This window comes from Lentzea sp. NPDC060358 (genome assembly GCF_042725365.1).
GTDB lineage: Bacteria > Actinomycetota > Actinomycetes > Mycobacteriales > Pseudonocardiaceae > Lentzea.
Genome location: NZ_JBHXCW010000008.1, coordinates 1 through 57,671, shown reverse-complemented (window position 1 = coordinate 57,671; position 57,671 = coordinate 1). Strand labels below are relative to the sequence as shown.

42 protein-coding genes and 2 pseudogenes are annotated in these 57,671 nt (G+C 71.3%); 20 read left to right on the top strand and 24 right to left on the bottom strand.

Translation table 11 applies throughout. The annotated features are described in order from the left end of the window. Positions 1-92 precede the first annotated feature (92 nt). The 7 genes from ACFWGZ_RS03185 to ACFWGZ_RS03155 form a co-directional block, all read right to left on the bottom strand. The gene (locus ACFWGZ_RS03185) at positions 93-461 is read right to left on the bottom strand and encodes a hotdog domain-containing protein (RefSeq protein WP_382449800.1); all 369 of its coding nucleotides are present in this window, start codon (positions 459-461) and stop codon (positions 93-95) included. Positions 462-487: 26 nt separating this feature from the next. Continuing rightward, positions 488-1,240, bottom strand: a complete 753-nt coding sequence (locus ACFWGZ_RS03180; protein ID WP_382449799.1) for an OAM dimerization domain-containing protein — start codon at positions 1,238-1,240, stop codon at positions 488-490. Next, entirely contained in the window at positions 1,233-2,804 is a 1,572-nt protein-coding gene (locus ACFWGZ_RS03175; protein WP_382449798.1) for a lysine 5,6-aminomutase subunit alpha, read from the bottom strand. The genes ACFWGZ_RS03180 and ACFWGZ_RS03175 overlap by 8 nt, the downstream gene beginning before the upstream one ends. 3 nt (positions 2,805-2,807) lie before the next feature. Further along, complete coding sequence (locus ACFWGZ_RS03170) at positions 2,808-4,355, bottom strand: amidohydrolase (RefSeq protein WP_382449814.1); 1,548 nt, start codon at positions 4,353-4,355, stop codon at positions 2,808-2,810. Beyond that, on the bottom strand, positions 4,348-5,358 hold the full coding sequence (locus ACFWGZ_RS03165) for an L-erythro-3,5-diaminohexanoate dehydrogenase (RefSeq protein WP_382449797.1): 1,011 nt from the start codon (positions 5,356-5,358) through the stop codon (positions 4,348-4,350). The genes ACFWGZ_RS03170 and ACFWGZ_RS03165 overlap by 8 nt, the downstream gene beginning before the upstream one ends. A 70-nt stretch (positions 5,359-5,428) precedes the next feature. Beyond that, entirely contained in the window at positions 5,429-6,937 is a 1,509-nt protein-coding gene (locus tag ACFWGZ_RS03160; RefSeq protein WP_382449796.1) for an alpha-amylase family protein, read from the bottom strand. Continuing rightward, entirely contained in the window at positions 6,934-7,893 is a 960-nt protein-coding gene (locus ACFWGZ_RS03155) for a TIGR03885 family FMN-dependent LLM class oxidoreductase (RefSeq protein ID WP_382449795.1), read from the bottom strand. The genes ACFWGZ_RS03160 and ACFWGZ_RS03155 overlap by 4 nt, the downstream gene beginning before the upstream one ends. A 101-nt stretch (positions 7,894-7,994) precedes the next feature. Here ACFWGZ_RS03155 and ACFWGZ_RS03150 point away from each other — a divergent pair, with 101 nt between their 5' ends. Further along, positions 7,995-8,390: an SsgA family sporulation/cell division regulator gene (locus ACFWGZ_RS03150; protein ID WP_382449794.1), complete on the top strand. Its 396-nt coding sequence runs from the start codon at positions 7,995-7,997 to the stop codon at positions 8,388-8,390. On the opposite strand, the gene ACFWGZ_RS03145 is transcribed toward ACFWGZ_RS03150, so the two are convergent. Next, entirely contained in the window at positions 8,387-8,947 is a 561-nt protein-coding gene (locus tag ACFWGZ_RS03145; RefSeq protein WP_382449793.1) for a GNAT family N-acetyltransferase, read from the bottom strand. The genes ACFWGZ_RS03150 and ACFWGZ_RS03145 overlap by 4 nt on opposite strands. Next, positions 8,944-9,408 (bottom strand): FxsA family protein, encoded by a 465-nt coding sequence (locus ACFWGZ_RS03140; protein ID WP_382449792.1) that lies wholly within the window; start codon positions 9,406-9,408, stop codon positions 8,944-8,946. Before ACFWGZ_RS03140 ends, ACFWGZ_RS03145 begins: the two co-directional genes overlap by 4 nt. 130 nt (positions 9,409-9,538) lie before the next feature. On the opposite strand from ACFWGZ_RS03140, the gene ACFWGZ_RS03135 reads away from it, so the two are divergent. After that, positions 9,539-10,927 carry a KamA family radical SAM protein gene (locus tag ACFWGZ_RS03135; protein ID WP_382449791.1) on the top strand — a complete coding sequence of 463 codons (1,389 nt, stop codon included), beginning with the start codon at positions 9,539-9,541 and terminating at the stop codon, positions 10,925-10,927. Between the two features lie 367 nt (positions 10,928-11,294). Here the strand turns inward: ACFWGZ_RS03135 and ACFWGZ_RS03130 are convergent, their stop codons facing one another. From ACFWGZ_RS03130 to ACFWGZ_RS03110, 5 genes are all read right to left on the bottom strand, one after another. Continuing rightward, positions 11,295-12,605 (bottom strand): PLP-dependent aminotransferase family protein, encoded by a 1,311-nt coding sequence (locus ACFWGZ_RS03130; RefSeq protein WP_382449790.1) that lies wholly within the window; start codon positions 12,603-12,605, stop codon positions 11,295-11,297. Next, a complete protein-coding gene (locus ACFWGZ_RS03125; RefSeq protein ID WP_382449789.1) occupies positions 12,602-13,744 on the bottom strand; it encodes an alpha-hydroxy acid oxidase in 1,143 nt (380 codons plus the stop codon). The genes ACFWGZ_RS03130 and ACFWGZ_RS03125 overlap by 4 nt, the downstream gene beginning before the upstream one ends. Beyond that, complete coding sequence (gene hppD / locus ACFWGZ_RS03120; protein ID WP_382449788.1) at positions 13,741-14,805, bottom strand: 4-hydroxyphenylpyruvate dioxygenase; 1,065 nt, start codon at positions 14,803-14,805, stop codon at positions 13,741-13,743. Before hppD ends, ACFWGZ_RS03125 begins: the two co-directional genes overlap by 4 nt. Before the next feature lie 69 nt (positions 14,806-14,874). After that, the gene (locus ACFWGZ_RS03115) at positions 14,875-15,087 is read right to left on the bottom strand and encodes an MbtH family protein (protein WP_382449787.1); all 213 of its coding nucleotides are present in this window, start codon (positions 15,085-15,087) and stop codon (positions 14,875-14,877) included. A gap of 53 nt (positions 15,088-15,140) precedes the next feature. Next, a complete protein-coding gene (locus ACFWGZ_RS03110; protein WP_382449786.1) occupies positions 15,141-22,958 on the bottom strand; it encodes an amino acid adenylation domain-containing protein in 7,818 nt (2,605 codons plus the stop codon). 563 nt (positions 22,959-23,521) lie between these two features. Here ACFWGZ_RS03110 and ACFWGZ_RS03105 point away from each other — a divergent pair. From ACFWGZ_RS03105 to ACFWGZ_RS03045, 13 genes are all read left to right on the top strand, one after another. After that, positions 23,522-25,270, top strand: a complete 1,749-nt coding sequence (locus ACFWGZ_RS03105; protein WP_382449785.1) for a condensation domain-containing protein — start codon at positions 23,522-23,524, stop codon at positions 25,268-25,270. Positions 25,271-25,331: 61 nt separating this feature from the next. Then, the gene (locus ACFWGZ_RS03100; RefSeq protein ID WP_382449784.1) at positions 25,332-26,225 is read left to right on the top strand and encodes a thioesterase II family protein; all 894 of its coding nucleotides are present in this window, start codon (positions 25,332-25,334) and stop codon (positions 26,223-26,225) included. A gap of 10 nt (positions 26,226-26,235) precedes the next feature. Further along, positions 26,236-30,204: an amino acid adenylation domain-containing protein gene (locus ACFWGZ_RS03095; protein ID WP_382449783.1), complete on the top strand. Its 3,969-nt coding sequence runs from the start codon at positions 26,236-26,238 to the stop codon at positions 30,202-30,204. Between the two features lie 23 nt (positions 30,205-30,227). Then, on the top strand, positions 30,228-31,472 hold the full coding sequence (locus ACFWGZ_RS03090; protein WP_382449782.1) for an MFS transporter: 1,245 nt from the start codon (positions 30,228-30,230) through the stop codon (positions 31,470-31,472). 125 nt (positions 31,473-31,597) lie between these two features. Continuing rightward, positions 31,598-32,587, top strand: coding sequence for an aspartyl/asparaginyl beta-hydroxylase domain-containing protein (locus ACFWGZ_RS03085; protein ID WP_382449781.1), 990 nt, complete (start codon positions 31,598-31,600; stop codon positions 32,585-32,587). Positions 32,588-32,645: 58 nt separating this feature from the next. Next, complete coding sequence (locus tag ACFWGZ_RS03080) at positions 32,646-33,422, top strand: 2OG-Fe dioxygenase family protein (RefSeq protein ID WP_382449780.1); 777 nt, start codon at positions 32,646-32,648, stop codon at positions 33,420-33,422. A 175-nt stretch (positions 33,423-33,597) separates the two neighbouring features. Next, on the top strand, positions 33,598-35,178 hold the full coding sequence (locus ACFWGZ_RS03075) for an amino acid adenylation domain-containing protein (protein WP_382449779.1): 1,581 nt from the start codon (positions 33,598-33,600) through the stop codon (positions 35,176-35,178). A gap of 20 nt (positions 35,179-35,198) precedes the next feature. Then, complete coding sequence (locus ACFWGZ_RS03070) at positions 35,199-35,429, top strand: phosphopantetheine-binding protein (protein ID WP_382449778.1); 231 nt, start codon at positions 35,199-35,201, stop codon at positions 35,427-35,429. Between the two features lie 195 nt (positions 35,430-35,624). Beyond that, on the top strand, positions 35,625-36,425 hold the full coding sequence (locus tag ACFWGZ_RS03065) for a phytanoyl-CoA dioxygenase family protein (protein ID WP_382449777.1): 801 nt from the start codon (positions 35,625-35,627) through the stop codon (positions 36,423-36,425). Further along, the gene (locus ACFWGZ_RS03060; protein ID WP_382449776.1) at positions 36,422-37,942 is read left to right on the top strand and encodes an AMP-binding protein; all 1,521 of its coding nucleotides are present in this window, start codon (positions 36,422-36,424) and stop codon (positions 37,940-37,942) included. Before ACFWGZ_RS03065 ends, ACFWGZ_RS03060 begins: the two co-directional genes overlap by 4 nt. A gap of 127 nt (positions 37,943-38,069) precedes the next feature. Then, the gene (locus ACFWGZ_RS03055; protein ID WP_382449775.1) at positions 38,070-38,384 is read left to right on the top strand and encodes a phosphopantetheine-binding protein; all 315 of its coding nucleotides are present in this window, start codon (positions 38,070-38,072) and stop codon (positions 38,382-38,384) included. Continuing rightward, positions 38,381-39,631: a cytochrome P450 gene (locus tag ACFWGZ_RS03050; protein ID WP_382449774.1), complete on the top strand. Its 1,251-nt coding sequence runs from the start codon at positions 38,381-38,383 to the stop codon at positions 39,629-39,631. The genes ACFWGZ_RS03055 and ACFWGZ_RS03050 overlap by 4 nt, the downstream gene beginning before the upstream one ends. Next, positions 39,628-40,395 (top strand): thioesterase II family protein, encoded by a 768-nt coding sequence (locus ACFWGZ_RS03045; RefSeq protein ID WP_382449773.1) that lies wholly within the window; start codon positions 39,628-39,630, stop codon positions 40,393-40,395. The genes ACFWGZ_RS03050 and ACFWGZ_RS03045 overlap by 4 nt, the downstream gene beginning before the upstream one ends. 66 nt (positions 40,396-40,461) lie before the next feature. On the opposite strand, the gene ACFWGZ_RS03040 is transcribed toward ACFWGZ_RS03045, so the two are convergent. Together ACFWGZ_RS03040 and ACFWGZ_RS03035 are read right to left on the bottom strand one after the other, a co-directional pair. Next, complete coding sequence (locus ACFWGZ_RS03040) at positions 40,462-41,793, bottom strand: helix-turn-helix domain-containing protein (RefSeq protein ID WP_382449772.1); 1,332 nt, start codon at positions 41,791-41,793, stop codon at positions 40,462-40,464. A 221-nt stretch (positions 41,794-42,014) separates the two neighbouring features. Beyond that, positions 42,015-42,935 carry a BTAD domain-containing putative transcriptional regulator gene (locus tag ACFWGZ_RS03035; protein WP_382449771.1) on the bottom strand — a complete coding sequence of 307 codons (921 nt, stop codon included), beginning with the start codon at positions 42,933-42,935 and terminating at the stop codon, positions 42,015-42,017. A gap of 834 nt (positions 42,936-43,769) precedes the next feature. On the opposite strand from ACFWGZ_RS03035, the gene ACFWGZ_RS03030 reads away from it, so the two are divergent. Continuing rightward, complete coding sequence (locus tag ACFWGZ_RS03030; protein WP_382449770.1) at positions 43,770-44,630, top strand: hypothetical protein; 861 nt, start codon at positions 43,770-43,772, stop codon at positions 44,628-44,630. 570 nt (positions 44,631-45,200) lie between these two features. After that, a complete protein-coding gene (locus ACFWGZ_RS03025; RefSeq protein WP_382449769.1) occupies positions 45,201-45,917 on the top strand; it encodes an LmbU family transcriptional regulator in 717 nt (238 codons plus the stop codon). A 299-nt stretch (positions 45,918-46,216) separates the two neighbouring features. Here the strand turns inward: ACFWGZ_RS03025 and ACFWGZ_RS03020 are convergent, their stop codons facing one another. The 7 genes and pseudogenes from ACFWGZ_RS03020 to ACFWGZ_RS02990 all read right to left on the bottom strand — a co-directional run. Then, positions 46,217-46,585 carry a hypothetical protein gene (locus ACFWGZ_RS03020; protein ID WP_382449768.1) on the bottom strand — a complete coding sequence of 123 codons (369 nt, stop codon included), beginning with the start codon at positions 46,583-46,585 and terminating at the stop codon, positions 46,217-46,219. Next, positions 46,537-46,878 (bottom strand): hypothetical protein, encoded by a 342-nt coding sequence (locus ACFWGZ_RS03015; protein ID WP_382449767.1) that lies wholly within the window; start codon positions 46,876-46,878, stop codon positions 46,537-46,539. The genes ACFWGZ_RS03020 and ACFWGZ_RS03015 overlap by 49 nt, the downstream gene beginning before the upstream one ends. Positions 46,879-47,165: 287 nt before the next feature. Continuing rightward, positions 47,166-47,735, bottom strand: a complete 570-nt coding sequence (locus tag ACFWGZ_RS03010) for an LmbU family transcriptional regulator (protein WP_382449766.1) — start codon at positions 47,733-47,735, stop codon at positions 47,166-47,168. A gap of 381 nt (positions 47,736-48,116) precedes the next feature. Beyond that, a complete protein-coding gene (locus tag ACFWGZ_RS03005) occupies positions 48,117-48,377 on the bottom strand; it encodes a hypothetical protein (protein ID WP_382449765.1) in 261 nt (86 codons plus the stop codon). A gap of 128 nt (positions 48,378-48,505) precedes the next feature. Next, on the bottom strand, positions 48,506-49,348 hold the full coding sequence (locus ACFWGZ_RS03000; protein WP_382449764.1) for a hypothetical protein: 843 nt from the start codon (positions 49,346-49,348) through the stop codon (positions 48,506-48,508). 622 nt (positions 49,349-49,970) lie between these two features. Beyond that, positions 49,971-50,471 (bottom strand): hypothetical protein, encoded by a 501-nt coding sequence (locus ACFWGZ_RS02995; protein ID WP_382449763.1) that lies wholly within the window; start codon positions 50,469-50,471, stop codon positions 49,971-49,973. A gap of 30 nt (positions 50,472-50,501) precedes the next feature. Beyond that, positions 50,502-50,636, bottom strand: a pseudogene (locus tag ACFWGZ_RS02990) (helix-turn-helix domain-containing protein); the annotation flags it as partial. A gap of 1,196 nt (positions 50,637-51,832) precedes the next feature. On the opposite strand from ACFWGZ_RS02990, the gene ACFWGZ_RS02985 reads away from it, so the two are divergent. Then, complete coding sequence (locus tag ACFWGZ_RS02985; RefSeq protein ID WP_382449762.1) at positions 51,833-54,883, top strand: BTAD domain-containing putative transcriptional regulator; 3,051 nt, start codon at positions 51,833-51,835, stop codon at positions 54,881-54,883. A 352-nt stretch (positions 54,884-55,235) separates the two neighbouring features. On the opposite strand, the gene ACFWGZ_RS02980 is transcribed toward ACFWGZ_RS02985, so the two are convergent. After that, positions 55,236-56,024, bottom strand: coding sequence for a hypothetical protein (locus ACFWGZ_RS02980; protein WP_382449761.1), 789 nt, complete (start codon positions 56,022-56,024; stop codon positions 55,236-55,238). Between the two features lie 133 nt (positions 56,025-56,157). On the opposite strand from ACFWGZ_RS02980, the gene ACFWGZ_RS02975 reads away from it, so the two are divergent. Together ACFWGZ_RS02975 and ACFWGZ_RS02970 are read left to right on the top strand one after the other, a co-directional pair. Next, positions 56,158-56,844 carry a BTAD domain-containing putative transcriptional regulator gene (locus ACFWGZ_RS02975; protein ID WP_382449813.1) on the top strand — a complete coding sequence of 229 codons (687 nt, stop codon included), beginning with the start codon at positions 56,158-56,160 and terminating at the stop codon, positions 56,842-56,844. Then, positions 56,841-57,671, top strand: a pseudogene (locus ACFWGZ_RS02970) (hypothetical protein); the annotation flags it as partial. The gene ACFWGZ_RS02975 and the pseudogene ACFWGZ_RS02970, both read left to right, overlap by 4 nt.

The window sequence follows — 57,671 nt, the reverse complement described above, 5'->3', positions numbered from 1 at the left end:
GTGCCCGAGAGGTTGCGGTCGGAATCAGCGGAGATCGGCCCGCGGTGTCCCCGGATCGGGGACACCGGGCCGGTCCGGCCGGGATTTCGGTGCTATTCGGCGGCTTTCGGAGCCACGACGGTTCCGCGTGCCCGCGTCACGACGATCGGCTCGGCCAGCACGTCGGCCGCCGAGGGACCGCGTTCGGGCGCCGAACGGGCCACGACCCGCGCCTCGAACTCGATTTCCCGCGACCGCCTGCCGATGCGCACCAGCGTCGCCGTGGCCTCCACGACGTCGCCCGCCTGGATGGGCGCGGCGAACTCGACGGAGCTGTAGCCCGCGAACAACCCCTCGTCCGCGTCGGTGTGGATCAGCAGCTCGGTGGCGACGTCGCCGAACATGCCGAGCCCGTAAGCCCCGTCGACGAGGTTGCCCCCGTAGTGGGCGTGGGAGTGCGGCACGTAACGGCGGTGCGTCACCTGAAAGCCTTCGACCAAAGCCCCGCTCACGCGGCGACCCCCTTTTTCTCCTGCATCGCGTGCACCAGGTAGCTCGCGACCTCGCCCGGCGTGGTACCCCGGGAGAACACTCGATCAACCCCGAGTTCACCCGCCATCAGCGGGTCGAAGCGCGGGCCGCCGGCGACGAGCAGCGGCCGCCGGTCCCCCATCGCCTCGCGGAACGCGGCCGACATCTCCTGCGTGTTCAGGATGTGCGCGTCCCGCTGCGTGACGACCTGGGAGATCAGCACGGCGTCGGCCTTCTCCGCGCGGGCGCTGCGCACGAGCTCCGGAACGCTCACCTGCGCGCCGAGGTTCACGACCTTCAGCTCGCGGTAGTACTCCAGGCCCTTCTCGCCGGCGAAGCCCTTGATGTTGAGGATCGCGTCGATGCCGACGGTGTGCGCGTCCGTGCCGATGCAGCCGCCGACCACGACCAGCTTGCGCCGCAACACCTTCTTGAGCGTCGTGTTGACCTCGGCCGGGGAGAGCAGCGGGTACTCGCGCTCGACCACCTTGACCTCGTCGAGGTCCACCAGGTGCTGCACCGAGCCGTAGACGACGAAGAACGTGAAGCCGTCGCCGATGGGGTTCGAGTGGACCACCATCGCGGGGTCCATGCCCATCTTGTTCGCGAGCTGCTGTGCCGCGCCGTCCGCCTTGGGTCCGAAGGGGATCGGCAGGGTGAACGACGTCTGGACCATGCCGTCGCCCGTGGTGTCGCCGTAGGGCCGCACGTACCTCTTCGCGTCAGGCATCGCGGGCCTCCAGCATCTCGCTCGCGGGGTTGAAGTACTGCTCGGCCTTCTCGACGACGCCGTCGGCGCCCTTGCCCTTGTCCGCCGGGCGCTTCATCAGCCCGAACGTGCCGTCGGCGATCGCGTTGAGCAGCCCGTCGTCGACGATGCGGCCGAGCAGGTCGACGGCCTCGCCGAGCACCTGGTGCGCCCGCTTGACGATGAGCCCGTCCGGAGCGGGCCGGAAGTCCTCGGCGAGGCTGCCCGCGGCGCTGAGCACGTAGCGGACGTTCTGCAGCGCGAGGTCGCGGTCGGACAGGAACGGCGTCACGACCGCCTCGGTCATCATGCCGACGAGCAGGATGGACTGTCCGGTGAGGACACCCGCGAGGTTGAAGAACCCGTCCAGCAGGTAGCCGTTGAACACGTCGCCGGTCATGTGCTTGGTCGGCGGCATCCACTTGAGCGGCGCGTCCGGGAAGAGCTCGCGGGCCAGCAGCGCGTGCGCGAGCTCGAGGCGGAACGAGTCGGGCACCTTCGGGTTGATCTCGAACGCGTGCCCGAGGCCCAGCAGGTGGTCGGGCAGTCCCGCCTCGTGGGCGAAGTGCTCGTTGAGCAGCTGGCTGACGGTGACGGTGTGCGCGGCGTCGACGGCGTCCGCGGTGGTGAGGTAGTTGTCCTCGCCGGTGTTGATGATGATGCCGGCCCGCGCGTGGACCTGGCGGCTGAAGCGCTGGTCGACGAACGTGCGGATCGGGTTGATGTCGCGGAACAGGATGCCGTACATCGAGTCGTTGAGCATCATGTCGAGCCGCTGGAGCCCGGCCAGGACGGCGATCTCCGGCATGCAGAGCCCGGACGCGTAGTTGGTCAGCCGCACGTACCGGCCGACCTCCTTCGACACGTCGTCGAGCGCGGCCCGCATGATCCGGAAGTTCTCCTGCGTGGCGTAGGTGCCCGCGAACCCGTGGTGCGTGGCGCCTTCGGGCACGTAGTCGAGCAGTGACTGCCCGGTGGAGCGGATCACGGCGATGACGTCGGCGCCCGCGCGGGCGGCGTTCTGCGCCTGGACGACGTCCTCGTCGATGTCGCCGGTCGCGACGATGAGGTAGATCCACGGCCGTTGCGCGGGGTCGCCCCACTTCGCGACGAGCTTGTCGCGCTGGGCCCGGTTGCGGTCGACGGTCTTGAGCCCCTTCGTCACCGCGGACGTGGCGTGCTTCTTCGCCGCCGTCCGGTCCTTGCCGGTGGGGACCGTGAACCGGACCTGGCCCGCCGCTGTGGCCTCCGCCAGTTCGGTGAGCGTGCCGAGGCCGTGCTCCCTGAGCGCGTGGAACGCGGGCAGCACCACGCCGTGCTCCAGCCCGCACTGCTCGCGCACGGTGTCGATCACCCGGTTGACCCACGGCACGTCACCGGCGCGGTGGGTGGAGTCCGCGCCGGTGATGCCGGCCAGGCGGAGTGTGGCGCGCTCGACGGCGACGGTGGTGTGCGCCTTGGCGAGCGACACCACCGGTTCGGCCGCCCGCGCCGCGAGTGCGCGGGCGGTGGCGACGACCTGGGGGTCGAGGTCGAGCAACGCCATCGGTCACTTCCTCTCGTAGATCGTCCGGCCGTTCAGCACGGTCCGCACGCAGACGGGTGCCGGACCGGTCAGGTCGGGCAGGCCGGGCACACCCGAGCGCGGGTCGGTCGACCAGCGCTGGACCCGCGCGTCGGATCCGGCCACGACGAGGTCGCCGGTCTCCCACACCGCGTACGTCGCGGGAGCGCCGGGCTGAAGGGTGCCGGTCAGGCCGTCGTCGACGCCCGCCGCACGCCAGCCGCCACGCGTGTGCGCGGTGAAGGCGGCACGAGGCGACACGCCGAAGCCCTCGGTCTTGTGGTGCACGGCAGCGCGCACGGCAGCCCACGGGTCAATGGCGGTCACGGGTGTGTCCGAGCCGAACGCGAGCACGACGCCCGCCGCCGCCAGGCGCGAATAGGGGTTCAGCCCCACCCCGCGCCCGGAACCGAGCCGCTGCACGTACATCCCGGTGGTCCCGCCCCACTCCGCGTCGAACAGCGGCTGGACGGAGGCGATGACACCCCACCCGGCGAGCTGCCGCGCCTGCTCCTCCGACACCATCTCGACGTGTTCGAGGCGGTGGCGCGCGGACGCGAGCTCGGGCGTGCCGAGGGCCTTCTCGGCGATGCCGAAGCCCTCGACGACCGCGGCCATGGCCGCGTCGCCGATGACGTGGAACCCCGCCTGCACCCCCAGTTCGGTGCACTTCACCAGGTGGTCGGCGATCTGCTGACCGGTCAGGTAGAGCGCGCCGGTGGTGTCGGCGTCGGCGTAGGGCTCGGCCAGCGCGGCCGTGCGCGAGCCGATCGCGCCGTCGACGAAGTGGTCGCCGGCGAGCCCCCGCACGGGGACGCCGGGCAGTTCGTGAGCGCCCCAGTAGGCGACGACCTCGGGGCCCTCGTCCAACGCCAGCAGCTCGCGCAGGTCGTCCTCGCCGGAGATGTCCGGGCCCGCGCACTCGTGCACGGACGCGATGCCCTTCGACGCGGCGTGGCGCAGGAACGCCCGTTGGGCGGCCTCGCGCTGTTCCGGTGTGATGGCGGCTTTGGCCGTGCCGCGCACGTGGTGGTGGGCCGCCCGCGAGAGAGGGCCGTCCTCGGAGAACCCGTCGGCCGTGCGCGCGTCGTCCGTGATCAGGTTCGACGAGACGAGCGCGGAGTGCACGTCGATGCGCGACAGGTAGACCGTCTTGCCGCCGGCGGCCTCGTCGATCTCCGCGCGCGTGGGCGGCCGGTTCTCCGGCCAGCGCGTCTCGTCCCAGCCGTGACCCCACACGAGAGGACCTTCGGCGGCGCGGACCTGCCGCAGCAGATCCTCCACCGAGGACGTCGCGGTCAGGTCGAGGCCCGTCAGGAGCAGGCCGGCCGACGTGGCGTGCACGTGCGCGTCGACGAACGCGGGCGCGACGAAGGCGCCGTCGAGCTCGATGACCTCGGCGCCGGGGTGCAGCGCGTGCCCGACCGAGTCCTGTCCGATCCACACGACGACGCCGTCCGTGACGGCCATCGCCGTCGCATCCGGTGCGTAGATGCGCCCGCCGACCAAAAGTTGCGTACTCACGTCACGCAGTCTGCCGTTGTTCGAACAGCGCCCGCACACCCGGATGGGTCCTGACCAGGTCGAGCGCGAACGACGCGTGACCAGGCACATACCCGTTGCCGACGATCATCTCGACGTCCGCGGCCAGACCCTCCGCTCCCAAAGCGGCGGCACTGAACGAGGTGGCCATCGAGAAGAAGATCACCGTGCCGCCGTCCGCGGTCGCGAGGATGGCGCCGTGCTCGCACCCCGGCACGTCCACACACACGACCGTGACGTCGACCTGCTTGCCCACGGCCTCGGCAACCGCGACAGGATTGCGTGCGTCGGCGATGACGACCTCGTCCGCGAGGCCCGACTCACGCACCGATGCAGCCTCACGCTCGGTCGGCACCAACGCCACGAGACGCGACGCACCGGCCTGACGCGCGGCCGCGAGAGAGAGCGACCCGGACTTGCCGCCGCCACCGAGCACCAGCACGGACCCGCCGGGGTGCTTGCGCACCACCCGGTCGGTCAGCGCCGGCGCACCGCACACGTCGAGCACGGACAACGCGAGCTCGTCGGACAGGTCGTCCGGCAGCACCGCGGCGATGGACCGGCCGAACAGCACCGCGGTCCCCCGGCACGGCACCTGCTCGTCCTCGCCGTCCCAGTCGCGCAGTTCGTCGTCGATCTTCAACGGCGTGAGCGTGAGGCTGACCAGCGTCGCGATCCGGTCGCCGGCCTTCAGCCCGAGCGGCGACTCCGGGCCCACCTCGGTCACCGTGCCGAGCAGCATGCCGCCCGACCCGGTGACCGGGTTCTGCATCTTGCCGCGCTCGGCGACGATGTCGAGCACCGCCCGCCGGACCGCGGCGCCGTTGCCGTGCTGCTCCCTGAGCTGCCGGAACGACGCCGCGTCCAGGTTGAGGCGCTCGACCGCGACGACGACCTCGTCGGCGGCGGGCACGGGGGTCGCGTCGAGCCGCCACGCCTGCTGCGGCAGGACACCGACGGGCTCGAGGACGCGGTGCAGTCCGTACGCGCTCACCTGAAAATCCTTCGGTCGACGACGCTGTCTCGAAGATATCTTCACGTGAACCGTCAAGATCCCGCAAGCATCACTCAGAAATCACGCGGAACCAGCGGCAGTCGTAGGGCGCGAGGTCGACCTTCGCCCCGGTCTTCGCGGGCTTGACGGTGCCACCGGTGGCCAGGTCCTTGAGCACCCCGTCTGCGGGAACCCGCACCGTGACGTCCTTGTCCGCGAAGTTGTGCAGGGCGATCACCGACCGGCCGTCGCAGTCGGCGCGATGGGCGAACACGGTCGGATCGCCCAGGTCGAGCACCTCCACCGTGCCCCACGCCAGCTCCGGGGCCTCGCGGTAGAGCTCGACGAGCTTGCGCATCCACGTCAGCAGCGAGTCGGGGTCGTAGCGCTGCTTGCCCGCCTCCTCCCAGTCCATCGGCACCCGCACCGCGAGCCTGCCCTCCAGCGACAGGTCCTCCTCCAGGCCGAGCTCCTCGCCGTAGAAGAGCACCGGCGTGCCCGGCAGCGTGAACAGCAGGCTGTAGACCATGCGGATGCGGCGCTGGTCGCCGTCGAGCATGCCCGGCAGGCGGCGCCGCAGGCCCCGTCCGTAGAGCTGCATGTCCGGGTCCGGGCCGAACGCGTCGAACACCTCCTGGCGTTCGTCGAGCGGCAGCTTGTCGAGCGTCAGCTCGTCGTGGTTGCGGACGAACGTCGCCCAGTGCCCGTCGCGCGGCGGCTGCGGCCGTTCCTGCAGCGCCTTGACCAGCGGCCCGCTCGACTTCCGCGCCAGCGCCAAGTACATCGCCTGCATGCCGACGAAGTCGAAGCACATGGTCAGCTCGTCGCCGACGCCCTGGCCGTAGAACGCCATCGCGTCCTTGTACGGCAGGTTCACCTCGCCGAGCAGGATCGCCTCCCCGTTGCGGCGGTTGAGGAACGCGCGCAGGTCGGTGAGGTAGTCGTGCGGGTCGGGCAGCTCGATCGCGTCGGTCTTCTCCTGGTGCTCCAGCAGGAACGGCACGGCGTCGACGCGGAAGCCGCTCAGGCCCAGCTCCATCCAGAAGCCCATGATCCGGGCGATCTCGTCGCGCACCTCGGGGTTGGCGACGTTGAGGTCGGGCTGGTGCTTGTAGAAGCGGTGCAGGTAGTACTTCCCGACCTCCTCGGAGTACTCCCAGAGCGAGTTCTCCTTGTCGGGGAACGTGATCCCCTGCGGCCCGTCGTCGCGCGGCTCGTCGGACCAGACGTACCAGTCGCGCTTCTCGGGGTCGTGGAACCACGGGTGCTGGTCGGACGTGTGGTTGACGACGAGGTCGGCGATGACGCGCATGCCGCGGTCGCGTGCGGCGCGCACGAACTCCACGAAGTCGCCGAGCGAACCGAGCCGCGGGTCGACGTTGTAGAAGTCGGTGATGTCGTAGCCGTCGTCCTTCTCCGGCGTCGGGTAGAACGGCATGAGCCACACACACGTGACGCCCAAGGCATGTAAGTGGTCGATGCGTTCGGTCGCGCCGCGGAACCCCTCGTCGGAGAAGGTCTCGATGTCGAGGCAGTAGAGGACGGCGTTCTTCCACCAGACGTCGGACGTGCGGATCACGCCTTCACCTCCGGCAGGACGTGCTCGCCGAACGCGTCGACGAACGGGAGCAGGTCCTGGCCCACGTGGTGCAGGTAGATCTCCTCGAACCCGAGCTCCTCGTAGGCGTTGAGCTGCCCGGCGTGCCACTTCAGGTCGGAGGAGATGTTCACGACCGCCGCCACCTGCTCCGGGGTGACGTTCTCGGAGACGACGTCGAAGTGGTCGGTCATCTCCAGGTCCCAGCAGACCGGCGGCTGGAAGATGTTGCTGCGCCACTGCTCGTGCGCGATCGCGGCGGCCTTGTCCTCGTCGGGGTCCCAGCTCAGGTGCACCTGCAGGTGCAGCTTGCCCTTGCCGCCGGCGTCGCGGTACGCGCCCGCCACTTCGCGCAGGCGTTCGGGGGACGCGTTGACGGTGATCAGCCCGTCGGCCCACGACGCGCACCAGCGCGCCGTCTCGGGGCTGACGGCCGCGCCGATCAGCAGTGGAGTCTCGTCGGGCAGCGTCCAGAGCCGGGCGCGGTCGACCGTGACCAGGCCGTCGTGGCTGACCTCCTCGCCGGCGAGCAGTGCGCGGATGACGTCGACGCACTCGCGCAGCCGGGCGGTCCGGACGTCCTTGCGCGGCCAGACGTCGCCGGTGATGTGCTCGTTGCTCGCCTCGCCGGTGCCGAGCGCCGCCCAGAACCGGCCGGGGTACATGGCGGCCAGCGTGCCGATCATCTGCGCGCTGATCGCCGGGTGGTAGCGCTGCCCCGGTGCCGTGACCACGCCGAACGGCAGGTCGGTGGCCTGCAGCGCGGCACCGAGCCACGACCACGCGAACCCGGACTGGCCCTGGCGCGCGCTCCACGGCGAGAAGTGGTCGGAGCTCATGGCCGCGCCGAAACCGGCTTCCTCGGCCCTGCGCACGGCGGTGAGTAGATCGGTGGGGTGTATCTGCTCGTGTGAGGCGTGGATGCCGTAGACCGTCATGGGGCTTCTGTACCCAATCGAGCAGTTCGAGAAAGCTGTGAACCGATCGAACCGCAGGCGCGTGTGTAGAGCGGCACCCTCACTGCGGAGGAGGAACGACGATGTTCAACGAGACTCGGGTCGGCACCGTGACCGTCGTTGGGTTCATGCGACCGGACGGCTCGGTCGAGCCGATGAACGTCGACCTCCAGTACCGCTCGGACGATCCGCACGCGGTGACGATGCGCTTCCACACCCGCGACCAGGAGTCGACGTGGCTGGTGGGACGCGAGCTGCTGTCCGACGGCCTCATGTCCCCGGCGGGCATGGGCGACGTGCGGCTGCGCCCGGGCGACGGCGACATGCTCGTGCTGGAGCTGTTCACCGAGGACTCGCACGCCGTGTTCCACATGTCGGCCGACGAGCTGGGCCGGTTCCTCGACTCCACCTACGCGGCGGTGCCGGCCGGGCGCGAGGTCGTCGACTTCGAGCTGCTGCTGAAGGACCTGCTCGCCTAGAGGCGCAGCCCCAGCACCAGTTCGTCCGCGGAGTCGATCACGCGGAAGCCCATGTGCTCCCAGAAGCCGATCGCGTGTGTGTTGTGGTGCCGCACGTGCACATGCACGCCCTTCTCGAGACGTTCGAGCACCGTCCGGACGAGCGCGCCACCGAAACCCCGCCCCTTCGCACGCGAGAGCAGGTTCGCGTGCATCTGCGCCGGGTAGTCGCGGACCAGCATCGGGTCGACGCGCACCGGGTGGTGGATCTGCTGCACGACCCGGTTGGCGTTCGGCGTCAACGGGTACCGGAACCGCAGGTCGGGCCACCAGTCGCGGTCGCAGCGGTCCTCGAAGGCCTCGCTGTCCGACGCCGCCACGGCGTACCCGCAGACGCCGTCGTCGTCCTCCGCGACGAACGCCAGGTCGGGCTCGAACGCCACGTACGGGCCGATGTGGGCGTGGCCGAGCAGCCGCGGGTCGTCGAACAGGTGCCGCACGCCCTGGCCGCCGTTGCCCGTGTCGAGGCAGATGTCGTAGAGCGCGTCCAGGTCGGCCGGCCGGTACGCGCGGATCACGTCAGTTCGCGCCGGTCGGTGATGACCACCGGCTCCGCGTCGACGTCGACCACCTGGCCCTCGACGACCTGACCGGCGCCGAAGCGCCGTTCGTGCTCGAACTTGAGCGCCGCGGCCTCGGCCTTGCGCGCGATCCGCTTGCTCACGATCCTGCGGGTGGGCGGGAAGAGCAGGAACAGCGCCACGACGTCGCTGAGGAAGCCCGGCACCATGATCAGCGCGCCGGCCGCCGCGATCAGCATGCCGTCGGCCATCTCCTGGTGCGGCTGCTGACGCCGCAGGACCGACTCGCGCAGCGCCGCCATCGTCTGCGCGCCCTGGCGGCGCACCAGCGACAGCCCCACCAGGGAGCCGACGAGGAGCAGCGCGATCATCCAGAGCCCGCCGATGGCGTTGCCGACGGCGATCATGACCGCGACCTCGGCGAAGAAACCGACGAGCAGCAGCGCGAGAACAGGCATACCGGGTGAACGCACGGGAGGCCCGAATTGCTCCCGACCACCCCTCCACCAGGGCTTGAGCTGAAATATTTACGGCAGCGATGCGGTATGACAGGATATCTTTACGCGACCTCGACGCTGAGGAGTACGGATGACCGCGCTGCACGACGCCCCCACGTCGCTGGAGCGGCTGGACCGCCAGCCGTACACGTACGTCCGCCGTGAGCTGGTCGAACCCGACTGGCGGCGCTTCCCCGGCTGGGCCCACGTGACCGAGGCGCAGTGGCGGGACGCCCAGTGGCAGCGGGTGAACTGCGTCAAGAACGTGAAGCAGCTCCGCAAGGTGGCGGGCGACCTGCTGACCGACCGGTTCTACGACGACCTCGCCGCCGACCAGTCGTCGTTCGCGACGATGTCGATGCTGATCCCGCCGCAGATGGTCAACACGATGGCGGTCGACGCCGAGCTGTCCCCGGACGCCTTCACCGAGGCGTTCCTGGCCGACCCGGTCCGCCGCTACATGCTCCCGGTCGCCTCCGACCGCGACCCCCGCTGGCCGTCGCACCCGCACTCGCAGCGCGACTCGCTGCACGAGGCCGAGATGTGGGTCGTCGAGGGTCTGACCCACCGCTATCCCACCAAGGTCCTGGCCGAGATGGTCTCGACCTGCCCGCAGTACTGCGGCCACTGCACCCGCATGGACCTGGTCGGCAACTCGACGCCGCTGATCGACAAGCACAAGCTCTCGCTCAAGCCGGTCGACCGCCAGGACCAAATGATCGAGTACCTGAAGAAGACCCCGGGCGTCCGCGACGTGGTGGTCTCCGGCGGCGACGTGGCGAACGTGCCGTGGCCGCAGCTCGAGTCGTTCCTGATGCGCCTGCTCGACATCGACACGGTCCGCGACGTCCGCCTGGCCACCAAGGCCCTGGCCGGCCTCCCCCAGCACTGGCTGCAGCCCCGCGTCGTCGAGGGCCTGGAACGGGTGGCCCGCACGGCATCCCGCCGAGGCGTGAACCTGGCGATCCACACGCACGTGAACCACGCCCAGTCCGTGACCCCCCTCGTCGCCGAGGCCGCCCGCACGGCCCTGGAAGTCGGCGTGCGGGACGTGCGCAACCAGGGCGTGCTGATGAAGGGCGTCAACGCGACACCGGACGACCTGCTCGACCTCTGCTTCGCCCTGCAAGGGGAAGCGAACATCCTGCCGTACTACTTCTACATGTGCGACATGATCCCCAACGCCGAGCACTGGCGGGTGTCGGTGTGGGAGGCGCAGGAACTCCAGCACTCGATCATGGGCTACCTGCCCGGCTACGCAACCCCTCGAATCGTGTGCGACGTGCCGTACGTCGGGAAGCGGTGGGTGCACCAGCTCGAGGACTACGACCGGGAGCTCGGGATCTCGTACTGGACCAAGAACTACCGGACCGGGATCGAGCTGGAGGACCCGGAGGCGTTGAACCGCCGCTACCCGTACTACGACCCGATCTCCACCCTCGGCGAGGCCGGCCGGAAGTGGTGGGCCGACCAGAGCTGACGGGTCACGACGACCATAAGTCCAATGTGGACTGTTCTTGAATCCACATTGGACTTGCAGCGGAACGAGGCATCCGCCCCTCGCGAAAGCCCCGCACAGGTAGGTGGCCAGGGCGAAGCGCTCCATTTCACACCGGCCTGCGTCACAACGATGATCACTACCAGCTGCTGCCGGCGGACGTCCTCGCCGGCCACCGACCTCGACGATCACCATCGCCCCGCCCGGCCCCACCGACCACCGCCGCCGACCAGCCCAGACCACCTGACCGACCGGCATCGGGACTGGCCGGGCTTCGTCAGATCGTGTGACGGGTGTGTCGGCGAGCCTTTGTCGCCTCCGTGGTCGCGCGACCAGTCGCCCTCGATGGTCAGGTCCGGGCGGTGATGAGGCCGGTCAGCCGGTCGAGCCCCTCCTCGATCTGATCGGTGGTCAGGGAGCTGCACGACAGCCGCATCTGGTGCGCGGCCACCTCGTCGTCGTGGAAGTGGCGCATCGGCGTGAACAGGACGCCGTGCCGGTTCGCCGCCACGTCGACCAGCTCGTCGGTGACCGGGAACGGCACCGTCAGCCCCACGAAGAAGCCACCGCCGGGGGTGTTCCAGCGCACCCCGTCCAGACCGCCGAGGCGTCGGGCGAGTCCCCGCAGGAGGCAGTCGAGGTTGCGCCGGTAGGTCTCGATCTGTTGCCGGTTCGCCCGCAGCAGGCTGCCCCCGTGCTTCAGCAGCATCCCGCCGACCAGGGCTTGGCTCACCGGGGAGGTGTTGACGGTGAGCATGCTCTTCGCCTTCGACAGCTCGTCGGCGAGCAGGCCGCCCGCACCGTCACGTCCGGCGATCCGCTGGTCCGCGACCGCGAAACCCACCCGTGCACCGGGGAAGCAGGTCTTCGACAGCGACCCGAGGTAGACCACCCGCTGCCCGGTGTCGAGCGCCTTCAGAGTCGGCGGACGCTCCCCCTCCACCGCCTGGAAGAACCCGTACGGGTTGTCCTCCAGCAGGAGCAGGTCCTGTTCGGCGGCGATCTCCAGCAGCCGGGCCCGGCTGCCCGCGGTCATGCTGCGGCCACTGGGATTGGAGAAGTCGGGGACGAGGTAGAGCGCGCGGGGCCGCAGCCCCTCGGCACGGGCGGCCGCGAGCTGCGCGAGCAGGTCGTCCAGGTCCACCCCGTCGGGGCCTTCCCGCACCGGGCGGACCGGCATGTCCAGCAGCCGCGCGGCGCCGGTCACCCCGACGTAGGTGGGCGCCACGGCCAGCAGGACGTCGCGGTCGGTGGCCCGCAAGGCGCGCAGTACCAGCCACAACGCCTCCTGGGCGCCGACGGTGACCAGGATCGCCTCCGGGTCGACGGTGATCCCCTCGTCCAACTCCAGTTGCCGGGCGATGAGTTCGTTGACGATGCCCTTGGTGCGCCCGTACTGGAACAACTCGCGGTGGACCTGGGCTCGGTCGTACCGCTTCGTCTCCGTCAGGTGCCGGGTGTAGGCGCAGAGGTAGCCGTGCAGGTCGGCGAGGTCGAAGCCGTCCTCGGTGGGCCTGCCGGGTGCGAAGGAGATCGCGTCCGGGAAGCGGCCCGCCACCTCGTTGAGGAAGTTCATCGACAGCATCGCCGGGTCGGAGAGCGAGGCGTGCAGATCCGCCGGGTCGAGCCGGACGGACGTGGACGGCAGGGTTGCGGTCATCGGACACCTCCAGGGGAAGGGCAACCGTGGGCCACCCGTGCCGTCAGCCGGCGGGCGGCGTCGAGGTCGGCGCAGCCGGACAGTTCCAGGGCGGAGATCAGTTCGGTGGCGAGCAGGTCGAGCACCCGGCGGACACCCGCCTCGCCGTCGGCGGCCAGCCCCCACAGGACGGGTCGGCCGAGCAGGACGCCGCTCGCGCCCAGCGCCAGCGCCCTGAGGACGTCGGTGCCGCCGCGGATCCCGCTGTCCAGCAGCACCTCGCACCGCTCGGGCAGGGCCTCGCGCACCGCGGCCAGCACGTCCACGCTGGCCACGGCACCATCGAGCTGGCGTCCGCCGTGGTTGGAGACCACCACGGCGTCCGCGCCGAGTTCCGCGACGAGCGCCGCGTCCCGGGGGTCGAGGACCCCCTTGACGATCAGCGGCAGCCGGGTGCTCCCCCGCAGCCGGGCGAGGTCGTCCCGGCTCAACCCGACCGCGAAGGCCTCGGCGGTGTGCTCGGCGACGGCGGAGACACCGGGCCGCCGTTCACGGGTCACCCGGAGGCTCGCCGGGTCCAGGTGGGCGGCGGCCACGTCCGTCGGCAGGGCGAAGCCGTTGCGCAGGTCGCGCAGCCTGCGGCCCATCCGGGGGACGTCCACGGTCACCACGAGCGCGGCGCACCCGGCGTCCTCGGCCCGCCGGACCACGTCGGCCGTGGCCCCGGCGTCGCGCAGGCAGTACAGCTGGAACCAGGTGACCCCGCCCAGCGCGGTCACGGACTCGACCGGTTGGCTGCTCAGCATGGACAGGGTGAACGGCACCCCGGCCGCCGCGGCGGCCCTCGCCGTCGCCAACTCCCCCTCCGGGTGCACCAATCGCTGGTACGCCATCGGCGCGACGGCGACCGGCAGGGCGGCGGCCGGGGCGCCGGGCAGCGCGGCCGTGGTGTCGCAGCCGGGGCTGCCGGTGAGAACCCGCGGGACGAGCCCGATCCGGTCCAGTGCCCTCCGGTTGGCCGCCAGCGTCAGTTCGGCGTCGCTGCCGCCCTCCACGAAGTCCCAGACCCAGGCGGGCAGCACCCGCTCGGCCACGGCCGCGAACTCCGCCACGGACACCGGCCCCGAGCCGGTCGTGACGGGATGGGACAGGGTGGTCACCGGGACGCTCCCCCGACGGCCATCCGCTCGGCCTCGACCGCTTCGTAGAGGGCCTTGATGTTGCCGCTGCCGAAGGTGCGGGCGCCGAAGCGCTCGATCACCTCGTAGAACAGCGTGCCGCTCGGGTGGGTGGAGCGGGTGAAGATCTGGAACAGCTGGCCGTCCTGGTCCTCGTCCACCAGCACGTGCAGCTCGCGCAGGCCGGCAATGGTGTGCCGGGTCAGGTCGAGGTGGTCCGCCAGCAGGGTGTAGTAGGTCTCGGGGGCGGTGAGGAAGACGACCCCGCGCCTGCCGAGGGTGCCGACGGCCTTGACGACGTCCGTGGTGGCGAAGGCGAGGTGCTGCACACCGGGCCCGCCGTGCCGCTCCAGGAAGCGGTTGATCTGACCGGGCTCGGCGGTGGCGTCCGGCTGGATCAGGGTCAGGGTGACCGCGCCGGACGCGCTCTGCACCACCTGCGACTCCATCGCCTGGCCGCCGACCCTGATGACCTCGGTGAAGATGGTCCGGAAGCCGAGCGCACGGGTGTAGTGCTCCACCGTGCGGCCGAGCTCGCCCGCCTCGACGCAGATCGCGAAGTGGTCGAGTTCGGTGAGGAGTTCGTCCGCTCCCACCGCGCCGGCGTCCTCGATCGGGGTGAAGCCGGGCGGCACCGCGAGGTCGCCGCCTGCTTCGGTCAGGGTGTGCACCACGTCCCCGAAGCCCTCGATCACCGCGGTGGCGCGGCCGTCGGGGTGCCGCTGCGGCGGGGCGACCGTGACCGCACCGCCCGCCACGGCGTCGGCGAAGGCCAGGAACACGTCGGGCACGGTGAGCGCGATGTCCGCCACACCGTCCCCGTGGGCCTGGACGTAGCGGGCCGCCGGGTGGTCGTCGGTGCGGGCCTGGGTGAGGACGAGGGTGATCCGCCCCTGCCGAAGGGCGAGGGAGTCGGCCTGCGCCGAGGCGGCGCGGGCGATCGGGCGGAAGCCGTAGTGGTCGGTCAGCTCGGCCGAGGCCGCCGCCAGATCGGCGACGTAGAGCTCGACGTGGCTGATGCGGAAATCGGGCGCGTGGGTCATGGCAGGACCTTTCGTCGGCTGGTGGGAACGCTGGGAGCGGTGCGGGCGCGGGTCCGGGGCGGCATCGGATCACCCCTCGCCCATGGCGGCGGCGAGGCTGGCCGGACGCAGGTCCGTCCAGTTCTCCTCGATGTGGGACAGGCAGGCCTGCCGGGACTCCGGGCCGTGGACGGTGGTCCAGCCGGCGGGGGCCGCGAGAGCGGCAGGCCAGAGGGAGTGCTGGTTCTCCTCGTTCACCAGGACGAGGTAGTCGGCGCTGTCGTCTTCGAACGGATTGGTCATGGGGTGTTCTCTCTTCTCGTCGAACGGGTGGCGGGGACGGGCGAGGACAGGAGTCAGACCGGGGAGCGACGCAGTGCGGGGCGGGCCTGGGGCGCGGTGGCCAGCCGGGCGGCGACAGCGGCCGGCGTCGGCTGCTGGAACACCTCGCGGATGCGCAGTTCGAGGCCGAATTCCGCGCGCACCCGGCTGATCAACCGGGTGACCAGCAGCGAGTGGCCGCCGAGCGCGAAGAAGTTGTCGTCGGCCCCGACCTCGGCGCGCTCCAGCACCTCGGCGAACAGCTCGCGGATCCGCTGCTCGGCCCCGGCGCCGGGATCCGTCGCGGTACCGGCCTCGCCGGGCAGGGCCCGGTGCCACTGCGGCAGGCCGGCGACCGTGTCGATCCGCTGCGCGGGGTCGGCCGCGCACCGCTCCAGCAGGTGGACCAGCGCGGCGGCCATGCGCTCGGCGGTCCGGTGCTCGAACAGCTCGGTCGCGTAGGTCAGTTCGCCGCTGAGACCGGCCGGGGTCCCGTCGGCGGCACGCTGCTCGGTCAGGTCCACGGCGAGGTCGAACTTCGACACCCGTGACTCCACCGGGTACGACCGCGCCGTGATCCCGGGGAACCGGGGCACGGGGGCCTGCTCGTTCTGGAGCTGGATCATGACCTGGACGAGGGGGTGGCGGCCGAGGGTGCGTTCGGGGTTGAGGGCCTCGACCACCTGTTCGAAGGGGACGTCCTGGTGGTCGTAGGCGGTCAGGTCCGATTCCCGCACACGGGTGAGGAGTTCGGTGAAGGTCGGGTCGCCGGAGAGGTCGGTGCGCAGGACCAGGGTGTTGACGAAGAAGCCGACGAGGTCGTCGAGCGCGTCGTCCGAGCGTCCCGCCACCGGAGTGCCGATCGGGATGTCCTCTCCCGCGCCGAGCCGGCACAGCAGTGCCGCGAATCCGGCTTGCAGGACCATGAACAGGGTGCAGCCGTGTTCTCGGGCCACCTCCGACAGCCGCGCGTGCAACTCGCCCTCGACGACCAGCGGCACCGAACCGCCCGCGTGGCTCGCCACCGGCGGCCTCGGCCGGTCGAACGGCAACGCCAGCTCGGCGGGCAGGCCGGCGAGGTGCCGCGTCCAGTGGGCCAGCCCGTCCGCGGTCGGCAACTCGCGCTGCCAGAGCGTGTAGTCGACGTACTGCACCGCCAACGGGGTGAGGTCGGGCCGATCGCCGCGGGACCGGGCCGTGTAGGCCCGCGTCAGGTCGCGCAGCAGCGGGGACCAGGACCAGCCGTCGCCCGCGATGTGGTGGACCACCAGGTTCAGCACGTGCTCGTCCGGGCCGATCTCGAACAGCCGTGCCCTGACCGGCAGGTCGGTGGCGAGGTCGAACTCGTGGACGGTCAGCGCGGCGACCGCCTCGGGCAGCCCGGCCTCGGTGACCGTGGCGGTCTCCAGGGTCAGCCGGGCGCGGGCCTCCTCCTCGGGGAGCACCTGGAGGCGGGGCAGGCCCTCGGTCTCGGGGAAGATCGTGCGCAGCACCTCGTGCCGGGTGACGACGTCCCCGAGTGCTGCTTCGAGCGCGCCCCGGTCCAGGGCGCCGTGCAGCCGGAAGGCGGCGGGCATGTTGTAGATCGAGGCCTGCTCCTCGGCCTGGTGGACGAACCACAGGCGCTGTTGCGCGAAGGACAGCGGCGGGTCGGCGGGTCGCTCCCGGCGGCGCAGAGGAGTCCGGGCGCGTGAGGCCCGGCCCGCGCGTTCCGCGAGGGCGGCGACCGTCTGGGCCTGGAACAGGTCCCGCAGCGGGAGTTCGACGCCGAGCGCGGTCCGGATGCGGCTGACCAGCCTGGTCGCCAGGAGGGAGTGCCCGCCCAGGTCGAAGAAGCTGACGTCGGTGCCGACCTCGTCCAGGCCCAGCAACTCCGCGAAGAGCCCGGCGAGCACCTGCTCCTGGGGAGTCCGGGGGGTCGGGCCGGCGGTGGCCGTCGGCTCGGGCACCGGCAGTGCCCTGTAGTCGACCTTGCCGTTGGCGGTGAGCGGCAGCTCGTCCAGGACGACCAGGGCCGAGGGCATCATGAAGTCGGGCAGCAGCGCGGCGAGGTGGGCGCGCGCCTCGGGGACGGTCACCGTCCCGGTCAGGTGGGCGACCAGCCGCTTCTCGCCGTCCGGTCCCGGCCGGACGGTCACCACGGCCTGCCGGACCCCCCGGCAGCCTGCCAGCGCCGCCTCCACCTCGCCCGGTTCCACCCGGAAACCGCGGATCTTGAGCTGTCCGTCGGCCCGGCCGACGAAGTCCAGGAGACCGTCGGCCCGTCGGCGGGCCAGGTCACCGGTGCGGTACATCCGCGTCCCGGGGGCGCCGTACGGGTCGGCGAGGAACCGCTCGGCCGTCTGGCCGGGCTGTCCGTGGTAGCCGCGGGCCAGCCCGGCGCCCGCGAGGTACAGCTCGCCCGGAGCGCCCGGCGGCAGCAGCCGCAGGTTCTCGTCCAGGACGTAGGCGCGGGAGTCGTCCAGCGGCCTGCCGATCGGCACCGGTCCGGGCAGGTCGTCCACGACCAGGTGGGACGTCGCGCACAGGGTCGCCTCGGTCGGCCCGTACAGGTGCCGGACCGCGATCCCGGGGCAGGCCGCGCGCACGGCGCGCACGGCGGCGGGCGGGACCACGTCACCGCCGGTCAGCACCTCCCGCACCCCGGCGAGGACGTCCGGCCGTTCCTCCGCCACCACCCGGAACAGCCCGGCGGTGAGGTGGACCGCGGTGATCCCCTCGTCGCGGATCAGCAGGCCCAGCTCGGTGACGCCGAGGTCGCCCTCGGGCGCGACGACCACCTGCCAGCCGGAGAGCAGGGGCACCCACAGCTCGTAGTTCGCGATGTCGAAGGCGTGCGGCGCGTGGAACAGGATGCGCTGCGGGCCGGCGGTCCGCCAGCACCGGTCCGCCACCAGGTCGAGCAGGGCGCGGTGGCTGACGCCGACGCCCTTCGGCACGCCGGTGGAGCCCGAGGTGTGCATGAGGTAAGCGAGCTGGTCGGGGTGGCAGTCGACCGTCGTCGCCGCCACGTCACCGGAGTCCTCGGCACCGGTCACCTCGACGACGTGCCCGGTGCGCAGCCCGTCGGCGCGGGAGGCGTCGTCCACGAGCAGCACCGGGCCGCCGGTGTCGTCCAGGATCCGCTGGGTGCGGGCGGCCGGTGAGTCGTGGTGCAGGGGGACGTAGGCGCCGCCGGCCTTGAGCACGGCGAGCAGCGCCACGACGACCTCGGGGGACCTCGGCATCAGCACGGCCACCGGGTGCTCGGGGCCGACGCCGAGCGCGGCCAGGCGGTGGGCCAGCCGGTCCGCGCGAGCGTTCAGTTCGCGGTAGGTCACCTCGACGGCGCCGGACTTGAGGGCCACGGCCTCGGGGGTGCGGGCTGCCTGCGCCTCGAAGGCCCGGTGCACACCCTGGTGCGCGGACGGCTCCCCAGGGCTCACCGGGTCGCCCAGGAGGCGGTCCCGCTCCTGCGGCAGGAGCGCGTCCAGCTCCGAGACCCGGCCGCGCGGCCGGCCCACCGCCTGGGCCAGGACCGACCGCAGGCGCCGGCCCAGGGTGTCGACGGTGTCCCGGTCGAACAGGTCGGTGCGGTACTTGATCACGGCGTGCAGGCCGCCCTCGGCCACCGGCCTCTCGACGAACTGGAAGGCGAGGTCGAACTCGGCCACGGGGAAGTCGACCTCGGCGGTCTCCGCGTCGAGACCGGCCAGGTCGAGCGCCTGCCCGACGGGCCTCCGCATCGTCAGCATGACCTGGAACAGGGGGTGACGGGCCAGCGAGCGGCGCGGGTTGACCGCCTGGACGACTTGCTCGAACGACACGTCCTGGTGGGCGAAGGCCGCCAGGTCCGACTCCCGGACCCGGTGCAGGAGCTCCAGGAAGCTCGGATCGCCCGCCAGGTCGGTGCGCAGCACCAGGGTGTTGACGAAGAACCCGGCCAGCTCCTCCAGTGCCTCCTCCGACCGTCCGGCGGTGACCGTGCCGAGCGGGATGTCGGTGCCCGCGCCGAACCGGGAGAGCAGCACGGCGAGCGCGGCCTGCACCACCATGAAGGGCGTGCAGCCGTTGGCGCGGGCCACCTCGGTCAGGCTCGCGGTCAGGTCCGGGCCCAGGTCGAGGTCGACCGCGGCCCCGTTGTGGTCCGGCACCGGGGGCCGGGGGCGGTCGAGGGGCAGGGCGAGTTCCTCGGGCAAGCCCGCCAACGCGTCGCGCCAGTACGCGAGTTGCGCCTCACCCAGCTCGTGGATCAGCTCCCGCTGCCAGAGCGTGTAGTCGGCGTACTGCACCGGCAGCGGAGCCCAGTCGGGGCGCTCGCCCCGGCTGCGGGCGCCGTAGGCCTGGCCCAGGTCGCGCAGCAGCGGTTCCCAGGACGAGCCGTCGGTCGCGATGTGGTGGATCGCCAGGACCAAGGTGTGCTCCTGCGGTCCCGCGGTCAGCAGGGCGGCGCGCAGGGGAATGTCGGTGGTCAGGTCGAAGGGGCGGGCCGCGATCTCGGTGACGTCGGCGTCGGCCGCGTCGAGGACCAGCAGGTGCGGACGGGCTTCCGGCAGGACGACCTGGCTCGGTTCGCCGTCCGCGGCCGCCGGGTGGACGGTGCGGAGGGTCTCGTGGCGCTCGGCCAGGTCGGCGAGCGCGGTGCGCAGCGCCGGCAGGTCGAGCGGGCCGGTGAGCCGGGTGGCCACCACGCAGTGGTAGGCGGGGCTGGGACCGTCGAGGCGGTGGAGGAACCACAGCCTGCGCTGGACGGCGGACAGCGGGAGGGTGGCGGGGCGGTCGACGGGGCGCAGTGCCGGGCGGGCCTGGCCCGCGCCGTCCAGGGAGGCGGCCATGGCGGCGACCGTGCGCGCACCGAAGACCTCGCGGACCCCGGCCTCCACTCCGAGCGCGGCGCGGATCCGCGCGGCGAGTTGCACGGCCAGCAGGGAGTTGCCGCCGAGGTCGAAGAAGTCGTCGTCGGCGCCCACGGCGTCGAGGCCCAGCACCGCGGCGAACAGCCCGGCCAGGATCTCCCCGCGGGCGGTGCGCGGCGCGCGGCCGATCCGGTAGCCGGGTTCGGGCAGGGCCCGGCGGTCGAGTTTGCCGTTCGCGGTCACCGGCAGTTCGTCCAGCACGACCACGGCCGACGGGACCATGTGCTCGGGCAGTTCCCCGGCCGCTCGGGACCGCAGCTCCTCGGGCACCGGATCGGCGCCGGGGCGCGGGACGACGTACGCGACGATGCGGCGGTCGCCCGGCCGGTCCTCGCGGACGACGACGGCAACCGCGGCGACCGACTCCGCGCGGGCGAGGACGGCCTGGATCTCGCCCGGTTCGACGCGGAAGCCGCGGATCTTGACCTGGTCGTCGGTGCGGCCGAGGTACTCGAGGACCCCGGACGGCGTCCAGCGGGCGAGGTCCCCGGTGCGGTACATCCGCTCACCGGTGCCGAACGGGCAGGCCACGAACCGCTCGGCGGTCAGACCCGGCAGCCCCAGGTAGCCGCGCGCCAGTTGCACGCCGCTCAGGTACAGCTCCCCCGCGACGCCGGGCGCCACCGGTCGCAGCCACCGGTCCAGGACGTACACGCGGGTGTTGGCGGCGGGCCTGCCGATCGGGACGGTGGCCGCGGGGCCGGGACGGCAGGCCCACAGGGTCACGTCGACGGAGGCCTCGGTGGGCCCGTAGAGGTTGTGCAGGCCCGCCTGGGGAAGCACCTCGTGGAACGCGTCCTGGGTTCCGGTGGACAGGGCCTCGCCGCTGCAGATCACCCGGCGGAGCGAGCGGGCCCGCGAGGCGGTCGGCTCGCGCAGGAACACGTCCAGCATGGACGGCACGAAGTGCGCGGTGGTGACCGCCTCGCGCTCGATCAGCTCGGCGAGGTACACCGGGTCGCGGTGCCCGCCGGGCTTGGCGACCACCAGGGTCGCGCCGAACAGCAGCGGCCAGAAGAACTCCCACACCGACACGTCGAACCCGCTCGGGGTCTTCTGCAGGACCCGGTCGCCGGCGGTGAGCGGGTACTCCTCCTGCATCCACAGCAGCCGGTTGACCACCCCCTCGTGCGGCACCAGCACACCCTTGGGGCGGCCGGTGGAACCCGAGGTGAAGATGGTGTACGCCGGGTGCAGCGGCGAGCGGACCGGCGGCCGGAAGGGGCCCGCGTCGGGCAGCGGGACGTCCATCCGCAGGACGGGGACGGTGCCGTAGGACTGCGGGCCCGTGGCGAGGACCAGGACCGGTGCGGCGTCCTGGAGGACGCCCTCGACGCGGGCCGCGGGCTGGTCCAGGTCGAGGGGGAGGTAGGCCGCGCCTGCCTTGAGCACCCCGTGGAGGGCGACGATCAGCTCGATCGACCGGGGAAGCGCGACCGCGACCAGCGACTCGGGGCCGATGCCGCGCGCCGCCAGCGCGGCCGCCAACCGGTCGGCGCGGTGGTCGAGTTCGCGGTAGGTGAGGGACTGGTCCTCGAAGACGACGGCCGTGGCATCGGGGGTTCGGGCCACCTGGGCCTCGAACAGTTCGGGCAGGGTGACCGCGGGGAGTGCGGCGGCGGTGTCGTTCCAGGCCGTGACGACCTTGTCGTACTCCTCGTCGGTGAGGGTGTCGAGCGCGCCGAGCGGGAGGTCGGGGTCCGCCGTCCAGCGCTCCAGCAGCCGGGCCAGCCTGCCGCCGAGGTCCGCGACCCGGTCCCGGTCGAGCAGTTCGGGGTGGTGGCTGAGCCGGAGTTCGAGCGCGGGGCCCGGTTCCACGACCAGGGAGAGCGGGAAGTGGGTGGTGTCCCGGAAGCGGATCTCGACGTCGAGGCCCGGCACGTCGAGCACGTAGTCGCTCATCGGGAAGTTGTCGAAGACCAGGTTGGTGTCGAACAGCGCGGTCGACGCGCCCGCCAGGCGCTGGATCTCGGTCAGCCCGAGGTGGTCGTGGTCCAGCAGTTCCACGCGCTGCCGCTGCACCTCCGCGCACAGCTCGCGCAGCGATCCGGCCCGGTCGAGGCGGGCCCGGACCGGCACGGTGTTGATCAGCATGCCGATCATGTCGTCGGCGCCGGGCAGCGCGTCCGGGCGGCCGCCGACCGTGCAGCCGAAGACCACGTCGTCCTGACCGGTGCTGTGCGCCAGCAGGACCGCCCAGGCACCCTGGACGACCGTGGTGAGCAGCAGGTTGCAGCTGCGCGCCCGGTCCCGCAGCGCCGCCGTCTGCTCCCGCGTCAGCCGCACGACGAAGTCCTCGGGCGTCGCACCGGGCGACACCTCGCGGCCGGCCGGAGCCAGCCGGGTGGGCTGTCCGGTGCCGGCGAGCGCGGCGCGCCAGGCGTGCTCGGCCGCCGGGCGGTCCTGCGCGGCCAGCCAGGTCAGGTAGTCGCGGTAGGGCCGGACCGGGGGCAGGTCGGCGCCGGCGTACAGCGCGAACAGCTCGCGGAAGAGGAGGGCGAACGACCAGCCGTCCAGCAGGAGGTGGTGGGCCGTCACCAGCAGACGGTGGCGCCGCGGGGCGAGGTTGATCAGGGTGAAGCGCATCAGCGGCGGCCGCTGGTGGTCCACACCGCGCGCCCAGTCCCGTTCGGTGACCTCGGCGGCGTACGCCTCCGGGTCGCCACCGCTGTCCGGGCCGCACTCCTCCCAGGCCAGCGGCATGTCCCGGCGGACCACCTGGATGGGAACGCCCGTCTTGCGATGGGTGAAGGAGACGCGGAGGTTGGCGTGCCGCCGGAGAAGTGCGTCGGCCGCCGCCTTCAACGCGGACGGGTCCAGGTCGCCCCGGAGGTCGACGGTGAACTGGGCGATGTAGAGGTGCCTGGACTCCGGGTCGAACCCCGAGTGGAAGAGCATGCCTTCCTGCAACGGGGAGAGCGGCAGGATGTCCTCGACCGCCTGCTGGCTGGTGTTCATGAGTGGTCCACTTCCGGTCGGCGGAGGTCGGTTGGGTTCGAGGGCCGCGGGATCGTCCGGTTCCCCCCGGCCGATCCTGGTGAGGGCGGGGCGGGACGTGCGAATGGCGGCGAGCTGTGCGCGGGAGCCCGACCGACCGGCGTGTGCGACGACCCCGTTGGCCGGTAAGGGCAATCCAGGAGGCGCACCCGCGGCCGGTCGACGTTCTCCTTGCGGACAGCCATTTCTCCGGGCTGGTTGATCACGACGACCGCCGTGGTCCGGCCACCACCGAACACCGCGGGGCCGACCGGCGACCGGACCGGTTTCTGGTTTGCCACCAACGAACCTCCGCTTCCTGTGATTCCGTCTTGATGTCGCGCATGCCATCGTCGGCGCCCGCCGACGCGTCCGGCGGCAGCAAGACCGGCAATCCCCTTGCGCCTCTTCGCGGTGCCTCCGCACATTGCCGCTCCGACTGCCGGTACCGGCGAACGCGGCTGACTACTTTTCGTTCCTGAGCCCAGATCGGACGCGAAATGAGGGAAAACGTGACCAGTCCTGTCGATGCAGCGAATTCGGACGTGGCCGGGGAAACTCCGGACACCCGTCATCAGCGCGTCCTCTGCCACCTGGCCGCCGACGTCCTCGGGGTGGGCCACGTCGGGATCGGCGACGGGTTCGTGGCGCTCGGCGGGGACAGCATCATCGCCATGCAACTCGTCAGCCGGGCGCGAAAAGCCGGTCTGCGGATCACCGTCGGCGACGTGCTGGCGCAGCAGGACATGGCAGCACTGGCACGGACGGCCACCCCGTTGGTCCAGGAACAGGCGCCCGTCGCGGACAACGGGGTGGGACCGGTCGCCACCACCCCGATCATGCGCTGGTTCAAGGAACGCGGAGGCGCGGTCGACACCTACAACCAGTTCACCGTCCTGCGGACGCCTCCGGGGCTGACCGAAGCCCGTCTGGTCTCGATGGTGCAGGCCCTGCTCGACCACCACGACGTGCTGCGCCTGCGGTTGTCCTCGTCGGGTGACGGGGCGGACTGGGCGCTGGAGACCCGGCCGGTGGGCGCGGTCGACGCGGCCTCGGCCGTCCGGCGGACCGACGTGACGGGCCACCCCGAGAAGGAGTGGGCCGCGCTGGTGCGGCAGGAGGCGGACGCGGCGCGCGACCGGCTGCGTCCCGCGGAGGGCAACGTCCTGCAGGCCGTGTGGTTCGACGCCGGACCGGACCGCCAGGGCGTGCTCGCCCTGGTCGTCCACCACCTGGCCGTCGACTCGATCTCCTGGCGCATCCTGGCCGCCGACCTCTCGACGGCCTGGCAGGCCGTCGAGAACGGTGCCGCGATCACCCTCGACCCGGTGCCGACCTCGTTCCGCCGCTGGTCCGAAGTGCTCGGCGAGCAGGCGCACGGGCAGGCCGGCGTCGCGGAGCTCCCCGGCTGGCTCGCACTGCTGCGTCCCGGCGCCGCCCGGTTCGGCGACCAGGAGAGGGTGCCCGGTCAGGACGTGGAGAGCCGGGACCGGAGTTTCACCGAGTCCCTGCCCGCGGAGTTCACCGAGGCGTTGCTGACCACGGTGCCGTCGCTGTTCAACACCGGTGTCAACGACGTGCTCCTCGCCGGTCTCGTGCGGGCGCTGGACGACTGGCACAGCAGGCGCGGCACGGCGGGCGACGGCACCGCGCTGCTGCACCTGGAGGGCCACGGCAGGGAGGAAGCGCTCGCGGAGCTGGACGTCTCCCGGACCGTCGGCTGGTTCACCAGCCTGTTCCCGATCAGGCTCGACCTCGGTGCACCGCACCGGAGGGACGCGCACGCCGCGGGCGCGGCGGTGGGGGACGCGGTGCGGCAGGTCAAGGAGCGGATGCGCGGCATTCCCGACAAGGGAGTCCGGTACGGAATCCTCCGCTACCTGAACCCGCGAACGGGTGCGCTGCTGGAGAAGGCGGCGCGGCCGGAGTTCGTCTTCAACTACCTGGGCCGGTTCGAGGCATCGGACGACGACTGGTCGGTCGTGCCGGAGTACGGGACCGGTGTGGACGACACGGGATCAGGGATGCCCATGGCCCACAGCGTCGAGGTCACCGCGGCCACGGTGGACCGGGCGGACGGCCCGGTGCTCCAGGCCACCTGGACCTGGGCCGGCAGCGTCCTGTCCGAGGCGGACACCCGCGAGCTGGCGGAATCGTGGTTCCGGATGCTCCGGGCCCTGGTCGCGCACGCCCGCGAACCCGGAGCGGGCGGACTCACCCCGCACGACCTGACCCTGAGTTCCCTCAGCCCGCACGAACTCGAGGAGATCCAATCCGATCTGCGGGCCCTCTGAGGAAGTCGGCACCGACATGGGCCGACCGACGACGGCCCGACCACCGTGGAAGGACGATTCCGTGAACAACCCTTTCGACCTGGACGGACGTGCGGCCCAGCCCGGTGGCCACGATGAACCGGGTCCGACCGCGGGCGACGAACGAGAGCGCCGGCGCCCGGCCGACGTTCACCGGGAAGTCGCGGTGAACGGTGCGCGGGACACCACGCTGGTGCCCCTGCACCGGACCCCGCACGCCGAGCGGACCCTGGTCGGCCTGACCTTCTTCGGCGGGGGCACGGCCCCGTACCAGTCATGGGCCGAGCACATGCCCGCGGGGACGGACCTGGTCGTGCTCTGCTACCCCGGCAGGGAGGGGCGGTTCGCCGAGGATTTCGCCCGTGACTGGGACGAACTGGCGGCCGACGTCACGCGATCGCTGCGCGAAGCCGACCTCGGTCCGTACGTCCTCTTCGGACACAGCATGAGCGGGTGGATGGCCTTCGACGTCGCCGCCCGGCTCGACCGCGACGGGGCGAGGAAACCCGACGCGCTCGTCCTGTCCTCCTGCAACGCCCCGGACCGCGGGCTCACGGACAGCGAACTCCTTCCCACGCCCCAGGACACGGACGAGCGGCTCCTGGAGTGGCTGGGAACCCACGGCCTCCTGCCCCGGCACGTCCGTGAACACCCCGGTCTGACCGAGGTGGCACTGGAGCTGGTGCGGGCCGACGTCGACGTCCGCAACACCTTCGTCTACGGCGGCGCCGAGGTGACCGTGCCGCTCCAGGTGCTCTTCGGCGCCGACGATCCGCTGATCAGTGCCGACGCGGCCGCCCGGTGGAGCGCGCTGGCCTCCGGCCCGTACCGGTACGACGTGCTCGCCGGCGGTCACTTCTACACCCCGGAGATCTGGCCGACCCTCCCGAGCCGGATCGCTTCGCTCACTCCGGCCGCGACCGGCTCTGCCTCCTGAGGAGTTCCCTGTGTCCCCCGTGTCCTACGCCCAGCAGAGGCTGTGGTTCCTCAACCGCGTGAACGGCGGTTCGGCGGTCTACAACTGCCCGCTCGCCATCCGGGTGCGAGGCGAGCTGGACCTCACCGCCCTGACGGCGGCGTTCGCCGACCTGGCGGACCGACACGAAGTGCTGCGCACGGTGTACCCCGATGTCGAGGGCGAACCCGCCCCGCGCGTGGTCGCCCGACGCCCCGCGCCGGACGTGGTCAGGTGCGAGGAGAGCGGGCTCGCCGACGCGCTGTCCGCCGCCTTCGACCGCGGCTTCGACCTGACCTCCGACCTCCCCGTCCGGGCGACGGTGTTCGCACTGGCACCGCGGGAACACGTGCTGGCGTTGGTGCTCCACCACATCGCCTGCGACGAGGGGTCCTGGCAGCCGCTGCTCACCGACCTGGCCGCGGCGTACCGCGCCAGGGCCGGGGGCGAGGCACCCCGGTGGTCGCCGCTCCCGGTGAACTACCGGGACTACACCGTGTGGCAGCGCGACGTGCTGGGCGAGGAGGACGACCCGACGAGCCTGCTCGCGACGCAGCTGTCCTTCTGGCGGGAGCGGCTGGCCGGGCTGCCCGCCGAGCTGGACCTGCCGTTCGACCGGCCGCGCCCCGCGGTGACCGACCACCGCGGCGACTGCGTGCCGCTGAAGATCGACGGCGACCTGCACCGCCGCCTGCTCGCGATCGCCGCCGAGCACGGGTGCACCACCTTCATGGTGCTCCAGGCCGGGCTGGCCGTGCTGCTGTCCCGGTTGGGGGCCGGCGCGGACATCCCGATCGGCACCGTGGTGTCGGGGCGCCCGGACGACGCGCTGGAGGGCGTCGTCGGCTTCTTCGCGAACACGGTGGTGCTGCGCACCGACGTGGCCGGCGACCCGACGTTCAGCGAACTGCTGCACCGGGTGCGGGACGCCGATCTCGCCGCCTACGACCACCAGGACGTTCCCTTCGAGCGGCTGGTCGAGGACCTGAACCCGGAACGGTCACTGGCACGGCACCCGCTCTTCCAGGTCATGCTCACCCTGTCCATGGGGGAGCAGACGACGCTCGCGCTGCCGGGCCTGGACTGCGCCGAGGAGCGACCGGACTGGGAGGTCGCGAAGTTCGACCTGTCCGCCGACTTCCGGGAGCACCGCACCCCGGACGGGGAGGCGATCGGGATCGACGGTTCCCTGGAGTTCGCGACCGCCCTGTTCGACCGGGCGGGCGTCGAGCACATCGCCGACGCGTTCCCCTGGCTGATGCAGCAACTCGTGTCGGCCCCGCACCGACCCGTCGGTGACGCCGACCCCCTCTCCGCCGAGCACCGGCACCAGGCGCTCGTCACGTGGAACGACACCGCCCACCCCACGTCGCCCGCCACCGTGCCGGAGATCTTCGAGGCGCAGGCCGCGCGAACGCCGCACGCGACCGCGGTGGTGTGCGGGACCACGAGCCTGACCTTCGCCGAGCTCGACGCTCGCGCCACCGTGCTCGCACGTCTTCTGCTCGCCCGGGGAGCCGGGGCGGAGCGGGTGGTCGCGCTGGCCCTGCCCCGGTCGGCCGAGTCCATCGTCGCAATGCTGGCGGTGCTCAAGACGGGTGCGGCCTACCTGCACGTCGATCTCGAGTACCCACCGGACCGCATCGGGCTCGTGCTGCGCGACGCCGCACCGGTCGCCGTCGTCACGGACACCGCGACCGCGGCAGCGCACGGGTTCGGTGAGGTGCCCGCGGTGTTCGTCGACCGGATCGCGACGCCGTCCGGCCCCGCGTCCGGCCTGGAGTGCCGGGTGCTGCCGGACAGCGCCGCCTACGTCATCTACACCTCCGGCTCCACCGGCCGCCCCAAGGGCGTGGTGACGCCGCATTCCGCCTTGAGCAACCTGTACGCCTTCCACCGCGCGGGCATGATCTCGCGCGCCGAGGCCGCCGCGGGCAGGCGGCTGAGGTCCGCCGTCACCGCCTCGCTGTCGTTCGACACGTCGTGGGAGGCGCTGTTCTGGATGCTGGCGGGGCACGAGCTCCACGTCGTCCGGGACGACGTCCGGCGCGACGCCGTCGCGTTGACCGCGTACGTCAGGTCCGCCGGGATCGACGTCCTCGACGTCACCCCCACCTACGCGGAGTACCTGCTCGACGAGGGCCTGCTGTCCGGGCCACGGGCGCCGCTGGTGCTGCTGCTCGGCGGGGAGGGCGCCGGCCGGTCGCTGTGGAAGCGCCTCCGGGAGACGCCCGGCACCTTCTGCTACAACCTCTACGGCCCCACGGAGTGCACCCTGGACGCGCTGTGGTGGGACGTCGCGGACAGCCCGCACCCGCTGATCGGCACGCCGATCGGGAACACCAGGGTCTTCGTGCTCGACGAGCGGTTGCGCCCCGTCGCGCCGGGCGTGCCGGGCGAGTTGTACGTGACGGGCCCCGGCGTGGCCCGCGGCTACCTGAACCGCCCGGCCGCGACCGCGGAGCGGTTCGTCGCCTGCCCGTACGTGACGGAAGGCGAGACGGGCAGCCGGATGTACCGCACCGGTGACCTGGTCCGGTGGGACCGCCAGGGCAGGCTGGACTACCTGGGCCGGGTCGACGACCAGGTCAAGGTGAGGGGCTTCCGGATCGAACTCGGCGAGGTCGAGGCCGCGCTGAGCCGCTGTCCCGGCGTCGCGCAGGCGGCCGTGACCGTGCACGAGGACGCCAAGGGGGACAAGCGGCTCGTGGCATACGTGCAGTCGGCCGCGGACCAGGCGCTCGACCCGCGCGAGCTGCGCACGCGGCTGGCCTCGATCCTGCCCGACCACATGATCCCGTCGTTCTTCCAGCCGGTGGACCGGCTGCCGATGACGCCCAACGGGAAGCTCGACCGGGACGCGCTGCCGGCCGCGGACCTCGCGAACCGAGCGGCGTCGCGCGGCCCGCGAGGACCCCGGGAGAAGGTGCTCTGCGATCTGTTCGCACAGGTCTTGGGGCTCAGCTCGGTCAGCGCCGAGGAGAGCTTCTTCGAGCTGGGCGGTCACTCCCTGCTGGCCGTCAGGTTGCTCTCCCGTGTCCGGGCTGTGCTCGGCGGCGACCTCACGATCGTGGACCTGTTCCAGGCGCCCACCGTCGCCGACCTGGCGGACCGGCTGGCCGCGGGCGCACCGCAGGACCCGTTGGCGCCCCTGCTCCCCCTGCGGACCGGAGGCGATCGGCCCGCGCTGTTCTGCGTGCACCCGGCCGCCGGGATCAGCTGGGGTTACGCGGGCCTGCTCGGCCACATCGACTCCGGCTACCCCGTTCACGGCCTCCAATCCCCCGGCCTCACCGACGCGACGGCCTGCGGCCGATCCGCGCGCCAGGTGGTCGAGGACTACGTGGAGCTGATCCGGTCCGTCCAGCCCGAAGGGCCCTACCGGCTGGTCGGGTGGTCCCTCGGTGCCGTGCTCGCCCACCTCGTGGCCACCGAACTCCAAGCGGGCGGGGCGCAGGTCGACCTGCTCGCGCTGCTGGACGGCTACCCGCCCGACTCGGTGCCCGGCTACCAGCCGCTCGAAAACGGCGGTTCGGAGACGTTCACCGAACTCCTCGACTCCCTCGGGTACGACCTCTCCGAGCGCGAAGGGGGACGACTGGACTTCGACGACTACGAGCGGGTGGTCCGCCGGCCGGGCAGCACCCTCGAGTGGTTGACGCGAGAGGGAGCCGCCGCACTGGCTCGGGTGTTCATGGACAACGACCGCGTCTACGGGGAACTCCGGCCCGGTACGCACCGGGGGGACGTGGTGTTCTTCGCCGCCACGGAGAGGAGGCCGCACGACGCACCCGAACCCGACTCCTGGCGCCACCACGTGACCGGGGGGTTCGAGGTGCACGAGATCGACTGCGCCCACGGCGAGATGACCCAGGCGGGGCCGATGTCGCGGATCGGCGCCGTCCTCGCCGGGAAACTCGCCCTGCTGGACGCTGCGCGGACCGCGGAGGGGGAACGATGAGCGGCCTGCCCCGCCAGGGCTCGGTGACCGGGCGCGAGTTCCGGTTGTTCTGGTTCGGGGAGACCACGAGCCTGCTCGGCAACGGGATCGCCGTGGTGGCGCTGCCCTTGGTCGCCGTCCTCACCCTGCACTCGGGCACCTTCGTCGTCGGACTCCTGACGTCGGTCGCCTACCTGCCGTGGCTGGTGCTCGGTCTACCCGCGGGCGCCTGGGTGGATCGCCTTCCCCGCCGCCCGGTGATGCTGGTCGCCGACGCCGTTTCCTTCGTCGCCCTCGTCAGTGTTCCGATCGCGGCCTGGGCAGGCGTGCTCACCATTGAGCACCTGCTCGCGGCCGCTTTCATCTGCGGTTGCGCCAGCGTCTTCTTCACCACCGCACAACGCGCTTTTCTGCCCACGCTGCTCGCCGATTCGGAATTGTTGGCAGGCAATGCGCGGCTCCAGGGCAGTCAGTCGACCGCCGAGGTGATCGGCCCCGGTCTGGCCGGACTGCTGGTGCAGTTCTTCGGTGCCGTCGCCGGTCTAATGGCCAACGCGCTGAGCTTCCTGGTGTCCTGGCTCTGCCTGCGGGCGATCCGGATCACCGAACCACCACCCCCGCCGCCTCCGGAGGTCCGGCGGCGCCGGCTGCGCACCGAGGTCGGCCAGGGCCTGGGATTCCTGTTCCGCGACCCCGTCCTGCGCACGCTCGCGGTCTACAGCGCGGTGTCCAACATCGCGCTGACCGGCCTGGGCTCGATCGAGGTGGCGTTCCTGGTGCGGACGGTCGGGGCGGGCGAGGCCGTGGTCGGCGCGGTGCTGACGCTGTGCGGTCTCGGCGGCGTCCTCGGGGCGCTGGTGTCCCACCGCCTGTCCCGGCGGTACGGCAGCGCGCGGGCCGCGATGGGCTGCCTGGTGGGTGCCGCGCCGTTCACCCTGCTCTTCCCGCTGACCGGCCCCGGAGCCGGCCTGGCGTTCTTCGTCGGCGGCGGGATCTGCGTCGGTGCGGGTGCGGTCGCGGCGAACATCATCACCGACACCTTCCGCCAGCGGTACTGCCCACCCGACCTGATCGGGCGCATCAGCGCCAGCGCGGCCGTGGTCAGCTTCGGCGCCATCACCGTCGGCGGGTTGCTCGGCGGCGCGCTCGGCGAGTTGTGCGGCGTCCGGGAGACGATGTGGATGATGGCCATTCTCCAGGTATCGGCGACGGCCATTCTGCTGTGCGGCCCGATTCGGGGAATGCGCGATTTCCCCGAATCCGCCAATTCACTTCTTGCGACCAAGTGAGGAGATGCAATACGCTCACATCACCGGACGCTTACGCCCCGCCTTCAAAGGCCTTTTCGGGCGCGACGTGGAAACAAGATCTCATTGGCGAGAAAGATGCCGAATCTCATTGAATTGAGGCGTTCATGCACGAGAGCAACTCCTTGGAAAAACTTCCCTCAGCGGTGGTGCTGCGGGACGACCTGGACACCGATCTGCTGATGGCGGATCTCGCGGCGCTCAGCGACTCCGAGTTCTGGGCGTTGCAGCGGTCCTTCAAGGACGGTGCCGTCGTGGAGGAGTCCGATGTGGACTGGAAGGTCCTCCCCCTGCGCGCACCGGGCGGGGACCTCCAGCGAACCGACCCCGGCGGTCCGGGACGCGACAGGTTCGCCGACACGCCCCTGATGGCGAAGGCGCCCTACCTCGGTCGGGTCCTGTCCGAGCTGGGCACCGAACTGCGCAGCGTCCGCCTGATGGCGCTGGCCCCCGGTGTGGCCGTCGAGGAGCACTCGGACACCCCGCTCGGCCTCCTCTACGGCTACGTGCGGCTGCACATCCCGCTGGTCACCAATCCCGGCGCGGTGCTGGTGCTCGACGGTGTCGAACAGCGGTGGCAGCCGGGAACGCTCTGGTACGGCGACTTCGAACGACCGCACTCCCTGCGGAACACCGGTGACCGCACCCGGATCCACCTGGTCGCGGACTGCGCCATCAACGACGAGCTGCTCAGCCTGTTCCCGAGCAGCTTCCGCGCGGAGCTGCCCACCAGCGACATCGCCTACTACCGCCCCGAGGTGCCGCTCACCCCGCGCGAACTCGCCGAGTTCGGCTGCCGCTTCGCGATGCCGTCCTCCTTCATGGAGTGGGGAGTTCCCGTGGTCGACGACCGGGAGAGCCTTCTCACCGCCGAGGTGAGCGCCGAGGACGACGGCCTGGTCCTGCGCGTCGAGGGGCACGAGCCGGTGGAGTTGCTGCACCTGGGCGCCGGCGAGTTCCGGTTGCTGGGCTGGAGCGAGGAACGGCTGCTGCGCCTCGACCTCTTCGACGACGACCCGCGAGTGGAGCTCGCCACCAGGCGCGGCCGCCGGCGCCAGGTGGTCCGCCGCCCGGCGCACCGGCTCGCCGCGGTCTGACGACCCGAACCGCCGACCACCGCAGTCCGCCCATCACCGACACCAAGTGGAGAAAGTCATGCAGACGCTCATCGAATCGACCGAACTCGTGGAGAACGGGTTCGCCCGCTGGGACCTCGCCGAGGAGCTCGGGATCGACGAGTCCGACGCGTCCTTCCAGAGCCTTCGCGCCGAGTTCGTCGACCTGCCACCGGACCCGTACGCGAAGGAGGAGGGGCGCAACCGCCGCTACGCCCGTGGCCTCTTCCTCCCGTGGTCGCGGGACTTCAGCTGGATCCCGGACACGCACCAGGACGAGCAGGGGTGGCTGAACGGCTACTGGCAGGCCGACCACAACCCCGACTACGCCGGCGTGCTCCGCAAGCTGCCCGCCATGACCGAGGCGGCCCGGAACAACCCGATCATCCACAAGATCCTGTCGTTCGACTTCGACCAGACGCGCTGGTCGTCGGACGATGCGGCGTTCCCCCTGCACGTCGGGGTGCACCTGATCAAGCTGGCGGTGGACGACCCCGGACACGAGGCCATCTCCTCGCCCAACGAGCTCCACCAGGACGGCGAGCCGTTCGTCTTCGCGCACCTGGTCTACCGCCGCAACGTCGTCGGCGGCTCGAACATGATCGCGCCGCCGAAGTACCGGGGCAAGCAGCCCGGGGACGTGCCCGCGGGCGAGGCCCTGGCCGAGTTCGAACTGACCAAGCCGCTGGAGTCCTACGGCGTCACCGACGAGAAGGTCAGCCACTACGTGGCCCCCATCAAGCGGGGGGACGGCCCGGAGACGGGTGAGCGCGCGGTGCTCCTGGTCGACTTCACCCCGATGCGGCAGCACATCTGAGGCCGCCGCATCCGGGCCCGCCCACGCGCGGGTGGCCCGGATGTCGCCGCCGGAGTGCCCGACAGCGCACCGCCCCGGTGTCTCCAGGGGCGGACGCCCTGCCGGGTGCGGCGGCGGCCCGCCGACCGGACACCACGCCCACCGGAGTGAACTCATGATCCTTGCGGGAAAACAGGTGGCTCTGCCGCCCTTGCCCGTCGTCCACCGCCGCTTCGAGGAACACGTGCGGGCCACCCCCGACGCCGACGCCGTCGTGTGGTCCGGCCGACGGGTGAGCTACGCGGAGCTCGACGCGCGGGCCAACCGGTTCGCGCACCTGCTCATCGCCCGCGGCCACGGCCGCGGAGCGAAGATCGGCATCTGCCTCGACTACTCGATCGACATGATCGTCGCCATCCTCGGCACGCTCAAGGCCGGCGCGGCCTACGTGCCCCTCGATCCCGCCTATCCCCCAGCCCGTCTGCACCTGCTGCTCGGACAGGTGCCCGACCTCGCCCTGATCGTGGCGTCCCCCGCGACGGCCGCGCTGGTCGAGTCCGCGAGCGTCGAGGTGATCGACCTCGACCCGCTCGCGGACCACCTCGCGACCCTTCCGGCGACCGTCCCCGACGTGCACGTCACGGGCGACGACCTCTGCTACGCGGTGTTCACCTCCGGCTCGACCGGCACCCCCAAGCTGGCCGCGGTCCGCCACGAGGGCTGGTTCAACCTGATGAACTGGCTCCAGCTCGAATACGGCCTGCACCACCGTTCCCACAACCTGGTCGTCTCCGCCTTCGGTTTCGACCTGTCCCAGCGCGCCCTGATGACACCGCTGTTCTGCGGCGCCACCCAGCACCTGATGGCCAGCCGCAACTTCGACGCCATGCTGGCCCACCGCATGCTCACCGAGCACGACATCCGCGTCGTGCACTGCGCCTCCAGCACCCTGTACCTGCTGGTCGACTGGGAGGCCGCGCGCGGCGGCGACGCCCTCGCCCGGCTCGACTTCATCCTGTTCGGTGGTGAGGCGCTGAAGAGCGAGCGCCTCACCCACTTCGCCCGCCGCCCCGAGACCACCTGCACCCTGCTGCACCAGTACGGCGTCGCCGAGTGCACGGACGTCGCCACCTCCTACGACCTGGCCCGCTACCGGCCCGGCGAACACGACGTCGCCCCGGTCGGCCGGCCCGCCTACAACACCTCCATCCACCTCCTGGACGCCGACCTGCGCGAGGTCGGGGCAGGCGAGTACGGCGAGATCTGCATCTCCGGGGCCGGCGTCGGCGCGGGCTACCTGGGCATCGACGGCCCGGAGAACGCCAAGTTCACGACCATCGACAGCGAGGGGGCTCCACTGCGCCTGTACCGCACCGGGGACCGCGGCCGCATCGACGACAACGGGGAACTCGTCGTCGCCGGTCGGATGGACGCTCAAGTCAAGGTGCGCGGCATGCGGATCGACCCGGTCGACGTCGAACGCGCCCTGGGCAGGCTGGCAGGCGTCCGCGAGGCGGCCGTGGTGGCCGTCCACAACGACGACGAAGTCGAACTGACCGCGTTCGTCGTGCCCTCGGGCGAGGAACTCGCCGAGGACGACCTGCGCACCCGGCTGCTGCGCACCCTGCCGCGGAACATGCTGCCGTCGCGGTTCACGACCATCCCGCGCATTCCCCTGAGCCCGCACGGAAAGGTGGATCGCGCGGCCCTGGTGGACTTCTGCCGCGGCCGGCGTGCCGACAGCGACTCCGCGGCGTTGACAGGCCCTCGACCGTGACGACAAGAGAAAGGAGCGGGATGACCGCCGACAGCGTCCGCGCCATCTGGTGCCGGGAACTCCGACGCGACGACATCGCGGTGGACGACGACTTCTTCGCCCTGGGAGGTGAATCCGTGATCATGATGAGGATCCAGAACGCGTACATCGAGGAACTGGGCGCGGAGATCCCCATGGACCAGATGTTCCTCAACCCGACGGTGGCGTCGATCGCCGCCTACATCGACACCCGCGCGGCCCTCACCCCGTAGCGCCGCCAGGACCACCGGTCGCCACGGCCGGGAGATGTCCGATTCCTTTTCCCACAGCGAAATTGCGCGTCGAACGCCGATGAGCGCTCTGTCGCCGATCTCCGTGCTGCCTCCGTCCGGACGGAAATCTCCCGTCCGGTCAGGCCCGCACAACGATTCACCTCACCCAGAACCAAGTAGAGAGGTTGTCGCACCATGCTCACCGAAAGTCAGATTGCGGAATACCGGTCCGAGGGGTTCCTACTCCTCGACGACGTCTTCGACGCCGGCGAAGTCGCCGCTCTGCGGCGTGAGGTGACCGATCTCTACGAGACCGAGCACCCCGGGCGGATCTTCGAGGAGGACGGGACCACGGTGCGGGGCATCCACGGCTGCCACACCACGGGCGCGCTGTTCTCCAGGCTCGTGCGGCTGCCCGAACTGCTGTCCGCGGCGGAGCAGCTGCTGGAGAGCAAGCTGCACGTGTTCCAGTGCAAGGTCAACGCCAAGAGGGCGCTGCGCGGGGAAGTCTGGCAGTGGCACCAGGACTACAGCGTCTGGGGCCCCAAGGACGGCATGCCGGAGCCGCGGGCGGTCAACGTCGCGCTGCTGCTGGACGACGCGACCGAGCACAACGGCCCGCTGCTGGTCGTGCCCGGCTCGCACCGCAACGGCGCGATCACCCCGTGGCGTCCCGAGCCGGGGACCACGTCGCAGTGGGAGGCCGATCTGTCGGCGAAGCTGAAGTTCGCGCTGGACGCCGAGCAGATGGCCAAGGTGACCGCGGACTCGGAGATCCGGTCGGTCGTCGGACGCGCCGGGAGCCTGCTGTTCTTCCACCCCTGCATCGCGCACGGCTCCGGCGCGAACATGTCGCCCGTTGACCGGACCATGGCCTTCGTCAGCTACAACAGCGTCGACAACGAGCTGCGCGAGGTGCCCCACCCGCGACCGGAGTTCGTCGCGTCGCGCGACTACCGGCCGTTGGAGCTCATCGAGGGCGGTCTCCTCGCATGACCGGCCTCGACACTTCACTGATCCGGGCGCTGGTCGACGCCATCGCCCGGCACCGGGACGCGGTGGCGGTGATCGACAACGGCATCGCCCACACCTACGCCCAACTGGACGAGGTGTCGGCCGAGATCGCCGGTGGTCTCGCCGCACAGGGGATCGGCCCCGGTGACGTGGTCGACGTGCACTCGACCCGCTCGTGGTCCCGTTGCGCGGCCGTGCTGGGCGTGTGGCGCGTCGGAGCCGGCGTGCTGTCCATCGACCCGGCCATGCCGTCGGCCTGGACCGGCAAACTGGTGCGCAGCGCCGGCTGCTCCCTGGTCCTGCGCGCCGAGGAGTGCGCACCGGTCGACGCGGGAATCCCGGAGCACACCTTCGGGTCGATCCGGGGAGCGAGACGGGACGAGGTCGCGACCGGCCCGGTCTGCTACGTCATCCCCACCTCCGGGTCGACCGGCGAACCCAAGGCCGTGGTCGTGCCGCCGGTCGTCTTGGCGGAGCTGGGCGCCTGGCACGTCCGGAGGTGGAGCCACGACCGGCCCCCGAACACGCTGCACATGTCGTCCATCGGGTTCGACATGGTGTACGAGGACACGGTGGCGACCTGGCTGGCCGGCGCGACCCTGATCGTGGTCGGCGACCAGGACAGGATGGACCCCTTCACGCTGATCGACATCATCCGCGAGCACGACGCCGCCCGGCTCTTCCAGCCGGTGGTCGGACTGCACGGACTGGCCGCCGCCGCGGTCGTCGCGGGCGTGGAAACCCCGACTCTGCGCGAGATCTCGGTCGCGGGTGAACAGCTGGTGATCAACGAGGAGGTGCGGCAGTTCTGCGCCGACGGAGACCTCACGCTGGTGAACCAGTACGGCCCGAGCGAGACGCACGTGGTCACCCAGTACCGGCTGACGGGCGACGTCACCGGCTGGCCCGACCGGCCGCCCATCGGCACCGCGGTCGTGGACGCGGAGCTGCTGTGCCATGTGGACGGTCGACTGCGGCCGTTCGCGGTGGGCGAGACCGGGGAGCTGGTCATCGCCGGGAACTGCGTCGGGGTCGGGTACGCCGGTGACGATGCGCTCACCGCGCAGAAGTTCCGGGAGGTCGAGCACCAGGACGGCGGCACGCGCCGCTGCTACTTCAGCGGAGACCTGGTCACGTTCGACGGCACCGACTTCCACTTCATCGCGCGGATCGACAACCAGCTCAAGGTGAACGGCTACCGGGTCGAGCCCGGTGAGGTGGAGTCCGTGATCGCCGGGGTCCCCGGTGTCCGTCGGGCCGCGGTCGTCGGGGTCAAGGTCGGCGCGTCCACGCAGCTGGCGGCGTACCACACCCGCGCGACGGGTGCGGAGGTCGAACGGGACGACCTGATCCGTGCGTGCACCTCCGGTCTCCCCCGGTTCATGGTCCCCCGGCACTTCATCGAACTGAAGGAGCTCCCGATGACGCGGAACGGGAAGATCGACCGGGGGAAGCTCCGGGAGATGTTCCAGGAGCAGCAGTCGGTGAGCACGGGCTGACGCGCGCTCGTCCGGGGGCGGCCGTGCTCAGCACCTTCCGGCGGCCGCCCCGGAGACGCCGACAGCCGAGGACAGCAAACAGGACCGAGCGGGAACTCCCGTTCGGCGGAGAAGGGAAACACCGACCGTGGAAACAGCACCGCAGGTGATCCACCCCCGAGGTGGACAGGACGAGACCGCACCACACCAGGACACGCCCTCGGACGGCCCGGTGCCGCTGGTGGACGAGATCCTCGCGCTGTGGGGGGAACTGCTCGACCGCCCCGAGATCGGGGCCGAGGACGAGTTCTTCGCCCTCGGTGGCAACTCGCTGACCGGCATCAAGATCATCGAACGGGTGGCGGCCGACTACGGCGTCCGGCTCTCCGTCCGCGACTTCTACCTGGCGCAGACCCCGGCCCGCATCGCCGGGCTGATCGAGCAGGGCAGGTCCGGCACATGAGGCTGACTCCGGGCCCCGCGCACGCCATCGACCTCGACACCGTCGACCTGTTCGACCTCGACCTGTACAGCACGGGCGACCCGCACTCCGTCTGGGACGTCATGCGCGACAGGTCGCCCCTGAGGCACCAGGTGCTGCCCGACGGACGCGAGTTCTGGTCGGTCACCCGCTACGAGGACGTGTGCCGCGTCCTGGGTGACCACCGCGACTTCACCTCCGAACGCGGCACCGTGCCCACCCACCTCGGCCAGGACGACGTCGCCGCCGGTGTGCTGCTCACCTCCACCGACCCGCCCCGGCACACCGAGGTCCGCAGACCGCTGGGCGCCAAGCTCACCGCCCGCGCGGTCAAGTCCTGGGAGGACTCCATCCGCCGGTCGGTGACCCGCTTCCTGGAACCGGCGCTGGACGGCGAGGTGTTCGACCTGGCCGAGCGGGCGCTGCTCCTGCCGGCCCTCGTCACCGGCCCGCTGCTGGGCATTCCCGAAAAGGACTGGGCGGAACTCGTCCAGCTCACCGCCATGGTCACCGCCCCGTCCGACCCGCACTTCCAGCTCGGCAGCGAAGCCGCCACCCTGGCGATCTCCCACCACGAGCTCGTCGAGTACGTCACCGAGTGGGTCAGGGACCGCCGCCGCTCCGGCGCCGAGGACGACAGCCTGCTCCACCACCTGATGACCATCCGCCCCGGCGGGGCAGCGCTGAGCGACCAGGAGATCGCCCTCGACGGCTACAGCGTCCTGCTCGGCGCCAACGTGACGACCCCGCACACCGTCTCCGGCACCGTGCAGGCCCTCATCGAGCGGCCCGAGCAGTTCGACAAGGCTCAGGCCGACCCCACCCTGATCCCCAACCTGGTCGAGGAAGGGCTGCGCTGGACCTCGGCCGCGTGCAACTTCATGCGCTACGCCGTGAGCGACGTGCCCGTGGCGGACGGCGTCATCCCGGCGCGCGCGGCGGTCGTCGCGTGGATCGGCTCGGCCAACCGGGACATCACCCAGTTCGACGCCCCGCACACCTTCGACATCACCCGCGCCAACGCCAAGCGGCACGTCGCCTTCGGGTTCGGCCCGCACTTCTGCATCGGCGCCCCGCTGGCCCGCCTGACCCTGCGCGTCTTCTTCGAGGAACTCCTGCACCGCTTCGACTCCCTGGCTTTGGCGGGCGACCCGGAGCACCTGCGCTCCTACTTCATCGCCGGCATGACCCACCTTCCCCTCACCGCCCAGAAACGGCTCACCCCATGACGTCCAGCCCCACCCTCGCCTCGCCGTGGTTCGTCCGGCCCCCCGCGGCCGGTCCGCCCGCCGCCCGCCTGTTCTGCTTTCCCTTCTCCGGCTCGGGCGCCTCCGCGTTCAGCGCCTGGCCCGCCACCGCCGGTGACGCCGAGATCTGCCCGGTGCAGTTCCCCGGCCGCGAGAACCGCCTCGCCCACCCCCACTACGACAGCTACGAGAACCTCGCCGACCAGCTCGTCGAGGCTCTCACCCCGCTGCTCGACACACCGTTCGCGTTCTTCGGGCACTGCGCGGGCGCCCTGCCCGCCTACGAAACCGCGCTGCGCCTGGCCGCCGCAGGCCTGCCCACTCCCCAGCGGCTGTTCGTGTCCGGCCAACCCGCTCCGCACGAGGCCGCCCACGACCAGATGCTCACCATGAGCGAGGACGACCTGCGCGCCGAACTCGTCGCGTTCCTGCTCGGCCGGGGCCTCGACCCCCGACCCGACATGATCGACATGGGCATGGCCGTGCTACTGCGCGACCGCGCCGCCGCCACGGCCTACCGACGCACCGAACCCGTCCGGCTCGACTGCCCCGTCACCGTCCTGCACTGGAGCCAGGACACCGACGTGAGCCTGGCGGACCTCCAAGGTTGGCGCCGCTACAGCGACTCGGTCGAGTTCCACGTCATCGAGGGTGGCCACTACGACTTCATGGGCGCGCCCGCTCCGCTCCTCGAAGCGCTCGTCGCCGGTCGCGACCGCTCGGCCGCCTCAGATCGGGGGTGGTGAGGATCGACGGTGCCGGACGTGACGGGGCCACGGCCGGACCCCGTCACGCGGATTCGGCGGCGGTGCTCAGCCGGCCCGGGCCACCCTCGTCGGGGTTCGGTCCCGCTCGGACAGGAGCCGCACGAGGTGCAGCGCCGTGAACCGCTCCGGCACGCGGGCGTCCGCGGGCCGCACCAGGCCGTGGAGCAGCAGGGCGTGCAGGGCGGCAGCCGGGTCCGGCACCAGGTGACCCAGGTCCTCGACCGTCCAATGAGGACGGTCGGCGACCGCGAGCAGCGCACGACGATGGCCCTCGGCCACGACGTCGACGCTGCGTGCCAGGGACCGCAGCACGTTCCGGTGGTCGCAGCCCGTCGGGGAGGCGAGGAGGAAGGAGTCCCGACCGACCTGAGCCAGCAGGACCTCGGGCGGGTACAGCAGGCACCAGGCGGCCGCGTGCTCGAGCGCTCTCGGCACACCGTCGAGCCAGCGGCACAACCGGACCACGGCGTGCGCGTTGTCCTCCCGAAGCCGGAACCCCGGCCGGGACCGACGCATGTGGGACAGGAACAACGCCACGGACTCGACCTCGCTCAACCGGGCGCAGTCGACGTGGTCGTGGTCCCGCACCTCCTCCGGCACGGCCAGCGCGGTGAGCGGCAGCACGCGCTCACCCGGCAGGTGTCGCGGCGTCAGACCGGTCACCACGACGTGCAGCCCCGGACAACGCCGAAGCAGCTCGCTCACGTCCACCCCGCCGGCAACCGGAGCGTCGCCGCCGTCGAGCACCAGCAGTTCACGCCTCTCCCCGATCGCCTCAGCGAGGTCGTCGGTCAGGTCGGCGGCACCCAGCGGCGACCCGCCGGCCGCGGGAACCACGCCGCAGCAAGGGAAATCCTCGACCGAGGAGTACCACCCCACCTGCCACCCCGCGGCACGCAGCACTCGGGCCGCCTCGAGCACGAGGTGCGTTTTCCCGATACCGCCGATGCCGACCACGCTCACCAGGCGGTGGCCGTGCACGGTCACCTGGTCGAGCAGGACCTGCAACTCCACGTCCCGGCCCACCAACGCGCCGGGTGGAGCAGGCGGCTCGGGCAGGACGGGCGGAGCGGACGGCGCGGGCGGGGCGGCCCGCAGGTCGGCCGGGCTGCCACTGGCGGCGAGCAGGTGCAGGCGCTCGGGATCGCCCAGCCGCAACGCGTCGGCCAGCAGTCGCACGCTCTCCCGCCGGGGCCGCCGGACCCGTCCGCTCTCCAGGTCCCGGACCGCCCGGACGCTCAACGTCGCGAAGTCCGCCAGTTGCTGCTGGGTCAGCCCGGACCGACCTCGATGCCCCTTCAGCAGGTCGGCGAACGACGCTGCCTCACCGGGTCCCTCCGACGGCGCCGACACCGGCCGCTGCCACGGGCCTCCCATCGCGTGGTCGTACGACGAGGGTCCGGTTGCCGCGCGTCCTCCGAGGAGTTGTTGCGCGCCGTGCTTCCGAGCGCCTCCCCCGGTCACCGATTCCCGGACAGATTTCCGCAGCGTGTTCTTCACGGAGTCCCAGCTCTCTTTCCCGTCTGGCTCTTGCGTTCACCACAGGTGTCGGACACTGACCACGGAGCGACCGCGGCGAGGGGGTCACTCGGGCGCGATCAGAGCGCGCGCCTCGGTGGCGATGTCTCCTTGGCGGCCGGTGCCGTCCCCGTTCCCAGGGGCAGTTGCCGTGGCACCGGGACCGCGGGGGCGAGCCGGACCTCGGACCGGAAAGCGTTCACCCCCGGACCGGGCGGGTCGCCCTCCACAATCTTGTGGTGCAGGGACTTCAGCGGCTGCCCCGGCTCGATGCCCTGCTCCTCGACCAGCCTGGTGAACACGGCCAGTGCCTCGGTCCGGCGCCCGGCGGCGTGCAGCGCCCGCATGAGCAGTTCGTGAACGTGCTCGCGCGACGGCTGCTCCGCCGCCAGCAGCGTCAGCGCGGGGAGGACCGCGGCGTGGCGCCCCAGGGCGAGCGCGATGCGGAGCCGCAGCTCCGTCCACGCATGCCTCAGCCCCCCGAGGCGGATCCGCTGCTGTTCGGCGAACGGACCCGGCAGGCCGGACAGCGGGTCCCCCTGCCACAGCGAGAGGGCTTCGGCCAGCAGCCCGTCCGCGATCTCCAGCCCGCCGCCGACCGCGGCCAGCTGGGCCCGGCGCGCGAGGTCTTCGGCGACGTCCAGGTCCAGCCCCAGGTCGGGGACGACCACCCGGTAGCCGTCACCGACCGACAGCAGCACGCGGGGCGCCTGCTCGTTCGGCTCCAGCACCCTGCGCCACCACCACGCGTGGGTGCGCACCGCGGGAACCGCTGTGTCGGGCGGGTTCTCGCCCCACAGCGCGTGCACCAGTTCGGACAGCTCGCTCGTGCGTCCCGAGCGGAGGAGCAGCGCGGCCAGGAAGGCCTGGTGCTCCAGGGAACTCGCGGTGAGCGTCCGGCCACCGCGCACCGCCCGCACCGGTCCGAGGACCGCGAACCGCGGCGAGTCCGCGTCGCCGTGGTGCTCCTGTCGTCGGACAAGGCGCTGGATGTCGTTCATGGTCCTCTTTCGACTGCGATCGGCTCCGCGGCCTCGCCGTCCGGTGGGACGGCACACCTCGGATGTCGTTGGGCTGCAATGAACCGGGATACCGGACGCGGAGTGCGTCGGACGGTGGTTGGTGAACCGATGGTCGCCACCGGAATGCACGTTCTTCATCCGAACCGGTGTCCAGGGCGCCGTGGCGAGCGTAAGCGGCTCCCGTCGAAAGCGGCAAGATCGCGTGGAATCGGCGGCGTCCCGCTGGCGGGACGGGTTTCCCTCGCGATCCACTGGGCAACCGGAGGACGATTCGGACATGTGCGAAGGAATGACGACGGCCGTTCCGCGGTTCACGCCGACGAGTGCCGCGCGCATGTCCCGCGTGGTCACATCGCCTGGTTCTCCCAGGGGCGGCGAAGAAGGCGTCGAGCCGTCCGGGCAAGCGGTGTCCCGCCGGCGGGATGGCGGTCCCGTGCCGGGAACGTCGGTTCGTTCACCCGGGGCGTTGCGCGCGGTGAATCTCCACGGATTCGCGTCGGAGCAGGTGAACTCCTGGCGAATCGGCGCGACATGTTCGCGATCAGGGCTCCGTTGCTGGAGTCTGCGCAGGCGACAAGGTCCTCGGCGCCGTCACCGCTTCGGGTGCTCACCAGGAGGGTGGACGCTGGTGGCGCGCCCGGCGGGTTTCGGGGCGGCCGCGGAGGTGGTGACCGGGTCGACTCACTGGGAATCACGTGCAATCGCCGGTGGCGGCCGGGATGTTCGGGCGGCCGGATGAACTGTGGAGAAGACCATGTCAGGTTGTCACACGAGTCGATCAGCGGGGACCTGCGAGCGAGGAGAGGTGTCGTGATGGCGCAGTCCTTCCCCTCCTGGCCCCCCGCGCGCCTGCTGCTCGTCCTCCCCGGTCCGACGCTCGTGCGCAAAGCCGTCCGGGCGGGGGTGGACGTCCGCGTCGTGCTCGACGGGACGCAGCGCGCCGAGGACTTCCCGCTGCCCGCAGACCGCGTGGTCCGCGTGGACGGGAGCCGCGGGGCCGGGATCGCCGCAGTGATCCGCGGGCTGATCGACGAGCACCACGTCAGCCACGTGCTCGACGGTGGCGGCTCGCCCCTGCGCGAGCGCCTTCCGACGGCGGGACCGGACGACGACCCCTTCGAACGCGAACTGGTCCCGAGTCGGCGGTGCGCGGAGGAGCCGCGCTCCACCGACGAGGTGCGCGAGGTGGTCGCCACCACGCTGACCGTCGACGGGATGCACCGCGTCGTCGGGATCACCGAGCGCGTCGAGGACGCCGGCGCGCGGTCGTACGTGTTCCCGGCGAGCTTGCCCGAACTCCGGACGGTGCGGGTCAGGGCGGCCGTCACGAGCATGCTCGACCTGGCCGGACACGAGTTCGGCCCCGCGCAGATGAGGGTCGCGCTGACCGATCCGCAACCCCGTGTCCTGCGGTCGCGGCCGCGCTTCGACGTGGACGGGATCGCGGACCTGATCGAGGCCGCCACCGGGTTCGACCTCCCCACCGAGCTGTTCCGGGCCCTGGCGGGAGCGCCCTTGCAACCGCCGACGCCGCGGTGGTTCGCGGGGGCCAGGTTCGCCCGCGTTCCCGGTTCCCGGACCGGCGGAGGGGACTGCGGCGCGTCGTTCGCCGAAGGCGTGTCGCCGGAGGTCGTCCGCGCACGGCTCGACGCGGCCGGGGCGTCGTCGGACTGAGCAACGCCTGTCCGTTTTGCGCGAGTTCCCTCGTCTTTCCCCAACTCGGGTGTCGCACGCGGAACGCAGAGGAATCGCCACTTCACAGGATTGGAGTCAAGCCGAGCACCAAGCGCTGGGAGAGAAGGACATGGGCGACGTGACGCGATCCGGTGGCCGGACGAGCACGGTGCGGCAGAGCGCCGTCGGGCGGCTGCGGGGCACGGCGGTCATGGCGGCGCTCGCCCCGGTGGCCGGTGCCGGCTACCCGGACGTGTTCCGATGGACGGATGTCCGCCCGTGTCGAGGTCTTCCGAGCGGGTGCCCGGCGGAAACGCGTGGTCCACGACCGGTTCGCCGACGTGCGGAAGCCGACGTGACCGGCGTGTGGAGCGGTCGCGACCTCGAAGGCACGTGCGGTGGCGGCTGACCGCCCCGTGGCGAAGCGGGTTCAGGTCACGGGCCTCTCCGGCGCACGCGGCCTGAACCGGATCGAAGCAGCGGGGCCCGCCCGTGGCGCCCCGTCCAGACCGTGGCAGCGCCCGACGCGCGCATCCACCAGGGCATCTCACGAACGAAAGGTCGAGCACCATGCGAACCAAGCTGACTCAGCCCGGCCACGCCCCCGGTGACCCGCGAGCCGCGGCGGGCGACGGTAGGACCACGCCCCGCGCATGGTCGGAGCCGCACCCCTCCGGAAGCACCGCGAAGCAGGTGCTCTTCTCGCGGGTCGGGTTGCGACTCCCGGAGACGCTGACCTACGAGAGCTGGGCGAGAGCGGGACTCCAGATCGCCCGGATCGCCGACTCGAGCGCCTGGTGCCTCGGTGACTGGCTGATCTGCGGGCAGCGGGAGTACCGCAACCGGTACCAGCACGCCATCGTCGAGGCCGGGCTGGAATACCAGACGCTGCGCAACTACGCCTGGATCGCCCGCAGGTTCGAGTTGTCCCGCCGCCGTGAGCGGCTCAGCTTCCAGCACCACGCCGAGGTGGCGTCGCTCCCCGACGACGAGCAGGACCGCTGGCTCGACGAGGCGGAGCGGAACCACTGGTCCCGCAACCAGTTGCGCCAACAGGTGCGGCGGTCGCGGATCGGCGCCGACGTCCTCCGGCCGCCCGCGGACGTGGTGCTGCCCAGGGTGACCGCGCCGGAGGTGCAGGTCCGGCGGTGGCGGGCGGCGGCCGAGCAGGACGGCATCGACCTCGAGAAGTGGATTCCGTGGGCACTGGACAGCGCGGCCCAGGCCGCTCTCGGGGAGAAGTTCCACACCGGCGCGGGTACCGACCTCGCGGACCGGGACGGGTGATCGTCCCGCCCTCGGCGGAACCCCTCACCGCCGGAATCGTTGCGGGACAAGCACGTCACCGCCGGAAAGCCCCGCCGGTCTCCCGGCGGGAAGGTCGCGGCCTGCCCGGACGTGGAGCCTCCGCCGCGCTGGAAACGCTGGTGTGGAAGGACTTCGACGCGCCCGCGGGACGGACCGCGCCCCTGGGTCCGTCCCGTTCAGCGGACTGCGCGCCCGTTCTTCCGCAACACCGGGGAAGGCAGCGCGATCCCTTGTCGGACCACGACTTCGTTCCGGTGAACGGAGGAGTCGCACACTCCTCACTCGCGAGCCTCCGGCGGTACACCCACGTCCGCGAGACGCTCGTCCGCGCGCCGCAGGTGTTCCCGCGCGGCTTCGGTGTTCCCCAGGGCTTTCTCGGCCTCGCCGAGGCCGACGAGCGCGCGGATCTCTGCGAGGCAGTAGCCGATGGCCGACGCCACCTCGTACGCGCTCCGGTGGTGGGTCAGGGCGGAGAGCGCGAACACCAGCGCACCGTTGCCTGCGGGCGTCCCGAACTCCTCGGCCAGTGCCCTGGCGACGCCCAGCTGCTCGTCGACCTCCTCGTAGGCGTGCAGGCCGAGGTGCGCCTGCGCCAGACTTACGCAGGCGATGATCTGCTGCCCGTGGAGGTGGAAATCGCTGTCCACCGCCCGGTGTGCGCGGCGAACAGCCCCGGCATCCCGATGCCCTTCGCGAAGCCCCGCTCGTCCTCCAGGTCGCGGGCGATGTCCAGCGCCTCGGACGCGGCCGGCATCCCGGCCTCGACACGGCCGGGCTTCCAGTTGGCCACGGCCGAGTTGGCCAGGCTCAGGTGCAGCAGCTCGCGGTCCCCGAGCCTGCGGGAGGACAGCACGGACAGCCGGGTGATCTCGGCGAACTCCGTGTACGGACCGATGGTGTCGAGCTCGAAGACGACGTCGCCCGCTCCCGCGGCAGCCACGCCCCCGCGTTCTTGCGGTCCGCCGGCCGCGCCGGGACGGGAGGAGGCTCGCACAGGCCGGCGGCCCGCACAGTGCTCGAGCCCACGGCGAACCGGTCGCCTCGCGGTGGTCGGTTCACCGCACGCCCTGAGCCCGCGAGGTGCGGGCGAGCTGATTCGTCTGGGAAGGGCCGGAGCGGTTGTGCGGCCACTCCCGCCTCCGAGGCCGTGCAGGGATGCGGGGCGGCGCGGTCGGCAGCGCCACTCCACACCCGGTCACCGGGGGCAGGTCGTTACCGGAGGTTTGTTCACATTCCAGGGCCGGGCGAGCCGAGGGTGGTCTGCGCGGCCTGGTCGAGGGCGAGCAGGATCCACTTCTCGAAGTCCACACCGTGCTCGTCGGCGGCCGCCCGCCACCACTGGACCTGGCTCTGCGGCGCGGTCAGCCTGGGCAGCTCCACCTCCTGGGGTGACCGGGAGTCCCAGGTGCCCGCCCGCGACCGCCGGATGCTCGTGCGCAACTGGTTGCGGGACCAGCGGTTCGCCTCCGCCTCGTCCAGCCAGCGGTCCTGTTCGTCGTCGGGCAGCGCGGCCACTTCGGCGTGGTGCTGGAAGCTGAGTTGCTCTCGCCTGCGGTCGAGCGCGAACCTGCGGGCGACCCACGCGTAGTTGCGCAGCGTCTGGTAGTCGAGGCCGGCCTCGACTACGGCGTGCCGGTACCGGCCGCGGTCGCGGTACTTCTCCTCCCCGTAGACCAGCCAGTCGCCCAGGCACCACGCGCTCGAATCGGCGATCCGGGCGATCTGAAGGCCTGCTCTGGCCCACCCGTCGTAGGTGAGCTGCTTCGGCAGCGTCAACCCGAGTCGTGAGAAGAGCACCTGACCGATGGCCTCTCCCGAGCGGTGCGCCACCGGCTGCGCGCCGGGAACGACTTCGTTTCCCGGACTTCGCGGGTCACCGGGTCCGGGCGGGGGCAAGGAGGTACCCATCGTGCTCGCCCTTTCGTTCGTGGATTGCCCGCAGGGGTGAAAGACGGTCGCCGAGACCACGGCCATGGCGGGACTTGACGTCCTCAGGCCGGTGCGGTGTCCGGGATGGGAGGCTCACTCGGCAGAACACCGGTCAGATCCGGTGGGAGGGCCTCTGCCTGCTCACCCGCGCGAAAGCGGGCGGGGCTGGTGCGATGACGAACATGTCGCCGAGTCGTCCGGAGCGTGTGCTGGTCGCGAAGACTCGAGGAACGATCCGGCGGAGGAGGATCAGAGGGCCGAGGTGCCGCCGGTGCCCGAGCTGGGCCCTTCCTCGGAGCAACAGTCGTCTGCCGCGCCAGAGGCGATGGCCGACGACGTCGCGGACGAGGACGCCGCGACGAGGTGAACGCCGTGGGCCTCACCATCGGAGTCCAGCTGACCGGCACCAGCCACTGCGATCAGCGTCGCCACGGCCACCGCGCCCCACAGCTTCAGGACGGCCTGACGGCCGGTGACGATTCGGTGTCCGGGTCGCGTCGCGTCGCTCATGTCGATCTCTCCTCGTACTCGTCCTTGGCTTGCCTCCAATCCTGTGAACTGGCGATTCCTCTGAGATCCGCCTTCGATACCGCGGCGGGGGAACAAAAAGGGAACTCACACAAAACGGACACGCACGATCAGCTCGGCGGCAGCTCCGCCTCAGCCAGCCGTGCGCGGACGACGTCCGGCGAAACACCTTCCACGAGCACGCTCGACACCTGGTTCCCGTCGGCGGGGCGGGGAAGCCGGGACAACCGCGCCGCCGCGAACCACCGGGGCGCGGGCGGCTGCAGGACCGCTCCCGACAGAGCGCGGAAGAACTCGGTGGCGATGTCGAAACCGGTCGCGGCCTCGATCAGGTCCGAGATCCGGTCGATCGAGAAGCACGGCTGGGAGCGCACCACCCTGGGCTCGGCCCCGGTCAGCTCGATCCGCGTCTGCGCGGGGCCGAACTCGTGACCGACGAGGTCGAGCATGCTCGTGACGACTGCCCTCACCCGCCCCGTCGCCGACTCCTCCAGGGTCGCGGGGAACACGCAGGTCCACGAGCTCCCCTGCTCGACGCGTTCGGTGATCCCGACGACCCGGTGCATGCCGTCGACGGTCAACGTGGTGACGACCAGCTGGTGGGCCTCACTCTCCTGCGGTTCCCGGCTCCAGCCGGGGACCAGTTCCCGTCCGAAGAGGTCGCCCTCGGGCTGTTCGTCGGGCACCGGCACGCGCAGGGGAAAACCCTCGCCGTCGAGGACGTGGGTGGCCCCCAGTTCCGCGATCAGCTTCCTGACGATCCGCGCCGTTTCCGGTGTCTGGGCCCGGTCCACGTGGACCACGCCGTCCTCCGGCAGGGGGAGGGCGCCCACGTCGTGTTCGCGGTCGAGCACCACGCGGACGTCCAGCCCTGCCCGCACCGCCTTCCGCACGAGCGGCGCACCGGGGAAGACCAGCAGCAGGCGCACCGGCGGCACGGGGTGGCTCGTCATCGCGGCACAGCCTTCCACCGGTGGATCTCCGCTGAGCCACTCGTGTGACAACGTGACATGGCCTTCTCCACAGTTCAGCCGGTGGCCCGGACTCACCCGAGCCGGCTCCGGCACTCGCGCGTGATTCCTCGCGATGGAACACCGCGTCGCCCCGGCTCCGAAGACCGCCGACTCGGTCCGTCCCGCCACGCGTGACGTTCATCAATGCCGCAGACTTCCGCACCGGGGCCCGAATCGCAAACAAAACGCGTCTTTTCCTGGTTCGCGGGTGTTCCCGCACCGGTGTACTAACACCGATGGCAGGCAACCGCTGTCCCGCCGGCGGGACACGAGGGCCACGAGCTAACGGTTCCCCCGGCGTCACCAGCCGTTCCGGAGTCCGGAAATCCCCTGCTGACACCCGATCCTCGCTTTCCCGGTGTTACCAATGGCTCGTTCGGAGAACGCGCCGCGCACCGCCTCGAACTCCGCAGTCCGGGTGCCGGACTCGGCATCCGGATCGATGACGACGGGAGGTACGGCGGTGGTTCGCAATCGTGGGCTCGACAAGGGGCAGCGATATTTCGGTGATCTGCGCGTACTGGCTGCGGGACGGCAGGACGGAGTGGCGCGGATCAGCCCGTCACTGCACTTCGACAACACGGAGTTGCCGGAGCACAGGTACAAGATCACGTGGCGGCGCTGACGTAGACCGGTCGTACATCGATCTGTCCACAAGGGACTCGCTGGGCTTCGGGCTGAACCTCATCGCCTCGATCGACACGAACTTCATCTGGCACGAGTGGTCAGCATCTGTTCCACGCAACAGCGGTTCGTGCCCCGGTACATGCGCGGCGCGCTGGTCGACGGCACCGGCCCGCCCGCGTTCGGGCTCTCCTCCGCCGGTCACGGAATCGCCCAGTGCGACCGCCGCTCTGGCCGCGTGCGCGGCGATCCGTTCCCTGCTCCTCTCTCCCGGCACCGGTTCCCCCGCGCCCAGCGAGCCGATCCGGTCGAGTCGGACCACTCCCCTGCCGTCGTGGACGAGGTGAGCGCTTCCTCCGGTCGCACCGGCGGCGCGGACCAGCAGGGGCAGAGCCGCGTCGCGCAGAACCCCGTGCCGGAAGACCCGGGAACCCAGCACCGAGAGCCGCTCCCCGAGCCTGAGATCGCGGCCGCTGCGTTCGAGGAGACCCCATTGCACGAGTTCGGCGACCAGCCGGTGAGCCGTGGCTGTGGAGAGGTTCGCGCGTTGCGAGAGCTCGCTCAGCGTCAGCGTGCTGTCCGACGGCCCGAAAACACAAAGAATCGCAAGCGCCCCGGAGCATCAATCGTTTGGGTATGGCCCTATCCGTTGGATCACCGCTCACGGTGGTGACGGGCGCCTCCACCATCACCATGAGCCACCTCCCTTTTCCGAAAGAATCCGTCGCCTCTGCTGTCATGACCGGGCGGGAAGTGGCCGGGCAATCGAACCGGTACAAGTGCGGCGCCATCGAGCCGGGTGAGCACCAAGCCCCGGCGGCTCACACGGAAAATCATGCCGACTTCCCTGATCCACGCCTGTCACCGCACTGACGCTCCTGGTTACGGTTCCCCAACGGGCCCCCGTCGTCCCGCCAACCAGGAAAGTGCTAATACCAAACATCCTCGCGGCTGTCAATAGCTGAAAGTCACGATTTCGCGGCGACCGCACCGGGATCCCACTCCACGGAGGGCCATTCCACCCGCGAAGATGACTCCGAAAGGCGTACTCCGGTTGCCGCACAAGCGAATCAGGCGATTAGTTCCAATGGATTAAACCGCGCGAGGGACACGTCCGATCCAAAGGTCTGGTGTCGACCTGATCACTCTGTTCACAATTGTCACAACAACTTCCGCCACCGCGAGAGGAAGTCGATCGCGATGACTGGGATCCGCGTCTTCTCGGATTGGGGAAACACTGTTTAGCAGCGTCTCGATTGGAAGCCCGCCTGAAATTTTGAGGTACTTTGGTCGAGTAGTCGAGCTGACCGGCCCGGCAGGTCGGCTCACGCCCGCGAAGGACGTCCCCGTCGAAGCGAACGATCGGCCACCTGTACCGCGTGGCGTGATGGCAGACCACGACACGAACACGCGGGTCACGCACTCCTGAACCAACCCACGAGACGCGACGCTCCGGCAACGAGGTCTCGGACATGCCCGGATGCGAGAACAAGTGCCGCCACGACAAGGAAACGAAGCCGCCACAGGCGAGAGCGAGCGGCAGATCTCCGGCCCCAGGACTCCGCGCGGACAGCGCCCGTGCGGCCCGAAGTGGGCGGTGCCGCCGACCGCGGGTGACCGGGCGCCGTCGCGGCGGGCCACCCAGGACGATCTCGTTGCCAGGCAGGGGCAGGACGCACTTGGGAAGATTCGCCGGCACGCCGGCGTTCGACTTCCATCGGGAGCACCAGTGGAGCCGGGCCGGGCCACCCGGCATCGGCCCGCCGCGGGTCTTCGTGCAGAAAGCCGGTGGTGAAGCGGATGATCACCGAAGTGAATCAGGAACCCCGGCTCCGCGTCAACGTCCTGGGGGCGATGGAGTGCTGGGCCGGCGACACACGCGTCCGGCTCGGGGGCCTCGTCCAGGAACGAGTGCTGGCGGCACTCGCCCTGGAAGCCGGACAGGTGCTGAGCATCTCCCAACTCGTCGACGCGGTGTGGGACGACTCCTCCCCCGCGACGGCCGCCCACCAGGTGCGCAAGGCGGTGGCCCGGCTGCGGCAGCTCATCCCCGGCGGCGCACGGGTCCTCGTCACCGAGACGGCGGGCTACCGAGCGGTTCTCGGCACGGACCAGTGCGACGTCAAGGAGTTCTCCGCGCACCTGGCGGACGCCAGGACCGCGATCGCCGACCACGACGAGGAAGCCGCGGTGAAGCACCTCGACCGGGCACTCGGCCTGTGGCGGGGTCCCGTGCTCTCGGGCGAGGGCGGGCACCTGATCAGGAGCGCGGGCGAGGCCCTGGCGGAGAGGCGGACGGCGGCGGTCGAGCAGTTGATCGACCTGCGCCTGGCTCGCGGCGAGAGCGCCGATCTGGTGGGCGAGCTGCGCGCGCACGTGGCGGCCCACCCGATGCGGGAGCGGCTGCGGGGACAACTCATGCTCGCGCTGTTCCGGTCCGGCAGGCAGGCCGACGCACTGGAGGAGTTCGGCCGGGTTCGTTCTCTGCTGTCCGAGGAGCTGGGCATCGATCCCGGAACCGAGCTCACCGCGCTGCACGAGGGGATCCTGCGCAACGACCCCGCTCTCGTCCTGCCCGCTGCCGAGTCGGCGCCGCCACGCCCCGCGCAGCCGCGAGCAGAACCGGAAGTGCCACGGCGAGCCCGGTCCCTGCCCAACGACCTCACCGACTTCATAGGGCGCCAGCAGGAACTGGAGTCGCTCCGGCAGCAGGTCGACGGCCCGCCGACCAGAGGTCCCCGCGTCCTCGCGATCGACGGGATGGGCGGCTCCGGCAAGACCTCGCTGGCCGTGCGGACGGCGTACACGGTGTCCGACCACTACCCCGACGCGCAGTTGTACCTCGACATGCGCGGCTTCACCCCGGCCGAGCAGCCGATGTCCGCGGCCACCGCCGCGGAGGCACTGCTGCGGATGCTGGGCGTGCCGGCCGGCAACCTGCCGGACGAGCCAGCGGCACGCGTCGAGTACTGGCGCGCGACGGTCGCCGATCTGAGCGTGCTGCTGTTGCTGGACAACGTGTCGGACGTCGCCCAGGTGCGTCCTCTGCTGCCACCCAACCCGCGGTGCCTGGTGCTCATCACCAGCCGCACCCGGCTGATCGACCTCGACGGCGCGCACTGGACCTCGCTCGGCACGATGAACAGCGAGGACAGCAGGGCCATGGCCACCACGGTGCTGAGCGACGAGCGCACCGCGGCGGAACCGGAGGCCGTGGAGGACCTGGTCAAGCTCTGCGGCCACCTGCCCCTGGCCCTGCGGATCGCGCTGAGCAGGCTGGCGAACCGGCCGCGGTGGTCGATCTCCTACCTGGTCGACCGGATGAGCGACGAGTCGCGGCTGCTCGACGAGCTGAGATCGGACGAGCGCGGGGTGGAACTGACGCTCAAGATCTCCTACGAGGGTCTCGACGCCCATCACCGGGCTTCCTTCCGCCTGCTCGGCCTTCACCCCGGCCGTGACATCGATGTCAGCTCGGCGGCCGCGCTCTTCGGGTGCTCGGAAGAGGACGCCGAGAGGACCCTCGAAGTCCTGTTGGACTGGCACCTGTTGCAGCAGCACGAGTTCGGCTACTACGCGTTCCACGACCTGGTGCGCAGCTTCGTGCGCCGGACGCTCAAGGAGTCCGACCACTCCGACGCGGCCGATGCGCTCGACGCTCTGAAGAGACTTCTCGACTACCTGATGCACACCAGCGACTACGTGTGCGACCTCCTCTTCAACGGTCGGGTGCGCCTTCCCACCGGTCTGACGGACCCTCCCGCCATTCCATTCCGGCTGGCCGATCGCGAGAAGGCACGCGCGTGGCTGGCGAGGGAGCGCACGACCCTCGAGGCAGCGGCCGTGCTGGCCCAGGAGAAGGGGTTCGACCGGCACGCGGCGCACCTCACCCGCAACGTGGTGTTCCAGCTCGACGCCGTCGGCCTCTACACGGAGTTCGCCGAGATCACCCAGCTCTCCGTGCTGTCCTCCCGCAGGCTCGGGGACCGCGAGCTGCTCCACCTGAGCCTGTCGAACTCCGCCGTCGCGAACTGGAAGCTCGGCAGGTTCGAGGCGGGCATCCGCGCGGCCTCCGAGGCGCTCGAGATCGCGCAGAGCCTGGAGGACAAGCGAGGCTACGCCAAGGGCATCGGGATGCTGGGGCTGCTCACCGCCTACACCGGGCGGTTCGGCGAGGCGCTGCACATGTTCCAGGAGTCCATCCGCATCAAGAGGGAACTGGGGGTGAGCAGGGCGGAAGCCGAAAGCCTGGTGAACCTCAGTTCGCTGTACGAGGAGTGGGGGCGTTTCCCGGAGGCCGTCGAGGCCGCGCACCGCGCGGTGGCCCTGAGCGACGAGGTCCACATCCACAGCCAGCAGATCATCGCCCGTGCCAGCCTGGCACAGGCTCATCTCGGCCTGCACTCCGGCGGGGAGGCCAGCCGGCACCTGAACCGGGCGAGGGAGCTGATCGAGGAGTTCGGCGCACCGGCGGGGAACGCCGCGCTCGTGTTCGCGCTCTCCGCCCTGGCACACCGCCAGCTCGGTCAGGACGAACTGGCGCGCCACTTCGCCGATACGGCGCTGCGGCACCACCGCAGCCATTGGGCCATCACGCGCCAGGTGGAGATCGACAACATCATCGGCAGGCTGCGCCTGTCGCAGAACAGGCATTCCGAGGCCATGACCCACTACGCGAGCGCGTACGAGGTGGCGTCGTCCGTCGGCTACCGCATCGCGGAGGCACGTGCGCTCGACGGCCTCGGCAAGGCGGAGAAGGCGTTGGGACGCACTGAAGCCGCACGAGAACACCTGAAGTCCGCGGACGAGCTGTTCGCGGACATGGGGGTGCTTCCGGCGGGCAGGCCGTGAGCGGCACCGCGAGAGGTGGCGGCCAGCCGCCTCACCGCGTCCGACTCCGTGCCGGGGGGCGATGCTGTCGAACTGGGCGACGAGTGTCGCGGTCACCTCAGCGAACTTGTCCGCGCCTTGCTCGAGATCGCAGAACAGTTCCTGGTGGAAGCTCGCGTTGTCGCCGTAGCCGCCACCCCGGTGGGCGAGGACAGGACGCTACGGCGGTGGAACCTGGACGAAGACCAGGTCATGGATCACTTGTGCGAGGTCGTCGACAGGAGTGTCGGTCCTCGCGGGGAGCAGGAGGTCCTGGCAGGCGTGCTGCCGGCACCGGTCTGCGGCAGATGATGAATGCTTGTGGCCGCACCACTCACCGGCTGTGCGCCGAGGACGACACGGTGATGGTCACCTTCTTGCCGGGCTTGTGCTTGCCGGTGTGCGCCTTCAGCCGCTTGTCCATGTCGGACGAGGTCTTCACGGTCCGCACGGGGTCGACCCGCGGCTGGGGCTTCTGCTTCTTCTCCTCCTTCTTCTGGTGCTGGATCTTCTTGACCTCGCCCTTCTTCTTCTCGTAGTCCTTCTTCGCCACGGCCAGCTGCTTCTCGGCGTGCTCGACCTTCTTCTTCGCCTCGGTCGCGTCGGACTTCGCCTTCTTCAGCGCCTCGTCGGTCGGCGAGGGCTTCTTGACGGGCGGCGCCGGTGGCTTCTCGACCTTGACCTCGAGCAGGACCGGCTTGTGCTCCACCAGTTTCGGCGCCGGCACGTGCACCACCTGCCGCACCACGGGTGGAGCGACGGGCTGTGGGGCGACGGGTTGCGGGGCCGGTCGCTCGATCTGCGGAGCGGGCGGTGCTTCCAGAACGGGAGGTGCCTCCGGCGCGGGCGGCGCTTCGGGTGCTGCCTCCGTCTGGGGGACGGGGACCGGCTTCGGCGCCAGGGGCGGCGCGGGCTGTTCTGCCGGTTTCGGTGCGGCGGGCGTGGGCTGTTCCGCCGGCTTCGGCGTGACGGGCGCCGACTGCGCCGCCGGTTTCTGCTCCGGTTTCTCCTCCCCCGCCGCGAGAACGGTGATCGCCGACGCGCCGATCGCGGCCGTCATCAGTCCGGCGGCGCCGTACAGCGCCGCCCGCTTCAGGTTGCTGCCGTTGCCCGACTCGTCCATGACCCCTCGTTTCGCCGGTTGCCTGGCCAGGACGGTCACAGCCGCCAGTACAAAGCGGGTGCAACGCGGATGAACCGCTCCTGGACACCCCGCTCCTACCGTCGCTCGCAGAGAGGTGACGGAGGTGACGACCATGCTCTTCCGCGTACTGGGACCGCTCGAGGTCGTGCACGTGGACGGCCGCGCGGCCGACATCCCCGCTGGGGCGCCGGAGGATCTGCTGACCGCGTTGTTGTTGCGCCCCAACGCCTGGGTCAGTGCCGAGAGCCTCGCCGAGGCGGTGTGGCCGGACCGGACCTCCGCGGTCCCGGCCAGGGAGCTGTGGCCGGTCGTGCACGACCTGTGCCGGCTGATCCCGCTGTTCGGCGAGACGTCGGCGCGGATCGAGAGCATGGGCGGCAGGTACCGGATCGGCATCGGCGAGGGAGAGCTGGACAGCGTCGTGTTCGGGCAACTGGTCCGCGACGGGCGCGCGTTGCTGCCCACCGATCCGGAGACCGCGGCCCGCTGTTTCCGCGCCGCGGCCGACCTGTGGCGGGGCACGCCGTTCGCGCGGCTGGACACCTACCACAGCCGGGCCGAGGCGGACAGGCTGACGCGGTTGCGGTGGACGGCGCTGGACCTGCTCGTGGACGCGTTGGTGGCGCTGGACCACACCGCCGGTTCGGTGGCGCTGCTCCAAGCGCTCACCGCGGAGGACCCGGAGCGGGAACGCACGTGGCTGCGCCTGGTCGAGGTGCTGACCCTCGCCGGCCGGCCCGTCGAGGCCGCGGCGGCGTCGCGCAAGGCCGCCCGCGTGGTGGGGCAGGACGCGCGGTGACCGGCGGGGACGACTTCGACCTCATCGGCACGGGTCCCGTGGCGACGGTCTACGGCGGTCTCTACCTGGCGCTCAAGGCCTACCCGCCGGTGGGCGAGGAGGTGCTCGGCCCGTTCGAACGCGAGCAGGCGGCGCTGGCCCCGTTGCGCGGCGAGGCGCCGATCCTGCCGGTCGACGAGGTGATGCGGCTGGGAGACGACGCGCTGGCGTTGCAGATGGAGCTGTGCTCGGCCTCGCTGGCGGGACTGGTGGAGGACAGCGGCGCGCTGCTGCTGCCCGACGCGCTGGCGGTCGGTCACGCGGTGGCCACGGCCGTCGCTGCGGCGCACGGCGTCGGTGTCGTCCACGGTGGACTGACGCCGCACAACGTGTTGTTCCACCCCTCCGGCGCGCCGGTGGTGGCGGACTTCGGCACGGTGTTGCGCCGGGCTTTCCCGTCGGCCGCGACCGCCTACACCGCACCGGAAACGCGGCGTGACGGCACGATGGACGAGCGGTCCGACCTGTACGGGATCGGTGCCGTGCTGCACCTCGCGCTGACCGGCTTCCCGCCGGGGCGTGGGGAGCCGGAAGGGCCGGCCGAGCTGGTGACGCTGGTGCGGCGCCTGCTCGCCGAGGACCCCGCCGACCGCCCGTCGACCATCGGTGTCGTGGTCCGGCAGCTCACCGAGATGCTTGCGCCGCAAGCAGATCCCGTCGTACCCGAACCCGAGGACGATGACGTCGTCGTGCCGCGGAAGCGCCGCCGGGTGCGCACCCGGACGGTGGTCGTCGGGATCGCCGCCGCGGCCACCGCTCTCGTCACCGTGCCGAGCCTCGTCCACGAC

Coding starts and splice junctions, on each gene's coding strand:
- ACFWGZ_RS03045 (WP_382449773.1), top strand. CDS start 39,628: ATGACGTCCAGCCCCACCCTCGCCTCGCCGTGGTTCGTCCGGCCCCCC.
- ACFWGZ_RS03115 (WP_382449787.1), bottom strand. CDS start 15,087: ATGACCAATCCGTTCGAAGACGACAGCGCCGACTACCTCGTCCTGGTG.
- ACFWGZ_RS03040 (WP_382449772.1), bottom strand. CDS start 41,793: ATGGGAGGCCCGTGGCAGCGGCCGGTGTCGGCGCCGTCGGAGGGACCC.
- ACFWGZ_RS03130 (WP_382449790.1), bottom strand. CDS start 12,605: ATGACCGCAACCCTGCCGTCCACGTCCGTCCGGCTCGACCCGGCGGAT.
- ACFWGZ_RS03175 (WP_382449798.1), bottom strand. CDS start 2,804: ATGGCGTTGCTCGACCTCGACCCCCAGGTCGTCGCCACCGCCCGCGCA.
- ACFWGZ_RS02985 (WP_382449762.1), top strand. CDS start 51,833: ATGATCACCGAAGTGAATCAGGAACCCCGGCTCCGCGTCAACGTCCTG.
- ACFWGZ_RS03035 (WP_382449771.1), bottom strand. CDS start 42,935: ATGAACGACATCCAGCGCCTTGTCCGACGACAGGAGCACCACGGCGAC.
- ACFWGZ_RS02975 (WP_382449813.1), top strand. CDS start 56,158: ATGCTCTTCCGCGTACTGGGACCGCTCGAGGTCGTGCACGTGGACGGC.
- ACFWGZ_RS03050 (WP_382449774.1), top strand. CDS start 38,381: ATGAGGCTGACTCCGGGCCCCGCGCACGCCATCGACCTCGACACCGTC.
- ACFWGZ_RS03150 (WP_382449794.1), top strand. CDS start 7,995: ATGTTCAACGAGACTCGGGTCGGCACCGTGACCGTCGTTGGGTTCATG.
- ACFWGZ_RS03005 (WP_382449765.1), bottom strand. CDS start 48,377: ATGAGCGACGCGACGCGACCCGGACACCGAATCGTCACCGGCCGTCAG.
- ACFWGZ_RS03085 (WP_382449781.1), top strand. CDS start 31,598: ATGCACGAGAGCAACTCCTTGGAAAAACTTCCCTCAGCGGTGGTGCTG.
- ACFWGZ_RS03030 (WP_382449770.1), top strand. CDS start 43,770: ATGGCGCAGTCCTTCCCCTCCTGGCCCCCCGCGCGCCTGCTGCTCGTC.
- ACFWGZ_RS03025 (WP_382449769.1), top strand. CDS start 45,201: ATGCGAACCAAGCTGACTCAGCCCGGCCACGCCCCCGGTGACCCGCGA.
- ACFWGZ_RS03110 (WP_382449786.1), bottom strand. CDS start 22,958: ATGAACACCAGCCAGCAGGCGGTCGAGGACATCCTGCCGCTCTCCCCG.
- ACFWGZ_RS03180 (WP_382449799.1), bottom strand. CDS start 1,240: ATGCCTGACGCGAAGAGGTACGTGCGGCCCTACGGCGACACCACGGGC.
- ACFWGZ_RS03065 (WP_382449777.1), top strand. CDS start 35,625: ATGCTCACCGAAAGTCAGATTGCGGAATACCGGTCCGAGGGGTTCCTA.
- ACFWGZ_RS03000 (WP_382449764.1), bottom strand. CDS start 49,348: ATGACGAGCCACCCCGTGCCGCCGGTGCGCCTGCTGCTGGTCTTCCCC.
- ACFWGZ_RS03070 (WP_382449778.1), top strand. CDS start 35,199: ATGACCGCCGACAGCGTCCGCGCCATCTGGTGCCGGGAACTCCGACGC.
- ACFWGZ_RS03080 (WP_382449780.1), top strand. CDS start 32,646: ATGCAGACGCTCATCGAATCGACCGAACTCGTGGAGAACGGGTTCGCC.
- ACFWGZ_RS03060 (WP_382449776.1), top strand. CDS start 36,422: ATGACCGGCCTCGACACTTCACTGATCCGGGCGCTGGTCGACGCCATC.
- ACFWGZ_RS03140 (WP_382449792.1), bottom strand. CDS start 9,408: ATGCCTGTTCTCGCGCTGCTGCTCGTCGGTTTCTTCGCCGAGGTCGCG.
- ACFWGZ_RS03135 (WP_382449791.1), top strand. CDS start 9,539: ATGACCGCGCTGCACGACGCCCCCACGTCGCTGGAGCGGCTGGACCGC.
- ACFWGZ_RS03155 (WP_382449795.1), bottom strand. CDS start 7,893: ATGACGGTCTACGGCATCCACGCCTCACACGAGCAGATACACCCCACC.
- ACFWGZ_RS02980 (WP_382449761.1), bottom strand. CDS start 56,024: ATGGACGAGTCGGGCAACGGCAGCAACCTGAAGCGGGCGGCGCTGTAC.
- hppD (WP_382449788.1), bottom strand. CDS start 14,805: ATGACCCACGCGCCCGATTTCCGCATCAGCCACGTCGAGCTCTACGTC.